Raw genomic sequence first — 56,052 nt, forward strand, 5'->3', positions numbered from 1 at the left:
CTGGCCGACCAACTGGTCTGCGACCACGCGCTGTTCCATCTGGAGGCGGACCTGCGCTGGCTGGAGCTCACCGCCGCGCGGCTGGACCAGCTCGCCGCGGAGGTGGCCCGGTGACCGCGACGCCGCTGCTGTCCGCCGCCGGACTGCACAAGTCCTACGGCCCCACCCCGGCGCTCGCCGGGGCCGACTTCGCCATCTCCGCCGGGGAGATCGTGGCCGTCATGGGCCCTTCCGGCTCCGGCAAGTCCACCCTGCTGCACTGCCTGGCCGGGATCGTGAAGCCCGACTCGGGCGCGGTCCAGTACGCCGGCCAGGTGCTCTCCGATCTCTCCGACGCCAGGCGCAGCGCGCTGCGCCGCAGCGACTTCGGCTTCGTCTTCCAGTTCGGCCAGCTGGTACCGGAGTTGACCTGCCTGGAGAACGTCGCCCTGCCGCTGCGGCTGGCCGGGGCCAAGCGCCGCGAGGCCGAGGCGCGGGCCGCTGAGTGGCTGGACCGGCTGGAGGTCCGCGAGCTGGCGGCGAAGCGCCCCGGCGAGGTCTCCGGCGGCCAGGGCCAGCGGGTCGCCATCGCCCGTTCGCTGGCGACCCGGCCGCGGGTGGTCTTCGCGGACGAGCCCACCGGCGCGCTGGACTCGCTCAACGGCGAGCGGGTGATGCAGCTGCTCACCGCCGCCGCCCGGGACACCTCGGCCGCGGTGGTCCTGGTCACCCACGAGGCCCGGGTCGCGGCCTGGTCGGACCGCGAGGTCGTGGTCCGCGACGGCCGGGCGACGACGTCGCCGGTGATCGCATGAGCGCCGCCCGCACCCAGGTCTGGCTGCGCGACCTCGGCCTCGGCGCGCGCTTCGCGCTCAGCGGCCGCGAGGGCTGGGCACGCACCGTGCTCACCGCCGTGGGCGTCGGGCTCGGCGTCGCCCTGCTGCTGCTCGCCACCTCCGTGCCGCACCTGCTGCACCAGCGCAACGTCCGCAGCGCCGAGCGGGACCTCACGTACTACGGCGCCGCCCTGGACCGGCCGGGCGACGACACGCTGCTGGTCGGCGAGGTGCGCTCGGGCTGGTACGGGCAGGACGTCACCGGCGAGCTGGTCAGGCCCGAGGGCGCCCACGTCCGCGTCGCCCCCGGACTGCCCGCCTGGCCCCGGGACGGCGAGATGTACGCCTCGCCCGCCCTGCTCAAGCTCCTGGCCGACCCGCGCAACACGCTGCTGCGCGAGCGCATCCCCTACCGGGTCGCCGGCGCCATCGGCCACGCCGGACTGCTCGGCCCCGGCGAGCTCTACTACTACGCCGGCGACGGGAAACTGACGGCGGGTCAGGGCGGGGTCTACCGGACGAACAGCATCGGCGGCCACGTCGGCCCGACCGACCTGAGCATCCTGCTCACCATGCTGCTGACCGTCGGCGTCGTGGTGGTGCTGCTGCCCATCGGCATCCTGATCGGCACCGCCGCCCGGGTCGGCGGCGAGCGCCGGGACCGGCGGTTGGCCGCACTGCGCCTGGTCGGGGTCGACCGGCCCGGCGTGCACCGGATCACCGCCGGGGAGAGCATGGTCGGCGCGGCGGGGGGCGTGCTGCTGGGCTTCGCCTTCTTCCTGGCGGGCCGTCAGATCGCTTCCGGCATCGCGGTGCTGCGCACCGACGTCTACGGCTCCGACCTGGTGCCCAACGCCGGTTTGGCGGCGCTGATCGTGCTGGCCGTTCCGGCGCTGGCGCTGCTCGGCACGCAGTTCGCGCTGCGCGGTGTCGCCATCGAACCGCTCGGCGTGGTCCGCAACGCCGCGCCGCCCCGGCGGCGGCTGTGGTGGCGGGTGCTGCTGCCCTGCGCGGGGCTGGCCCTGCTGCTGCCCGCGCTGCACGGGCTCACCGAGCGGACGAACCTGACGATGGTGGCGAGCGGAGTGGCCCTGGTGCTGGTCGGGGTGACGGCGGTGCTGCCCTGGCTGGTCGAACGCGTGGTCCGGCTGCTCGGCCAGGGCCCCCTGCCGGTGCAGCTGGGCAGCCGCCGGCTGCAGCTCTCCACCGGCAGCGCGGCCCGCGCGGTCAGCGGCATCACCGTGGCGGTGGCCGGGACGATCGCGCTGCAGACGCTGTTCGGCACGGTGCTGGGCGACTTCCGCAAGGGGACCGGCGCGGACCTGAACCAGAGCCAGGTCAGCGTCGTCGCCGCCCAAGGGCAGACCGCTGCCGGGCTGGCGCTGGGTCAGCGGCTCGCCCACGCCCCCGGCGTCCGCAACGCGCTGACCTTCGCGGACCACTGGGGCACGCTCCAGGGGCGCGGCGAGAACGACAGCGGCCTGCCGGTGACCGTCGCCGACTGCACCACGCTGGCCCACCTCGCCCGGATCGCGGACTGCTCCCCCGGCGCGGTCTACTACGTGCCGGGCGGCACGCAGGACCCGGTGCCCGCGGTGCACCCGGGCGACCGGGTGGACCTGGGCTCCGATGGCAAGGGCGGCCTGCTGTGGACCGTCCCGGCGGGAATGAAGCAGGCCGCGGCGCTGACCGCCCCGGACGGCGCCACCCGCTCCGGACTGCTGGCCACCCCGCAGGCCCTGCCCTTCGACCGGGTCGACTCGGGGGTGGACACGCTGCTCGATCTGGACCCGGCCACGGCCGCAACCACCCTCGAGCAGCTCCGCACCATGGCCGCGGCGGCGGACCCGCTGATCCAGGTCATGACGCTGCGCGACTACACCGTGGACCGGAAGTACACCATGATCCGTCGCGGGGTCACCATCGGCGCGGTGCTGACCATGGTGCTGGTGGGGCTGAGCCTGCTGCTCACCACACTGGAGCAACTCCGGGAGCGCAGGCGGCTGTTGTCGGTGCTGGTGGCCTTCGGGACGCGGCGATCGACGCTGGGTCTGTCGGTGCTCTGGCAGAGCACGGTCCCGATCGTGCTGGGCCTGGCCCTGGCCGTCGCCTTCGGCCACCTGGTCGGCGGCGTCCTCGGCGCGATCACCGGGGCGCAACTGGTCTACGACTGGACCGGGACGCTGTGGCTCCTCGCCGTCGGCGCGGGCGTGGTGCTGGCGACGACGCTGCTCAGCCTCCCGCTGCTGTGGCGGCTGATGCGCCCCAACGGCCTGCCCACCGAGTGACCCGCGGCGGTCTCACCGACCTCACAGCCGCGGCACCCATCTGACGCCCTGCAGGGCGTCCTCCACCAGCCGCACCTGACGCGCGAGGGCGACCAATCGGGCGCCCTCGCGCGCGTCCGCCTCCAGCAGCTGCTGGAGCGTGGGCGGCTCGATGTGGTCCGCGGTCTCCACCCGCGCCCGCGAGTAGCCCAGCCGATGCCCGTTGATCGCCCCCTCCACGTGGTAGCGGACGTTCCGGGCCAGCAGCAGCGGATGCCGCTGCAGTACCTCGTACCGCCGCCACTCGCCCGGCACCTGGTCGTAGAGCCAGTTCCGGGCGCTCTCCTCCCACTGCGGAGCCCCTGGCGGCCGCACCTGCGGAGGCCAGCCGGGCGGAACGGAAGCGCTGCTGTTCACCCCTCCAGTATAGGAACAAGTTTTCGAATAACCAGACGAACAGCAGCTCACGTATCCCAGTGGCCCCATGTGCCCGAGCGCGACAGCTGCCACCAGCCGCCTCGGCGGACCCTGACGCCCTGGGCTGTCCGCTGCCGGAAACGGTGGCCAGGGACCACACAGGACGGCGGCCGCGAGGTGGTGCTCGGCACGCGCTCTGCAGTAGGTCGCGTCCAGGTGCACGGACGGCGCACGGACGGCAACCGGACGTGCCGATCCGTAGCGTCGCCGCGGCCGACGCCTTCTCGGCGCCCGTGCGCTCGCACACGCGCACACCATCGAACCAGCCCGCGCATGCCGCTCGAAGCTGGCTCAGGTCCCGACGGGTGACGACCGCGCCCCGGCCGCTACCCTGCCGCTCATGCCTCGACTCGCCCTCGCCCCGGCCGTGTTCACCCCCGACGAGATCTCCGCCGTGGTCGACCTGTACCGGACCAACCCCGGCTACTGCCGTGCCTCGGGCGAGTACGACCCCGACGAGGTCCGGGCCGACCAGGTCGAGGCCGACCTGCGGGAGGAAGCCGAGCAGTCCGAGGTCCTGCTGGCCCGGGACCCGGACGGCCGGATCGTGGGTCTGCTCTGCCTGCTCCCCGAGCACCCCCGCGACGGCCACCCCTGGATCGGCCTGCTTCTCGTCCACGGCGACCTGCACGGCCAGGGCCTCGGCCGTGGGCTCGCAGTTCTCGCCGAGGAGCGCTTCCGCACCCATCCCTCCGGTGGCCTGCGCCTCGCCGTCCTGGAGAACAACCCTTCCGCCCTGGCCTTCTGGACCGCTCTGGGCTGGCGGGAGATCGCCCGCCGCAGGGACGTGCAGCACGGACGCCCGTGCATCGTCATGCACAGGCAACTGGCCTGAGGTGCCGTCACTTCGCTGCCTCGGGCTCAGCCAGTGCCGTGGCCCGACTAGGTCCATCGTGTTGCGGCGCCCGGCACGGCACTCCCCCAGCCTTCGGCCGAGGGTGCCCCCACCACCGGACACCGCAACCGGTGGACCTGCCCGGACACGGCACTGGCCGCCCGGCGGGCCAGGGCGACCATCCGGCCGACGAAGTCCCGGCTCCAGGTCGGCGACTACGGTTCGCTCGCCCTCGCTCGGGTGAAGTCCGCCCAGAGCACACCGGGTTGAGGGAACGCGACGGGGTGGCCGCTATCCGCCCCCGCATCGATGTGCGGCAGCGCGCGCCCGACGCGATCTCCTGGTCGTAGAGCAGGTCGTGCCTGGGCAGGTGGACATCCAGAGAGGCGGAGAGGATCCGAGCGTCCGTCTCCTCGGCGAACAGGGCCAACGTTCGGCCAGGTAACGGAACCGGGGGCGGCGCAGGCGTCCACGCCCGCCGTCCTTCGTCAGTCAGCGCGCGGTCAGCAGCCGGTCAGCGGTCGCGCCGACGCTGACGGCATGACGAACACGGATTCTTCTTCCTCGCAGAACAACAAGCAGCTCCGGGTCCTCATCTCCGGGGCCAGTATCGCCGGGCCGGCGCTCGCCCTGTGGCTCGGGCGGTACGGGTACGACGTCACCGTCGTCGAGCGGGCGGCGGAGCTGCGGACCGGTGGGTCCGCCGTGGACTACCGAGGGCGGGTGCACCGCACCGTGCTGGAGCGGATGGGGGTGCTCGACCAACTGCGGGCCCACGCCACGGACATGGGGGAGCAGGTGCTGGTCGACGCCGAGGGCTGGGAGCTGCTGCGGCTGCCCGCCTCGTTCATGAGCGGGGAGTTGGAGGTCAACCGGGGCGACCTGGCCCGGGTGCTGTACGAGGCCAGCCTGCCCCACGCGCGCTACGTCTTCGGGGACTCGGTGCGGAGCCTGGCCGAGCACGCCGACGGAGTGACGGCGACGTTCGAGAGCGGCGAGAGCCAGGAGTTCGACCTCGTTGTCGGCGCCGACGGCATGCACTCCATGACACGCCGTCTGGTCTTCGGCGAGGAGCGGGAGTTCCGGCGGGACTCCGGGTACTTCGTCTCCACCTTCTCCGCGCCCAACGACCTCGGACTGCGCGACAGCGGTGTGCTGTGGAACGTGCCGGGGCGGATGGTCGGGCTGTCGAACACCTTGGGCAAGGACGGGGCCATGCTGGTGTTCCACTCCCCCGGCCTGGCCTACGACTACCGCGACCAGGAGCAGCAGCAGCGGCTCGTCCGCGAGCACTTCCAGGGCCTCGGCTGGCAGGTGCCCGCCGTGCTCGACGCCATGGACCGGGCCGAGGACTTCTACTTCGACTCCATCAGCCAGATCGTCATGGACCGCTGGTCCTCCGGCCGGGTCGTGCTGCTCGGCGACGCCGCCTGGGCCCCGGCTCCCGGCGGGATGGGGAACGGGCTGGCCGTCGTCGGGGCGTACATCCTGGCCGGCGAGCTGGCCCGCCACTCCGGCGACCACCGGGCCGCCTTCGCCCGCTACGAGGAGCTGATGCGCCCATACGTGAAGACCTGTCAGAAGCAGGGCTCCAACGCCGGGCCGTTCCTGGCCCCGCCCACCGCGAAGAAGCTCAAGCAGCGCAACCGGATCTACAAGCTGCTCTGCGGCCGCCTGCTCAGCGGCTTCTTCGACCGGCTCACCACCAAGGGCGCGGAGGCGGTCGAACTCCCGGACTACGGACGGGAGTTGCCGGAGATGCAGGACGGGCCGCACCCGCTCACCGTGGGGTGAGCAGGTGCGGCCCGCCGCGAAGGGCTGCGCGCTTACTTGATCAGCGAGCGCAGCACGTACTGCAGGATGCCGCCGTTGCGGTAGTAGTCCGCCTCACCGGGGGTGTCGATGCGGACGACCGCGTCGAACTCCTTGCCCGAGTCGGTGGTCACCTTGACGGTGGCCGGGGTGCGGCCCTCGTTCAGCTCGGTCACGCCGGTGATGGAGAAGGTCTCCTCACCGGTGAGGCCGAGGCTGTCGGCGTTCTGGCCCTCGGGGAACTGCAGCGGCAGCACGCCCATGCCGATCAGGTTCGAGCGGTGGATGCGCTCGTAGGACTCGGCGATGACGGCCTTGACGCCGAGCAGCGCGGTGCCCTTGGCCGCCCAGTCGCGGGACGAGCCCGAGCCGTACTCCTTGCCGGCCAGGACGACCAGCGGGGTGCCCGCGGCCTGGTAGTTCTGCGAGGCGTCGTAGATGAAGGAGACCGGGCCGCCCTCCTGCGTGAAGTCGCGGGTGTAGCCGCCCTCGGTGCCGGGCGCGATCTGGTTGCGCAGGCGGATGTTGGCGAAGGTGCCGCGGATCATGACCTCGTGGTTGCCGCGGCGCGAGCCGTAGCTGTTGAAGTCGCGCTTCTCGACGCCGTGGGCCTTGAGGTACTCGGCGGCCGGCGTGCCGTCCTTGATGTTGCCGGCGGGCGAGATGTGATCGGTGGTGACCGAGTCGCCCAGCTTGGCCAGCACCCGGGCGCCGGTGATGTCGGAGACCGGGCTCGGCTCCTTGGCCATGCCCTCGAAGTACGGGGGCTTGCGGACGTAGGTGGACTCCGGGTCCCACTCGAAGGTGTTGCCGGTCGGCACCTGCAGCGACTGCCAGCGGTGGTCGCCGGCGAAGACGTCCGCGTAGTCCTTGGCGAACATGTCCTGGTCGATCGAGGCGGCGATGGTGTCGGCCACCTCCTGCTCCGACGGCCAGATGTCGTGCAGGAAGACCGGGTTGCCCTCGGAGTCGACGCCCAGCGGGTCGCGCGTGATGTCGACGTTCATGTTGCCCGCGATCGCGTAAGCGACGACCAGCGGCGGGGACGCCAGGTAGTTCATCTTGACGTCGGGGTTGATCCGGCCCTCGAAGTTGCGGTTGCCGGACAGCACCGAGACCACGGCGAGGTCGTGGTCGTTGACGGCCTTGGAGACCTCCTCCGGCAGCGGGCCGGAGTTGCCGATGCAGGTGACGCAGCCGTAGCCGACCAGGTTGAAGCCCAGCTTCTCCATGTAGGGGAGCAGGCCGGCCTTCTCGTAGTAGTCCATGACGACCTTGGACCCGGGGGCCAGGGTGGTCTTGACCCAGGGCTTGGCGTGCAGGCCCTTCTCCACGGCCTTCTTCGCCAGCAGGGCGGCGCCCAGCATGACGGAGGGATTGGAGGTGTTGGTGCAGGAGGTGATCGAGGCGATCACGACCGCGCCGTTGTCCAGGTCGTAGACGGTGCCGTCGGCGCCGGTGACCTTGACGGGGTGGTGGATGCCGTTGCTGTTGGCCGGCGCGTCGGAGGCCGGGAAGGACTCCTCGCCCGCCTCGTCCACGGTCGGCAGGTAGTCGCGCACCGACTCGCGGAAGCGGTCGGCGGCCTCGGACAGGATCACGCGGTCCTGCGGGCGCTTCGGGCCGGCGATGGACGGGACGACCGAGGCCAGGTCCAGCTCGATGTACTCGGAGTAGACCGGCTCGTGCGACGGGTCGTGCCAGAGGCCCTGCTCCTTGGCGTAGGCCTCGACCAGCGCCAGCTGCTGCTCCGAACGGCCGGTCAGGCGCAGGTAGTTGACGGTCTCTCCGTCGATCGGGAAGATCGCGCAGGTCGAGCCGAACTCCGGCGACATGTTGCCCAGGGTGGCGCGGTTGGCCAGCGGCACCGAGCCGACGCCCTCGCCGTAGAACTCGACGAACTTGCCGACCACACCGTGCTTGCGCAGCATCTCGGTGATGGTGAGCACCAGGTCGGTGGCGGTGGCGCCCTCCGGCAGCTGGCCGGTGAGCTTGAAACCGACCACGCGCGGGATCAGCATGGAGACCGGCTGGCCCAGCATCGCTGCCTCGGCCTCGATGCCGCCGACGCCCCAGCCCAGCACGCCGAGGCCGTTGACCATGGTGGTGTGCGAGTCGGTGCCGACGCAGGTGTCGGGGTAGGCCTGGCCGTTGCGGACCATGATGGTGCGGGCCAGGTACTCGATGTTGACCTGGTGGACGATGCCGGTGCCCGGCGGGACGACCTTGAACTCGTCGAACGCGGTCTGGCCCCAGCGCAGGAACTGGTAGCGCTCCTTGTTGCGGCCGTACTCGATCTCGACGTTCTGGGTGAACGCGTCCTTGGTGCCGAACTTGTCGGCGATGACGGAGTGGTCGATGACCATCTCGGCCGGGGCCAGCGGGTTGATCCGGGACGGGTCGCCGCCGAGCTCCTTCACGGCCTCACGCATGGTGGCGAGGTCCACGACGCAGGGGACGCCGGTGAAGTCCTGCATGATCACGCGGGCGGGCGTGAACTGGATCTCCTGGCTCGGCTGGGCGGTCGGGTCCCAGCCGCCCAGCGCGCGGATGTGGTCGGCGGTGATGTTGGCGCCGTCCTCGGTGCGGAGCAGGTTCTCCAGCAGGATCTTCAGGCTGTAGGGAAGGCGGGCGGAGCCCTCGACCTTGTCGAGCTTGAAGATCTCGTACGATTCGTCGCCCACCTGCAGCGAGCTGCGGGCGTCGAAGCTGTTCGCGGACACGACTGTCTCCCTGTTTCGTGTTCTGGTACGCGTAGCCCACGCGATCACGGCCGAGTGTACCGGCAGATATCTTGATGTCGAGATAACACCCTAGTGCATCTGCGCCCGCACGGCGACGCAGGGCACCCCATCCGTTGGGGCGGGCGGCTCAGCCGTCCGTCTTGATCTTCTCCATGGTCAGGTGCGAGGTCATCCGGAGCACCCCGGGCAGGCCGCTCAACTTGGTCGTCGCGAACGCCTCATACGCGGCGTGGTCGGCCACCTCGACGCGGAGGAAGTAGTCGGGACGGCCGAAGAGCCGGCGGAACTCGACGACCTCCTCGAAGGAGGCCACGATCTCCTCGAACTCCTGGCCAGCTGGCCCCGCTGGAGCCTGTCCGGAGGATCTTCCCGGGCCCGCGCCGCCTGACACGGCCTCCCCCAGCCTCCGGCCGGGAGGTGCCCCCACCCTGCGTTGGCGAAACGCCCAAGCACGTCCAGCACGAGGACGCCCCGCCGCCATGGATCCGGCCGCGCCTGGGGCACCTCCCGCCCGAAGGGGTGGAACGACGCGGGCTGATCCGGAAAGATCCGTCGGCCAGGCCGTGGTGCCGTGTCCGGACAGGTTCGCCGGGTTGCGGTGGTGGACCTGTCCGGACACGGCACTAGGGAGCTGTCCGGCCCGGCCGGTACCCGGCCGGTCGGAGCTGTCGCCGCGCCGAGCGGGGCGCGGGGGCGGCCGGGCGCCCCACCCGGAAGACGGCGAGCGGCGTGGCGCCCAGCCGGTCCCGGAGCGCGGCGGCCGTCCGCGGGCAGTCGATCAGCTGGCTGCAGGGGTGTACGGCGAGGCCCTCCTGGGTGAGCCCGTACCAGATCCGGACGAGTTCCCGCCCGGCCCCGATCAACGCCTCGGGCCCGGCCGCCTCCCCCGTGAACACCAGGACCGGATGCTCCGGCTCCAGCACCGCCCCACCGGACGCCGCGAGCAGCGGCGCCAGCGGGCGGTTCAGGCGCAGGGCGAGCACCGCCCGCAGGCCGACCGCTTCGAGGCGGGACAGCCCGAGGCAACGATCCGTCAGCCCGTCCTGGTCATAGCGCGGGTGGCGCGGGGTCAGCCGGAGCCACGCGCGGAGTTCCCGGACCACCGGCCCGGACGAGAACAGCCACCGGTCCGCCGTGGCCGCCTGGCCCCGGAGCTGCGTCGAGGAGAGTTCCACCAGCCTGCCCTCCGCGCCGGGGACGCCCGGCACCGCCCCGGGATGCCGCAGGGCCCCGCGCACGCAGCCCCGGGCCCGGACCGTCGCCCGCGTGTACGGGGTCGGATAGACCTCGGCCGCAGCGAGCAGGCGCGCGAACTGCCGCTCCCGGAGCTCTACTTCGGGACGCACGCGCAGTCCCGCGTCCGCCGCGACGATCAGGCAGGTCTCCAGGAAGGCCCCCAGCGACAGGAAGAGGTCGCGCCGGTCCGGGTCCCCCGCCGGCAGCTCCCGCGCCCGGTCCCAGCCGAGGACCACCTCGTCGGCGGCGTAGTCCACCGTCCACGGCTGGGTGTTGTGGGCGCTCGGGGCCCGGGTCCAGTCCGGCTCCAGCTCCCGGAAACGCTCGGTCCAGGCGGTCACCGGGTCCCGCCGAAGTAGTGCTTCACCGGGCGGGGTTCCGTCTCCGCCGCCAGCGGTGCCCAGGTCCCGACGTGCCCGAGCGCGCCGTCCTCCGCCCGCCACCGGCCGTTGGTGTAGCCCTCTTCCTCCGCGGTGTAGATGCGGATCCAGCCCGCCGTCGCCTTCTTCCGGCCCGTGTCCGTCAGCCAGCAGACCAGCTCGGCGTGCTCGCGGCTGCGGGCGAACTTGAGCAGCTCCTCGCGGTCGGTGAAGAAGGCGATCGTGCCCAGCGTCAACGGGGCCCGGTAGTAGACCCTGTGCCAGACGTAGCCGCGCATCCGGCGCATCTGACGGACCATCCGGAACCAGCGCGGGCCCAGGGTCAGCACCGCGAGCGGGCTCGCGTAGCGCGTCGCCCCGACGAACATCGCGCCCGCCGGGCCCGGCGGCGGGGTGAGGCTGAAATCCCTGCTGCGCATGGGCGTCAGTCCTTCTGCAGATAGGTGTTCTTGATCCGGGCGCCACCGTGCGCGAAGGGCCCGGCGCCGTGGTCGTGCACCTCGACCCGGAGCTCGCCGGCGCCCGGGTCCTCGGCCAGCGACTGCGCGAAGTCCCGGCTGCTCTGCGCCAGATGGCGCAGCACGCCGTCGCGACAGACCGCGGCCAGCCGGTCGCGCTCCTCGTCGGACAGGGACGCTCCCTCGCGCAGTTGGAGATGGACGACGGGACGCACCTCGAGGTCCGCCGACTCGGCGAGGGCCAGCCGGAAGCCCTCCAGCGAGTCCGCGAACGGGTTGTCCTGGTAGAGCCCGTACTCGACGTCCTGCGGGTAGAGGTTGGCGCCCATGTAGGAGACGGTCGAGTCGGCCCGTCCGAACAGGAACAGCAGGGGCAGCTGCATCCGCTCGCGGTTCTGCACCTGCCGCGCCCGGTCCAGCAGCCCGGGCCGCGCGGCGGCCAGTCGCTCCAGCCGCGCCCAGGCGTCGGGGAAGTCCATCAGCGCGGCCTCGTCCCCGATGTTGTAGCGCAGCTTGGGAGCGAGCACAGCGGTCGAGTTGATGGTGCAGAGCAGCTCCCGGGTGTCCGGCAGCGTCTCCAGGTACGTCTCCAGCGGGTTGAACTGGAAGACCATCGGCAGCCGCTGCTCGCCCTCCCCCAGAAAGACCGCACGGACCTCCGGGTCCGCGCGCATCAGGCGGCGCAGCCAGACGGTGAACGTGGTCTCCCCGCCCATCCCGATCGTGAGGTCCGAAGCCCCGTAGCCCGAGCGGACCTTGGAGAACACGTCCCCGACGTAGTCGCGCAGCGCCTCGGTCATGCCCTCACCGCCGACCATGGCCGCCATCCGGTACCCCCGGAACCACGGTTCGTGGACCAGCCGGTCGCGCAGGTGCTTGAGGAACGGCGGGTAGGCGGTGACCAGGTAGTCGTAGCGCGGACCGAAGTGCCGCAGCGTGTCGACGATCTTCTCCAGGTCGGGACCGGTGTTCTTGACGGTGGCGATCCGGGCCATGGCGATCCCGGTGTTGGTGCCGGTCGCCCAGGCGCCCATCGAGTAGGCGTTGACCACGAACAGCCGCCGGGAGGGGAAGACCAGCGACGTGTACCCGGCGACATTGCGGTGGACGGTGTCCAGCTCCCGCTTGCCGCGCACCCAGTTGTACGGAGTCCCGCTGCTGCCGGAGGACTCGTCCACCACGCTGCCCGCGATCGCGGTCCGCCCCTTCCAGCAGCGGTCCTCCTCCGGGTACTCCTTGACATAGCCGAGCTTGTCGGTGGGCGGATAGGAAGCGAGCCGGAACCACTGGAAGCGCCAGCCGTTCCGGAACAGGTGGACGCGGTAGGCCGGCACGTCCAACGCGGCGAACTGGCACGTCATCCACGCGTGCAGGGCGGCGAAGCCGCCCATCCACGGGCGGTAGTTCCGCGCCATCCACCGCCAGACCGCCGGGTGGCAGCGGTAGACCCGGTACGTCGCGGTCAGCGCGGGCGCCGCGACCCGCAGCGCGCGCTGCCGCGCCCGAGCCGCGAACCCGGGCTTCCCCGGAACGGGATGCACAGTCATGCCCCCAGGGTGGGACGGCAGCTGACAGCCCGTCATGAGTCCGGATACTCAACTTGCACCACCGCTCTGGCGGCGCAGCCGCCCGTCAGGGGCGCTGGGAAACTGCGCGAGCGACCCACCAGCCGGGGAGGTCCGTCCCGCACATGGGGTCGGACCTCCCCGGGTGGTGGGTTGCTCGCGCAGTCCTCCCCCAGCCTCCGGCCGGGGGTATCCCCAGCGCCCCTGAAGGGAGTTGCGACGGAAGGTCAGACGAGAACCGCTTCCTCCGTCTCGGCAGCGACGCCCGCCGCCGCTCCGGTCTCCGCGTGCTGCACGGCGCGCCGGGGCAGCAGGGCCATGACCGGCACCAGCGGCACCAGCGCTCCCGTCAGCCACCACAGGGTGTGGGCGAAGGCGCCCACCAGCGTGGAGCCGGTGAAGACCACCGACACCAGTGCCAGTCCGAACGCGTTCCCCAACTGCATCGTGGTGTTGATCAGCCCCGACGCCGAGCCCGCGTGCCGTGTCGGGACGCCGCTCAGCACCGCGTCGGTCAGCGGGGCGAAGACCAGGCCCATGCCCGCGCCGAGGACCGCCAGCGGGGCGATCATCTGCCAGCTGTGGATGCCCGTGCCGTAGCGCAGCGCCTCCGCCAGGTAGAGCACCGCGCCCAGGGCCATCACCACCGCGCCCGCCTGCAGCGTGCGCCGGCCGAACCTCGGGACGAGGAACTGCACCGACATGCCCGCCGCCGCGCTGCACGCCACCGAGAACGGAAGGCCCGTCAGGCCGGCGTGCAGCGGGGTCCAGCCGAGTCCGAACTGCAGGTAGAGCGTCCAGGTCAGGAAGAAGATCCCGGTGATCACACCGAAGGTGAGCTGCACCGCGATGCCCGCCGCGAAGCTGCGGACCCGGAACAGGCTCAGCTCCACCAGCGGTGAGCCGTCACGGGCGGTCTTCACCCGCTCCCAGCGCAGGAAGCCGGCCAGCACCGCCGTCCCCGCGGCCACCATGCCCCAGCCCCACAGCGGCCAGCCGTTCTCCTTGCCCTGAACCAGCGGGAACAGCACCAGGAACAGGCCGATCGAGGCCAGCGCCACGCCCAGCAGGTCCAGCCGCAGCGCCTGCGGCGCCTTGGACTCGGTGATCCAGGCCCGGCCCAGCACCACTGCCGCCAGGCCGACAGGCAGGTTGATCAGGAAGATCGGCCGCCACTCCAGGCCGAAGAGGTTCCACTGCGTCAGCAGCGCGCCCAGCAGCGGGCCGGTCACCGCGCCCAGGCCGATCATCGCCCCGAAGAGGCCGAAGACCTTGCCGCGCTCCTCCGCGTCGAAGGTCGCGTGGATGATGGCCAGCACCTGAGGCACCATCAGCGCCGCCGCGCCGCCCTGCAGCAGCCGGGTGGCGACGAGCATCTCCGGGTTCACCGCGAAGCCGCACAGCGCCGAGGCGAGCGTGAAGCCGGCGGCGCCGAGCAGGAAGACCCGCTTGCGGCCGTGGATGTCGCCCAGCCGTCCGCCGGTGATCAGACCGATGGCGAACGCCAGGGCATAACCCGCTGTGATCCATTGGATCGAGCTGAATCCCGCGTGCAGGTCCCGCTGCAGGCTCGGGATCGCGATGTTGACGATGGTGGCGTCCACCAGGTCCATGAAGCTGGCGGTCATCACGACCGCCAGGGCCAGCCAGCGCTTCTGCATGTGCCTCTCCCGTCCTCTTCCGTCTCGGTCTCCGACGTTAGGAGGGCAGTAGGACAGATCATGTCCTAGTTCTCCGGCATTCTGTCTTCCATGACGACGGACACCCCGGCACGGCTGCTCCAGCTGCTCTCCCTGCTGCAGACCCCGCGCGAGTGGCCCGGCAGCGAACTCGCCGAACGGCTCGGCGTCTCCGGGCGCACGGTCCGCCGCGACATCGAGCGGCTGCGGGAGCTGGGCTACCCGGTCGAGGCCACGATGGGTGCGGTCGGCGGCTACCGGCTGGTCGCCGGGAAGGCGCTGCCGCCGCTGCTGTTGGACGACGAGGAGGCGGTCGCCATCGCGGTGGGCCTGCGCGCGGCGGCCGGCAGTGCGGTCGGCGGCATCGAGGAGGCCTCGTTGCGGGCGCTGACCAAGCTGGAGCAGGTGCTGCCGTCCCGACTCCGGTACCGGGTCGGGGCGTTGGGCTCGGCGGTGGAGACGCTGACGGGCGGCGGACCGCAGGTCGATCCGGGGACGCTCACGGTCATCGCCGGGGCCGTCGCCAACCACGAGCGGCTCCGCTTCGGCTACCAGGCCTGGGACGCCGCGGAGTCGCGCCGCCATGTCGAGCCGCAGCGGCTGGTGGCCACCGGACGCCGCTGGTACCTGGTGGCCTGGGACCTGGACCGGGACGACTGGCGGCTGTTCCGGGTGGACCGGGTGACGGACCCTCAGGCGACCGGCGGACGCGCCACGGCCCGGGTGCTCCCCGCCGAGGACTCCGCGGCCTTCGTCCGCGACAAGCTGCGCGGCCTGTCCCCGACCGTCGCCACGGACGTGACCCTGCATGCCCCAGCGGACGAGCTGCGCCGGAGACTGGGCGCTGCGGCAGCGCACCTCGAGCCGGTGGACGAGGGGTCCTGCCGCCTGCGGATCGAGTCCGACAACCTGGACTGGGCGGCGGTCCGACTGCTCACGCTGGGCTGCGACTTCGAGGTCCACGGCCCGCCGGCCCTGGTCGACCGGGTGCGCGCCCTCGGCGAAAGGGCGCGCCGCGCCACGGCCTGAGCCCCTATGCTGCACGTCGCTCGACCGCACGTACGTACCACGTCTCACGGGGGACCGACCGACCATGCCTGTCACGCGCCGCGCCCTGCTGTCCGCCGTCCTCACCGGCGCCGGGCTCCTCGCCCTGGCCGGCTGCGCCGCGGACACCACGGATCCGTCCTTCACGGACGCCGGCTACGGCGATGACGGCGGCGCCCCCGCCACCCCTCCGACCCCGACGTGTCGCCCCGTCGACTCCCCGACGCCGAGCGCCACTTCGGGCCCCAGCCCGAGCCCCGGCGCCTCCGCGAGCACGACCGCCTCACCCCTGCCGGTCTGCCGACCCACCCCGACACCGACCCGGACCCGACGGAGAACCGTGTTCCCGGCCCCGGCCCCGGTGCGGCCCCCCCGCCGAAGCGGCACCGGCGGCACCACAGGAGGCAGCAGCACGGGCGGCGGCTCGACGACGCGAAGGCGCAGGCGCTGACCCGGCCCTGTCGGGGCGTCAGCTGCCCAGCGTCGCGACCATCACGGCCTTGATGGTGTGCAGGCGGTTCTCGGCCTGGTCGAAGACGATGGAGTGCCTGGACTCGAAAACCTCGTCGGTGACTTCCAGTTCCGTCATGCCCGTGGTGGCGTGGAGCTGGCGGGCGACCTCGGTGCCGAGGTCGTGGAAGGCCGGGAGGCAGTGGAGGAACTTGACGTCCGGGTTGCCGGTGGCGCGGATCGTGTCCATGGAGATCTGGTACGGCGTCAGCAGCTTGATGCGCTCGGCCCAGACCTCCTTGGGCTCGCCCATGGAGACCCAGACGTCGGTGTAGAGGAAGTCCGCGCCGGCCACGCCGCCGTCCGCGTCCTCGGTGAGGGTGATCCGGGCGCCGCTCTCGGCGGCCAGGGCCTGGGCGGCGGCACGGACCTCCTCCGTCGGCCACAGCTCCCGGGGGGCGACGATGCGGATGTCGATGCCCAGCAGGGCGCCGGTGACCAGCAGGGAGTTGCCCATGTTGTTGCGGGCGTCGCCGAGGTAGGCGAGGGCGATCTCGCGCAGCGGCTTGCCGCTGTGCTCCTGGACCGTGAGGAAGTCGGCCAGCATCTGGGTCGGGTGCCACTCGTCGGTCAGCCCGTTCCAGACCGGGACGCCGGCGTGGGCGGCCAGCTCCTCGACGATCTCCTGGCCGTGGCCCCGGTACTCGATGCCGTCGAACATCCGGCCCAGCACCCGGGCGCTGTCCTTGACGGACTCCTTGCTGCCGAGGTGCGAGCCCGCCGGGTCCAGGTAGACGGTGCGCGCGCCCTGGTCGGCCGCGGCGACCTCGAAGGCGCAGCGGGTGCGGGTGGAGTTCTTCTCGAAGAGGAGCGCGATGTTCTTGCCCGCCAGCCGCGGCTGCTCGGTTCCCGCGTACTTCGCCGCCTTCAGCTGGGCGGAGAGCTCCAGCAGGAAGCGGAACTCCTCGGCCGTGAAGTCCAGCTCCTTCAGGAAGCTGCGGTTGCGCAGGTTGTAGGGCATGACTCCGCTCCTCTCCTCTTCATAGTGACTATGCAGAAGCTAGCATGACTATGCAGAGAGCGGGAGTCGCATCTCGATTTCGTCGGTCCCGGGCAGCAGGGCGTACGGCGACCGCCGGCCGGTGGGCACGAAGCCGCGGCGGGCGTACGCCGCGATGGCCCGTGCGTTGGACTCGTGCACCTCCAGCAGCATGGCCCGCATGCCCGGCTGCTCCGTGGCCCAGGCCACGCACGCGTCCAGCAGCAGGTCGGTGACCCCGGCCGCGCGGCCGCGGTGCTCCGGCTGCACCCACACGCCCATCAGCCAGGCGAGCGTGGGGTCGTCCACGTCGAGGTCGGCCCGCATGTGACCGACCCACTGGCCGGTGGGGACGTGGACCGCCGCATAGCCGGTGTTGCCCGGCGCGGTGTTGCGCGCGGCGCGCCGCTCCCATTCCTGGACGGTGCGGTTGAGCGCGTCGTCGTAGCGCTCGCCGAAGGCGACCGGGGTGTCCTTGAGCATCCGCAGCCGGATGTCGCGGAGCAGTTCCCAGTCGCCGGGCTGGATGCGGTGGATCCGATAGTGCATCAGTGCCTTCTTGGTTCAGGGCGGTTGCGGGTGGGAGTCCCGAGGGGTCAGAGCCGCGGGTCGACAGGCTCGGACTCCAGCGCGAGGACGGCGAAGACCGCTTCGTGGACACGCCACAGCGGCTCCCCCTCCGCCAGCCGGTCCAGCGCCTCGACGCCCAGCGCGTACTCGCGCAGCGCGAGCGAGCGCTTGTGGCCGAGGGAACGGTCGCGCAGCCGGGCGAGGTGCTCCGGGCGGGTGTAGTCCGGACCGTAGATGATGCGCAGGTACTCGCGCCCGCGGACCTTGACGCCGGGCTGCACCAGCCGCCCGGACTCGGTGCGCGCCAGCGAGGCCAGCGGCTTGACCACCATGCCCTCGCCACCGCGCGCCGTCAGCTCCTCCCACCAACGGGCGGCCGCCGCACAGGACTCCGGATCCTCGGTGTCCACCAGGAGCCGGCGGGTGCTCTGCAGCAGCCCCGACCCGTCGGCCTCCACCAACCGGTCGATCCAGGCCAGGTGCCGGTCGTGCGGGCGCACGGCCAGGTTGGCGCCCTCGGCGGCGAGCACCTGGAAGGGTGCCAGCCGGATGCCGTCCAACCCGTCCACCGGCCAGCAGTAGCGGCGGTAGGCCTCGGTGAAGGCCGCGGCGTCCGCGGCCCGGCCGGCCTGTCGCTCCGTCAGCTCGCTGACGTCCACGCCCCGTTCGGCCGCCGCCGCGAGCGCGGCGAGGGCCGGCGGGAGGACCGCCCCCGAGGCCGCGCCGACCGCGGCGTACTGGCGGCGCAGCAGCCCCGCGGACTTGAGCGACCAGGGCAGCAGCTCGCAGTCGAGCAGCAGCCAGTCGCTGTCCAGCTCCTCGAAGAGCCCGGCCCGCTCGGCGGCGGTCCGCAGCGCGGCCAGGACGCCCTCGCGCACGGCCGCGTCGTCGAGGAAGGCGCGACCGGTACGGGTCCAGATCTCTCCGCCCGTGGGCACGCCGAAGCGCTTCTCGACCGCGGCCTCGTCCCGGGCGACCAGGACCACGGCCCGCGAGCCCATGTGCTTCTCCTCGCAGACCACCTCGCGCACCCCGTCCGCGCGGTAGGCGGCGAAGGCCTCGTCCGGGTACTCGAGGTAGCCCTCGCGCTGTGAGGTGGCGACCGGGGACATGGTCGGCGGCAGGTACGGCAACAGCCGCGGGTCGACGGCGAAGCGGCTCATCACCTCCAGCGCCGCCGCGGCGTTCTCCTCGCGCACGGCGATGCGTCCGGCGTTGCGGGTCTCCACGATCCGCTTGCCGGCCACGTCGGTCAGCGCGAGCGGCCGGCCCTCGCGCCCGCCGGGCGCGTCGGTGGCCAGCGGGCGCACCGGCTCGTACCACTGCTGCTCGGCCTCGACCCGGACCAGCTCGCGCTCCGGGTAGCGCAGCGCGGTCATCGCCCCGCCGAAGACGCATCCGGTGTCCAGGCAGATGGTGTTGTTCAGGAAGGACGCGACGGGGGTCGGCGTGTGGCCGTAGACGACCAGCGCCCGACCCCGGTACTCCTCCGCCCAGGGGTAGCGGACCGGCAGCCCGTACTCGTCGGTCTCCCCGGTCGTGTCGCCGTAGAGCGCGAACGAGCGGACCCGGCCGGAGGTGCGGCCGTGGTACTTCTCCGGCAGGCCGGCGTGGCAGACCACCAGCTTGCCGTCGTCGAGCAGGTAGTGGCTGACCAGGCCCTCGATGAAGTCGCGGACCTGCCGCACGAACTCCGGCGGCTCCGCCGCCAGCTGCTCCAGCGACTCGGCGAGGCCGTGACTGACCGTCACCTTCCGCCCCGCCAGGGCGCGTCCGAGCTTGTTCTCGTGGTTGCCGGGGACGCAGAGGGCGTGCCCGGCGGCGACCATGCCCATCACCAGGCGCAGCACGCCCGGCGTGTCCGGGCCGCGGTCGACCAGGTCGCCGACGAAGACGGCGGTGCGGCCGTCCGGGTGCGCGGCGTCCACGGCCCGGCCGTCGGCGTCCCGGGTGACGGTGTAGCCCAGGGTCTCCAGCAGCGTGACCAGCTCGGCACGGCAGCCGTGGACGTCGCCGACGATGTCGAAGGGCCCGGTGAGGTGCCGCAGGTCGTTGTAGCGCTTCTCGGTGACGATCTCGGCGGCGTCCACCTCGGCCTCGGTCCGCAGCACGTGCACCTTGCGGAAGCCCTCGCGCTCCAGGTTCCGGATGCTGCGGCGCAGTTCGCGCTGCTGGCGCTGGAGGACGTGCGGCGGGAAGTCCCGGCGGTCGGGCTTGAGCGCGTTGCGCGCGGCGCAGACGGCGGGCGGCAGGTCGAGCACGACGGCGACCGGCAGCACGTCGTGCTCCCGTGCCAGCTGCACCAGTTGGCGGCGGGCCTCCTGCTGGACGTTGGTGGCGTCCACCACGGTGAGCCTGCCGGCTGCCAGGCGCTTGCCGGCGATGTAGTGGAGCAGGTCGAAGGCGTCGGGGGTGGCGGACTGGTCGTTGGGGTCGTCGCTGACCAGGCCGCGGCAGGCGTCGGAGGAGACGACCTGGGTGGGCAGGAAGTGCTTGGCCGCGAAGGTGGACTTGCCCGAACCGGTGGTGCCGACGAGCACGACCAGGGACAGGTCGGGCACGGCCAGGGTCCGGGCGGGGGTGCGGTCGTCGCCGCTCATCGGGCGTCAGCCTCCTGCTCCTGCTTGGTCTCCTGCTTGGTGAACACTGCCATCTGGGTGGGCGCCCCCACCTCGGGGTCCTCCGGGCCGACGGGCGCGAAGGCGACGGTGTAGCCGTAGTTCTCGGCCGCCTGCGCCGCCCAGTCGCGGAACTCGGCCCGGGTCCACTCGAACCGGTGGTCCGCGTGCCGGACCTGACCGGCGGGCAGCCACTCCCAGCGCACGTTGTACTCGACGTTGGGCGTCGTCACGACGACGGTGCGGGGCTGGGCCGCCCCAAGGACGGCGTACTCGAGCGCCGGCAGCCGGGGCGGGTCCACGTGCTCGACCACCTCGGAGAGGACGGCCGCGTCGTAGCCCTTGAGTCGGTCGTCGGTGTAGGTGAGCGCGCCCTGCAGCAGCTTCACCCGGGCGGCCTGACGCTCCGTCATCCGGTCCAGGCGCAGCCGCCGCTTGGCGACCATCAGCGCCCGGGCCGACACCTCGACTCCGGTGACCTGGGTGAAGGCCGGGTCCTTCAGCAACTCGGCGATCAGGCTGCCCTCGCCGCAGCCCAGGTCCAGCACGCGGGCGGCACCGGCCGCGCGCAGCGCGGCCGCGATCGCCTCCCGCCGCTGCACGGCGAGCGGCACGGCCTTGGCCTCGGTCTCCTTGGCCACCGCCTCCTCGACCTCCGCCTCCTTGACCTCCGCTCCGGCCCCAGCCGCGGCCTCGAAGTCGGGCTCCTGCTGCTCAGGGGCGGTGTCCTGCGGGACGGCGTTGTCGAGTTCCTCGACCTCGACGTCGTCCGTCTCGGCCAGCCGGGCGAGCTCCAACTGACGCATGGCCTCGCGCGCCAGGGACCAGCGGCGGGACAGGTAGCGGCGGGTGATCAGGGCGTGCTCGGGGTGGGTGGCGAGCCAGCCCGCGCCGCGCTGGAGCAGCTTGTCCACCTCGTCCGGCGCTACCCAGTAGTGCTTGGCGTCGTCGAGCACCGGCAGCAGGACGTACAGCTGGCTCAGCGCATCGCCCAGTCGCTGACGGCCCGTCAGGCGCAGCCGGACGTAGTGCGAGTCGCCCCACTGCGGAAAGGCCGCGTCGAGCGGGATCGGCTCCGCCTCGACATCCCAGCCGAGCGGCTCGAACAGCCGTCGGACCAGCCCCGGCCCGTCGCCGTCCGCGCCGGACTTGGCGGGCAGCGTGGGAATCTCGATCGCCAGCGGGATCGGCGTGGCAGCCAGCTCCGGGCGCGCGTCGCAGCGCCCCTTCAACGCGCTCTTGAAGACGCCCGCGAGCGCCACGGCGAGCAGTGAGGACGCGGCGTACGGACGGTCGTTGACGTACTGCGCCAGCGCGTAGTCCGGGGCGCCGCCCCGGCCCTTGCCCCGGCCCCGGCGGACCAGTCCGACCGGGTCCACCTCCAACAGCAGCGCCGCAGTGCACCGTTCGGGATCCGCCTCGGGATAGAAGACGTGCGCGGTGCCGTGCGCGGTGCTGAAGGCCTGCGCCTTGTCGGGGTGCTTGTGCAGCAGGAAGCCGAGGTCGGTCGCGGGCCACTGGTCGGTGCCGGTGGTGGTGACAGTCAGGAACACCCGGCGAGTATCACCTGGGCTGCGGCTTCCCCGCCCCCGATTTTGCCTCGGCCGGTACCTGTTCCCGCCGGTCGGCGGGGCCCGGTCAGCGGGGGCCGGTCGGCAGGGTCCGTGGAGGCGGGATCGGTCGGGGGGCCGGTCAGCGGGGGTCCGTGGAGGCGGGATCGGTCGGCGGCCAGCCGGGACAGCGGCAACGCCTCGGCGAAGCGGCTGTCGATCAGGTCCTGGGCACGATGGACGGTGTCGTCCAGGTGCGAGCGGTACCGCAGCATCGCGCTGGCCTGCGGCTCGTCCCCGTTGCGGCGGGCGTAGACCACCATCTGCCGAGCCACCTGGGCGGCGAGCGCCGGACCGTGACGCACCGCCAGCAGGTGCAGGGCCAGGTCGATGCCGCTGGCGATGCCAGCGGAGGTGACCACCCGGTTGTCCGTGGTCCACAGCACGTCCCGGACGACGACCGCGCGGGGGTGACGCAGCGCCAGCTCCTCCTGGAGGTCGTGGTGGGTGGTGCAGCGACGCCCGTCCAGCAGCCCGGCCGCGCCGAGGGCCTCCGCCCCGGCGCAGACGCTGGCCACGGTGCCGCCCGCGGCATGGTGGGCGCGGAGCCGGTCGGCGAGCTCCTGGGACAGTCCAGGCCCGCCGCGCAGGGTGAGCGCCCGCCAGCCGGGCACCACGACCAGGTCCTGCGCGGACAGCTCGGGCCACGCGGTCTCCGCCGTCACCGGCAGCCCCTGTGCGGTGGTCACCTGGGGCTGCTCGGCGACGTAGCGCAGGCGGTAGTGCTGTCCGAAGTCCGTGGCGGCGAAGAAGACCTGGGCGGGGCCGCCGAGGTCGAGCAGGTGGACTCCGGGCAGCAGGACGAAGACGACGGTGGTCACGCCGCCGATGCTGCCACGTCGGCCTCGTGCTCCGCCTCGAGCTCGGCCACGGTCGCGATGCGGGCGAAGCGGTCGCGCAGGACAGCCTCGGTGCGCTCGGTGATCGCCTCGGCGGACAGCTCGCCGATCGGGTCGGTGGCGGTCGCCTCCGTGACGAAGATCGCGGAGTAGCCCAGGTCGCTGCCGACACGGGTGGTGGTCTCGACGCACTGCTCGGTCCGGATGCCGCAGAGGACGAGCTCGCGGACGCCGCGCTCGGTGAGGAGTTGCTGGAGGTTGGTGGTCGTGAACGCGTTGTGGCTGGTCTTGTAGAGGATGGGCTCGCCGTCCAGCGGCTGGTCGAGTTCGGCGAAGAGGGCGACGTGGCCGTTGGCCGGGTCGAAGACCGTACCGGTGCCGGGCTCGGTGTGCAGCACCCAGACCACGAGGTCTCCCCGGGAGCGGGCAAGGGCGACCAGCCGGGTTCACCGGCTCCGCGATCTTCGGGTTGTTGGTCGTCGCCCACTGGGCGGGACGCTGACGGAAGGACTCCTGGACATCGACGACGATCAGTGCTCGATTCATGACACCTAGTTTGACCTGGCGAGTTGACCCTTCATCAGGCTTGATCACGTCCCGCGCCGGACCGATCCGGTCACTCCGGTGCGTCCCGGCCCGAGACCCTGGTCGAGCCCGGGCCCGGGGCAGGGCCGGGACCCGAGAGGGGCCCGGACCGCGGCCCGGCGCGCGGCCCGAGCCGTCCGAACGGCGGGCGGTTCGGCAGCGGGGCGGGCGATTGGTTAGGTTTCTGGCGTGACTACTGCGAACTCCGCCACCGAGACCACCCCTGCGGGCGGCGCCGTCGGCGTCGGCCTGGCCACCATCGCCGATGACGGGACCGTGCTGGACACGTGGTTCCCCGCGCCCGAGCTCGTCGCCGAGCCGGGACCGGCCGGGACCTCCCGGCTGACCGCGGAGGAGGCCGCCGCCGCCCTCGGCGACGCCGTGGCCGGCGCACTGCGCAGCGACGCCCGCCGGGGCGTCGAGGTGGGCGCCGTCCGCACCGTGATCGCCTCCCTGGAGGAGAAGCCGGCCGACACCCACGACGTGTACCTGCGTCTGCACCTGCTCAGCCATCGGCTGGTCAAGCCGCACGGCCAGAACCTCGACGGCATCTTCGGCCTGCTGGCCAACGTCGCCTGGACCAGCATCGGCCCGACCCCGGTGGACCGCGTCGAGGCCGCCCGCCTCGCCGTGCGCGCGGAGGGCGGCCAGCTGGCCGTCTTCGGCATCGACAAGTTCCCGCGGATGACGGACTACGTGGCTCCCAAGGGCGTGCGTATCGCCCACGCCGACCGGGTACGCCTGGGCGCGCACCTGGCCGAGGGCACCACCGTCATGCACGAGGGCTTCGTCAACTTCAACGCGGGCACGCTGGGCACCTCCATGGTCGAGGGTCGTATCTCGGCGGGTGTCCTGGTCGGGGACCACAGCGACATCGGCGGCGGCGCGTCGATCATGGGCACCCTCTCCGGCGGCGGCAAGCAGGTCGTCTCGGTGGGACAGCGCTGCCTGCTCGGCGCCAACGCGGGCATCGGCATCTCGCTCGGCGACGACTGCGTGGTCGAGTCCGGCCTGTACGTCACGGCCGGCACCCGGGTCACCACTCCGGACGGCGCCGTCGCCAAGGCCGTCGAGCTGTCCGGTCAGAGCAACCTGCTGTTCCGGCGCAACTCGCAGACCGGAGCGGTCGAGGTCATCGCTCGCTCCGGCTCCTGGGGCGGCCTCAACGCCGACCTGCACGCGCACAACTGACGGCCGGTCACGTCGTCGGCAGCGGCGGTCGCCCCTGGTCAACAGCGGCGANGCCGCTCCCCCGGCGGCGTGAACGACTCGCCCCGATGGGGTGATCACCGGTGACCGCCGAACCGGAGGGCGCGTTGGGCGCTGGGGACCGGTCAAGCCCGACCGGGCCTGTCCGCCCCGCCCCGAAGGGTCACGCAGCATGTCCGAGGCACCGCTCGCGCCCGAGAGCCCGCAGCACCTGTTGGCGCAGATGGAGCAGCTGCTCGCCGCCCTCAACGCCGACCTGACCCAGCTGGACGCCGACCTCCAGGCCCCCCTGACCGGCCATGCGACAGGTATCGAGGACGCCCCGGTCAGCCCCCTCAACCCGGAGGCGGATCGAGGGTGACGGAAGCGGTCGCGACCACGGCGGCCCGGTAGTCCTCCTCGGTCTCCCGTGCCCGCTCCGGATCGGCCTCCTCGCCGGTCGCCCGCAGCAACTCGGTGAGCAGGTCCCGGCATTCGGCCGCGGCGTCGACGGAATCGATGCAGCGCCAGTACAGACTCTGCTCGTCCGCCCCACAGGCCAGCACGATCAGCGCCTCGGCGCTCTCGTTCACCAGCGTCCGCAACTCCCGGAGCACGGGCCCCGGTTCACCGAGCTCGGTGAGTCTGGAGGACCGGCCGAAGGGTTCCTCCTCGGGTTCGTCGGGCGGACGCTGGACCAGCTCCGCCATGTGCAGCCCCGCGTCCACGAGCGCCCGCGCGATCTCCGCGGGCCCACAGCCGGCCCCGACCAGCGCCTGCGCGCTGAACCGCTGGGCCGCGGCCTGCGCGACGGCAGCGGTGAGCACCCCCGCTTGCCAGGCTTCGCCCAGGACGTGGGGCACGCTCCGCGCCTCAGCAAGGCCGTGACGAGTGGCCCTGACCAGTCGGATCGCTTCCATATCGGTGGCTCCTTCCGTTCGCCGTGGTCCCAGGTTCGCCGGAAGGAAGGACGAATACGGCAACGCCCCTGAAGCTGTGGATAACTGACGCCCTGTGGACCCGTCAGGGGCGCGAGGAACTGCGCGACCAGCCACCACTCACGAAGGTCCGACCGTGAGCGCGGGACGGACCTCCCCGAGTGGTGGGCTGGTCGCGCAGTTCCCCGCGCCCCTGACGGTCCCGACGCCCCTGGCGATCCCGGCGCCCCTGACGGGGCGGCCCCACTGCCGAGGAGCGGGGGCGGCTACGGGCGCGGAAAGCGGAGCTCGTTGCGGTCGATCTTGCTCGACAGCGCCCGCAGGGGGTCCACCCCTACCGCCAGGCAGAACTGGAGCAGGTAGGCCAGCACGTCCGCGACCTCGTCCTCGACGCGGTGGGCGCGGTCCGGGTCGTCCATGACCGCCGCGGCCTGCTCGGGGGTGAGCCACTGGAAGATCTCCAGCAGTTCGGCCGCCTCCACGCTCAGCGCCGCGGCCAGGTTCTTCGGGTTGTGGAACGGCCGCCAGTCCCGCGCGGCGGCGAACTCCTCCAGTCGGGCCTGCAGTTGGGCCACGGTCAGCTCACTCACACGTCCCGCCTCTCGAAGGCGCTCAGGCGCACCGAGCCCGTCACCCGCATGCGCTCCGGCAGGGCCTCGATCCGCCGCGCCAGCGCGTCCGGGTCCGTGTGCCAGGCGCTCGGCCCCATGCCGACCACCGTGCGGACCTCCGCGTGGGTCAGCTCCATGCTGAACTCCAGCTCCTCCGAACCGGCCGCCGTCAGATGCGGTTCCAGCGTCGCGGCCAGCCGCTCCTCCTTGCGGGAGTCCACCCCCAGCAGGCCCAACTCCACTACCAGCTCCGCCAGATGGCGCGGCGTCGGCGAGACCACCAGCAGCCTTCCGCCCGGTCGAAGCACCCGGCGCATCTCCGGGCCGTTGCGGGGCGCGAAGACGTTGAGCAGCACGTCCGCAGCCCCGTCCCGCACCGGCAGCGGCCGCCACGCGTCGCACACCACCGCGCCCAGCCCGGGATGCGCCCGGGCTGCCCTGCGCAGTGCGAACTTGGAGATGTCCAGCGCCAGTCCCACCAGTTGCGGGCGTTCGTCCAGCACCCACGCGGCGTACCAGCCGGTGCCGGCACCCACGTCCACCAGCGTCCGAGCATCCAGGGGCACCGACGAGCTGATCAGCTCCGCGATCGGGACGTAGTGGCCCGCCCTGAGGAAGTCCGCCCGGGCCGCCACCATCTCGGCCGTGTCCGCGGTGCCGGTGTGCGCGCCGGGAGCGAGCAGCGAGACGTAGCCCTGTCGGGCGAGGTCGAAGGAGTGCCCGGCCGGGCAGCGCAGCGCGGAACTCCCGTGCCGGGTCGGCTCCTCGGTCAGCTCCTGGCCGCAGAGGGGGCAGCGCAGCAGGACGACGCAGTCGTGCAGCATGGGGCGGTTCAGTCCTCGTCCTCGTCGGGGTCCTCGTCCTCCCCCTCCTCGGCCTCGGCCTCGGTCGGGGCCTGGTCCACGACCCACGCGGACAGGCGCTCGGAGACCGCGTCCACCCCCAGTCGGCCCTCCCGCACACCGCGCGCCAGGCTGCGCATCTCGCGGGTGGTGACGGCCACCGTCGCCCCGCCCGCGATCAGGTACGCGAAGGCGACCGCGGTGGCGAACAGTTCGTTGTTGCGCTCCAGCGCGGGCACCCGGATCAGCTGGTGCAGCAGCGCCGCCGCGCGGTCCTCGGGCTCCGGGTAGACCAGCACGTCGAAGATCTCGGCCTGATGCCGGGTCACCGCGGCGACCAGCGAGCCGTAGTCGATGACCCGGGGGTCGCCAGGTGTGTACTGCTCGGCGACCATCAACAGCCAGGAAAGGTCGATCTCGACGTTCAACGCCGGCTACCCGTACCCTCCCGCTCGCCGAACTCGGACAGGAATACCGACTCGTACTCCTTCATGAACTGGGCGGCCGCGTCCACGAAGGCCCGGCCTGTCTCGCCCATGTCCTGCTGGACCAGCTTCTCGATGTACTGGTTCATGCTGATCCCCTCCTGTTCCGCCCGCGCCCGCGCGATCTCCGCCGTCGTGGCGTCGACGCGCACATTGAGTTGCTTCTTTGCCATGCCATCGACGCTAGCGCGATTCTGCTAGCGGGGAAAGTGGTGCTATTCGGCCACCGTGCCGTCGGCGGGTTCGAGGATGGCCACGCACTCGAAGTGGTGGGTCATCGGGAACAGGTCGAAGGCCCGCAGGCTGACCGGGCGGTACCCGTTCTCGCGGAAGAAGGCCAGGTCACGGGCGAGGGCGGCGGGGTCGCAGGCGACGTAGGCGATGCGGCGGGCGTGCAGCCCGGCCAGGTGGCGCACGGTGGCCCGGCCCGCGCCGGCCCGCGGCGGGTCGAGCACGATGAGGTCGGTCTCGGTGATCCCGGTGCGCGGCAGCAGCGTCTCCACCTTGTCGCACTCGATGACCACGCGCTTCTCACCGATCAGGTCGGCCAGATTGTGCCGGGCGTCGGCGACGGCCTGCTTGCCGGATTCGATGCCCAGCACCGCGCCGTCCTCGCCGACCGCCTCCGCCAACGCGCCTGCGAACAGGCCGACGCCGCAGTACAGGTCCAGGGCGTTCTCGCCCCAACGGGGCTGAAGGCCCGTCAGCACGGCGTCCACCAGCGTGTCGGCCGCGGCGGGGTGGATCTGCCAGAAGCCGCCGTTGGACACCCGCCAGGTGCGGTTCGCCGCCCGCTCGCGGACGAAGGCGCGGCCGTGCACGCGGTGGTGGCCGCCGTGGTCGTCGATGCGCTGCACCGAGACCGGCCGGTCCAGCTCGACGATCGGCAGCCGGCCGCCCGGCACCGGCGTGAGGATCACCTGGCGGTCCGACGAACCCTGCGCGGCGATCACGTCCACCGAGGCGATCTGCGGCCACTCCCGCGCCTCGACGCCCAGCTCCTCGACGCCCTCGGCGGCGATCAGGCAGCGGTCCACCGGGACCACCTCGTGCGAGCGGTGCTTGCGCAGGCCCGCCCGGCCGGTCGCCCGGTCGACGGTGAACTGCACCCGGGTCCGCCATGCCGGCACCTGCCCGGCCGGGAGCTTGTCGCCGGGGGCCGGCTCGACGCTGCCGTCCCAGCCGGCCTGATCCGGCGTCAGACCGGCCAGCTTGCGCAGCTGTTCGGTCAGCACGGCCGCCTTGAGCTTGCGCTGGCCGCCCGGGGTGACGTGCTGCCAGTCGCAGCCGCCGCAGCGGCCCGGGCCGGAGAACGGACAGGGCGCCTCGATCCGCTCCTTGGCGGGACGCAGCACCTCGACCGCGTCCGCGCGCAGGAACCGCGAGTCGGTGCGGCCCTCGGTCACCTCCGCGACCACCAGCTCGCCCGGCAGGGCGTGCCGGACGAAGAGCACCCGGCCCTCGTGGCGGGCCACGCAGTGGCCGCCGTGGGCGACCGGGCCCACCTCGACCTCGTAGCGCTCGCCCACCAGGGAGGGAGCATCGGTGGCGGGAGCGCGGTGACGGGTGGGCACGGAGGTGTTCCTCACTGACGGTTACTGGCTGGCGGACCCCGAGCGCTCCTCGCGCCGCCCCAGATCGCCGCGGCGCACCTGGCCCGGTGCGTTCCAGCGGCGCTGCGGGGTACGCCGGCGCGTGGAGGACTCGAGCTGCCAGGGTACCGAGGTCACCATGACACCGGGTTTGAACAGCAGCCGGCCCTTGAGCCGCAGCGCGCTCTGGTTGTGCAGCACCTGCTCGTACCAGTGGCCCACGACGTACTCGGGGATGTAGACGGTCACCACGTCGCGCGGATTGCTGGAGCGAAGCCGCTTGACGTAGTCGACGACCGGGCCGGTGATCTCGCGGTAGGGCGAGTGCAGCACCTTGAGCGGGACGTCGATGCCGCGCCGCTCCCACTCCGCCTGCAGCGCCTCGGTGTCGGCCGGGTCGACGTCCACGGTGACGGCCTCGAGGGCGAAGGTGCGGGCCGACTTGGCGTAGGCGAGGGCGCGCAGGGTGGGCTTGTGCAGCTTGGAGACCAGCACCACGCCGTGGATGCGGGCGGGCAGCGCCTCCTCCTCCTGGACCGACTCCTCGTCCAGCGCCAGCTCGTCGCTGACCCGGCTGTAGTGCCGGTGGATGCCCTTCATCAGCACGAAGAAGACGACCATCAGCAGGCAGGACATCCAGGCGCCGGACATGAACTTGGTGCCCAGTACGACGATCAGCACGCAGGCGGTGCAGACCAGGCCGACGGAGTTGATGATCCGGCTGCGGATCATGTGGCGGCGCCTGGCCGGGTCGGTCTCGGTCTTCAGCAGCCGGGTCCAGTGCCGGATCATGCCGGTCTGGCTCATGTTGAAGGAGACGAAGACGCCGATGATGTAGAGCTGGATCAGCCGGTTCGGGTCGGCGTTGTAGCCGATGATGAACACGATCGCGACGGTGGCCAGCAGGATGATGCCGTTGGAGAAGGCCAGCCGGTCGCCGCGGGTGTGCAGCTGACGCGGGAGGTAGCGGTCCTGGGCGAGGATCGAGCCGAGCACCGGGAAGCCGTTGAAGGCGGTGTTGGCGGCCAGCACCAGGATCAGACCGGTGACGGCGGCGATGAAGTAGAAGCCCGGCGTGAAGTTCGAGAACACGGCCTCGGAGATCTGCGCGAGAGCGGTCTTCTGGTGGTAGTTCGCCGGCGCGCCGATCAACTGGCTCGTGTCCTCGGACATCCGAAGACCCGTCATGTTGCCCATCCAGATGATGCCGATCAGCATCGTGACCGCGATCAGCGCCATCATCAGCAGCGTGGTCGCCGCGTTCTTGCTCTTGGGCTTGCGGAAGGCGGGGACGCCGTTGCTGATGGCCTCGACGCCGGTCAGTGCGGCACAACCGGAGGAGAAGGTCTTCAGCAGCAGGAAGACCATGGCCAGCCCGGCCACGTTCTCGTGCCCGTGCTGCGGCACCAGGTGGAAGGCCTCGCTCTCGGCGTGCATGGTGTCGCCGAGCGCGTACTTGCGGATGGCCGCCCAGATCATCAGGCCGATGACGCCCACCATGAACGCGTAGGTGGGGATGGCGAAGGCGGTGCCCGACTCGCGCACGCCGCGCAGGTTCATCGCCATCAGCACGAGGACGAGGAGCACGGAGAGCAGGACCTCGTGCCCGTGCAGGGACGGCAGCGCCGAGACGATGTTGGCCACACCGGACGTCGTCGACACCGCCACGGTGAGCACGTAGTCCACCAGCAGCGCCGAGGCCACGGTCAGACCGGCGTTGGCGCCGAGGTTGACGGTGGCCACCTCGTAGTCGCCGCCGCCGCTCGGGTAGGCGTGCACGTTCTGCCGGTAGGACGCCACTACGACCAGCATGACCAGGGCGACGACCGCGCCGATCCACCAGGAGAAGTGGAGCGTGGCCATTCCGGCGACCGACAGCGCCAGGAAGATCTGCTCAGGGGCGTAGGCGACGGACGAGAGCGCGTCGGAGGCGAAGACCGGCAGCGCGATCCGCTTCGGCAGCAGGGTCTCCCCCAGCTTGTCGCTCTGGAGTGCGCGGCCGATCAGGATTCGTTTCGGCAGGTCTGTGAGTCTGGACACGAGAGAGGATCGTAGAGCTTTCCCGCCGATCAAAGGTGGACGGGGTGGCAAGACACGGAGTTCGCAGGTGGACGACCTGGAAGAAGACGGTGTAGCAGGGTCGCCATCGGGTAACGCAGTTGTGTCATTCGGATCGACGGATGCAACCCTGGTGCCAAGCCCCCGACAAGGGGTGTCAGTATCGAGCCCGGAGAGAACACCGGAAGGACGGTCGTGCACATCGTCATCATGGGCTGCGGCCGCGTGGGATCGACCCTCGCGCGCACCCTGGAGAAGCAGGGGCACTCGGTCGCCGTGGTCGACCAGGACCCGACGGCATTCCGCCGGCTCGGTTCGGACTTCGCGGGCAAGCGGGTCACCGGGGTCGGCTTCGACCAGGACACCCTGCGCGAGGCCGGTATCGAGGACGCCGGGGCCTTCGCCGCGGTGAGCAGCGGCGACAACTCGAACATCATCGCCGCCCGGGTCGCCCGCGAGAACTTCGGCGTCGAGAACGTCGCCGCGCGCATCTACGACCCCCGCCGGGCGGAGGTCTACCAGCGCCTGGGCATCCCCACGGTGGCCACCGTCCGCTGGACCGCGGACCAGATGCTGCGCCGGCTGCTGCCGAGCGGCGCCGAGCCCGAGTGGCAGGACCCGAGCGGCGCGGTGGTGCTCGCCGAGGTCCCGGTCGCCCCGGCGTGGATCGGCCACCGCCTGAGCAAGCTGGAGGAGGCCGCGGAGGTCCGCGTCGCCTTCGTCACCCGCCTGGGCCAGGGCACCCTGCCCACCGCCGACATGGTGCTGCAGGAGGGAGACCTCGTGCACATGATGCTGCGCACGTCGGACGTGGAGGCAGTCGAGGCCGTGTTCTCGAAGGGCCCGGAGGAGAACTGATGCGAGTCGCAATCGCCGGAGCCGGCGCGGTCGGCCGCTCGATCGCCGGGGAGCTCCTGGAGAACGGCCACGAGGTCCTGCTGGTCGACAAGAACCCGAAGGCCATCTCGGTCGAGCGGGTCCCCCAGGCGGAGTGGCTGCTGGCGGACGCCTGCGAGATCACCGCGCTGGACGAGGCGGCGCTGCAGCGCTGCAACGTGGTGATCGCGGCCACCGGTGACGACAAGGTGAACCTGGTCGTCTCGCTGCTGGCCAAGACGGAGTACGGGGTGCCCCGGGTCGTGGCCCGGGTGAACAACCCGAAGAACGAGTGGCTGTTCAACGAGGCATGGGGCGTGGACGTCGCCGTCTCGACGCCGCGCCTGATGTCCGCGCTGGTCGAGGAGGCCGTCAGCGTCGGCGACCTGGTGCGCCTGATGCGGTTCAGCCAGGGTGACGCCAACCTCGTGGAGTTGACGCTGGGTCAGGACGCCACGGCGGTCGGCACGATGGTCAAGGAGATCGCCTGGCCCGTGGACACCGCGCTGGTCACCATCATCCGCGAGGGCCGTGTCCTCGTGCCGAGCGGCAGCGACACGCTGGAGGCGGGCGACGAACTCCTGTTCGTCGCGGCGCCGGAGCGCGAATCCGAACTCGAAGAACTGCTGTCCCCCGAGAGCTAGTTGCACCCGGCAGGGGCGCGAGGAACGGCGCGACCAGCCCACCGCTCACGGAGGTCCGGCCCCATGTGCCGGTCGAACCTCCGTAAGTGGTGGGCTGGTCGCTGTGGGGGCACCTCCCGCCCGAAGGGTGGGGGCACCTCCCGCCCCTGGCGGGGGCGAGGACCGTGGGTCAGGTGCGGGCGTGGTCGCCCTGGGGCTGCGCCGGGGCGTCGTCCGGCTCCGCCGGGGGGTCCTCGACCTTGATGGGGGCGGGGGCCTTCGAGAGGATCAGCCAGGTCAGGTAGATCGCGACGAGCCACGGGGGCACGCCCAGGCCGATCTTGGCGACGCCCAGCCACGTCACCTGGTGCGCCCAGTACAGCGGGAACAGCACGGCCGCCCGCAGGGCGAACAGGGCCACCCACACCCACGTGGCCTTGGTGTACGCGGCCATCCGGCCCGGATTCCGCGTGCGCCAGGTGAAGTTCTCGCCCAGCACCGGGCCCAGCGCGACCCCGATCAGCGGCCAGCGCACGATCGCCGAGACCGCGTAGGCGACGCCCAGGCACAGGCCCCAGATCATCGAGGGCAGGTAGAAGTCCTGGGCCTTGCCCGACTTCATCGCGATGAACGCGCCGATGGCCACGCCCAGCACGCCGCCGAAGGCGTGCTTGAGCGTCTCGCGCCGCGTCAGCCGGATGACGGCCAGCAGCACGGTGACGCCCACCGCGGACCACGCGGACAGCGCGTTGCTCTTGGTGATCGTGTAGAGGACCACGAAGACCAGCCCGGGCACGGTCATGTCGACCATGCCGCGGATGCCGCCGAACGCGTCGATCAGGGAGGTGTCGACCGCGGCGGCCGCGGGCTTCTTGTGGGTGGCTGACACGCGGGACTACTCCGATCCGACGGGACGCAGCTCGTAGCGGGGGTTGAACAGGACCCGGCGGCCCCGGGCGTGGCTGATCCGGCCGTGGGCGATCAGCTTGCGGCCCGGTTCTATCCCGACGATCGAGCGGCGGCCCAGCCAGACCACGTCCAGCGAGTCGGTGCCGTCGAAGAGTTCCGCCTCCAGGGCGGGCACGCCCGCCCGCGGGCGCAGCGTGACCGCGCGCAGCGTGCCGGCGACGGTGACCTGGGAGCGGTCGGCGCAGGCGGCGATGGGCGTGGAGCCGATGCTCTCGGCGTCCTGGCGGAGCTCCTCGGCGTGCAGTTCCTCGCTGCTCGTGGACAGCCGACTGAACATGCGGCGCAGCCGCCCCTGCTGCCGGTCGCCCCGGTCGTCTCCACTCATGTCGGCAGGGTACCGCGAGAGCACCCGCGCACACCTCAGGGTTCGAAGCGGTAGCCCATGCCGGGCTCGGTGACGAAGTGGACCGGGTGGGCCGGGTCGGCCTCCAGCTTCCGCCGCAGCTGCGCCATGTAGACCCGCAGGTAGTTGGACTCCGTTCCGTAGGCCGGACCCCACACCTCCTGGAGCAGCTGCTTCTGGCTGACGAGTCGTCCGCTGTTGCGGACCAGGACCTCGAGCAGGTGCCACTCGGTCGGCGTCAGCCGCACGTCCGTGTCGCCCTTGCGGACCCGCTTGGCGGCCAGGTCCACCGAGAAGGAGGCCGTGGCGACCACGGCCGCGTCGCCGTCGGGTCCGGCCGGCGCGGCGCGGCGGACCGCCGCCCGCAGCCGGGCCAGCAGCTCGTCCATGCCGAACGGCTTGGTGACGTAGTCGTCCGCGCCGACGTCCAGGGCCTCGACCTTCTCGTCGGAGGTGTGCCGGGCGGACAGGACGATGATCGGCACCTTGGTCCAGCCGCGCAGGCCCCGGATCACCTCGGTGCCGTCCATGTCCGGCAGGCCGAGGTCGAGCAGGACCACGTCGGGGTGCCGGGCGGCAGCCAACTCCAGTGCGGTGCGGCCGTCCTGGGCCGCGTCCACCTCGTACTTGCGGGCGCGCAGGTTGATCACCAGGGCGCGGACGATCTGCGGTTCGTCGTCCACCACCAGGACGCGGGTCATGGAAGCTCGGGCCCTTCTGCGGTCGGGAGGGTGAAGACCATGGTGAGGCCGCCGCCGGGGGTGTCCTCGGCGGTGAGGGTGCCGCCCATCGCCTCGGCGAACCCGCGCGCCACGGCCAGTCCCAGGCCGACGCCCGCGCCGCGCGGCGCGTCGCCGTGGCGCTGGAAGGGCTCGAAGACCTTCTCCTTGGCGGCGTCCGGGATGCCCGGGCCGCAGTCGGCGACCCGGATCTCCAGCGAGCGGCCGAGGACGCTGGCGCTGACGGTCACCGGCCGGCTGCCCTCGTTGTACTTGACGGCGTTCTCGACGACGTTGCCGAGCGCGCGCTCGAGCAGCCCGGCGTCGGCGCGGACCATCGGCAGCGACTCCGGGATGTCCGCGCGGACCGCCCCCGGCGGGACGCCGAGCAGGGCCAGCGGGACGACCTCGTCCAGGTCCGTCTCGCGCAGCAGCGGGACGACGGCGCCGGTCTGCAGCCGGCTCATGTCGAGCAGGTTGCCGATCAGATGGTCCAGCCGGTCCGCGCCCGCCTCGATCCCGGCGAGCAGTTCCGCCTCGTCCTCGGGCTCCCACTCGACGTCCGCCGAGCGCAGCGAGCTGACCGAGGCCTTGATCGACGCGAGCGGCGTGCGCAGGTCGTGCGAGACGGCGGCAAGCAGGGCGGTGCGGATCCGGTTGCCCTCCGCGAGCCGCCGCGCCTCGGCGGCCTCCTCGGCCAGCCGGGCTCGCTCCAGCAGCACCGCGGCCTGCGCGGCGAAGGCCCCGAGCACCCGGCGGTCCCCGGCGGGCAGCACCCGGCCGCTCAGCGCGAGCGCGAGCCGGTCGCCCACCGGCACGTCCACGTCGGCGTCCTCGGGACGGAGCACCGGGTGCGGGCCGACGGCTCCGGCCACCCGCCACGGCCCGAAGTCCTCGTCGCGTTCGAGCAGCGCGACCGACTCGGTCTGGAAGGTCTCCTGGACCCGTTCCAGCAGGGCGGGCAGCCCTTCCTCGCCGCGGAGCACGGTCCCGGCCAGGAAGCTGAGCGTCTCGGCCTCGGCCCTGGCGCGTGCCGCCTCCGCGGTCTGACGGGCCGCCAGATCCACGACGTAGGCGACGGCCAGGGCGACCGCGATGAAGACGCCCATCGCGATGATGTTCTCCCCGGCGGCGATGGTCAGCGTGTGCAGCGGCGGGGTGAAGAACCAGTTGATCAGCAGCGAGCCGACGGCGGCCGAGGCCAGCGCCGGGAAGAGGCCGCCGAGCAGCGCCGCGCCGACGGTCAGGCCGAGGTAGAGCAGCATCTCGGTGTGGGTGCCGCCGCGCGAGATCTGAATGGCCGTCAGCACCCAGGTCAGCAGCAGCGGTCCGCCGACGCCGACCACCCAGCCGGCGATGGTGCGGCCCCGGCCCAGCCGGGCGATCCGCCGGATCGGCCGCACCCGGCCGCGGGCGACGTGCTCGTGGGTGACGATGTGCACGTCGATGTCGCCGGAGTCGCGGGCGACGGTGGCGCCGACGCCCGGCCCGAGGATCCACTGCCAGGGCTTGCGGCGGCTGCTGCCCAGCACGATCTGGGTGGCGTTGACCCCCCGGGCGAAGTCGAGCAGCGCCTGCGCCGCGTCGTCGCCGAGGACGTGGTGGAAGGAGCCGCCGAGGTCCTCCACCAGGGCGCGCTGCACGGTGAGTTCCTTGGGCGAGGCGCCGGTCAGCCCGTCGCTGCGGGCCACGTAGACGGCGAGCAGCTCGCTTCCGGACCCCTTCGCGGCGATCCGGGCGGCGCGGCGGATCAGGGTGCGCCCCTCGGGCCCGCCGGTGAGGCCGACGACGATGCGCTCGCGCGCCTGCCAGGTGGAGTCGATGGCGTGGTCGGCGCGGTAGCGCTGCAGGTACTCGTCCACGCGGTCGGCGACCCAGAGCAGGGCCAGTTCGCGCAGCGCGGTGAGGTTGCCGGGCCGGAAGTAGTTGGCGAGGGCCGCGTCCACCTTCTCGGGGGCGTACACGTTGCCGTGGGCCAGGCGGCGGCGCAGCGCCTCGGGGGCCATGTCGACCAGCTCGATCTGGTCGGCGCGGCGGACCACCTCGTCGGGGACGGTCTCGTGCTGCCGCACGCCGGTGATCGCCTCGACGACGTCCCCGAGCGACTCCAGGTGCTGGATGTTGACGGTGGAGATCACGTCGATGCCGGCCTCCAGCAGCTCCTCGACGTCCTGCCAGCGCTTGGCGTTGCGGGAGCCCGGGACGTTGCTGTGCGCGAGTTCGTCGACCAGGGCGACCCGGGGCTTGCGGGCGAGGACCGCGTCCACGTCCATCTCGGTGAAGGCGGCGCCGCGGTGGACCAGCGTGCGGCGGGGGACGACCTCCAGACCCTGCGTCAGTTCCGAGGTGTGGACCCGGCCGTGGTCCTCGACGTAGGCGATGGCGACGTCGGTTCCGCGCTCGGCGCGGCGGTGGGCCTCGCCCAGCATGGCGTAGGTCTTGCCCACCCCGGGGGCGGCCCCCAGGTAGATCCGCAGCCTGCCGCGTCCCATCGTCCCTGTCCGCGCTGTCGTGTCGCCGGGCCCCCGGCGCCGTGTTCAGATCGAGCGTAGGCGGTCCGCGCAGGTGTTCACCCTCCCGTGGTCCTCCGGAGCCTTGCCTTGACGAGATCTTGACGTGCTAAATTGGTCTATACCACATTGGACAGTGTCGGGCACTTATCGAGATCGGTGGAGACAGCGTGGAAGTTGTGATCGTCCCTGACGCCGCGGCAGGCGGCGAGCTCATCGCCTCCGCCATCGCGGACCTGGTGGTCCGCAAGCCCGACGCCCTGCTCGGCGTCGCCACCGGCTCCACCCCGCTGCCGATCTACACCGCGCTCACCGCCCGGGTCCGCGGCGGCCTGGACGTCTCCCGGCTGCGCGTGTGCCAGCTGGACGAGTACGTGGGCCTGCCCAAGGGGCACCCCGAGTCCTACCGGGCCACCGTGCTGCGCGAGGTGGTCGAGCCGCTGGGCCTGCCCGAGGAGCACTTCTTCGGCCCCGACGGCTCGGCGGCGGACATCCAGGGCGCCTGCGAGGACTACGACCGCGCCCTGGCCGCCGCCGGCGGCGTGGACCTGCAGATCCTCGGCATCGGCACCGACGGCCACATCGGCTTCAACGAGCCCTGCTCCTCGCTGGCCTCGCGCACCCGGATCAAGACGCTCACCGAGCAGACCCGCGTGGACAACGCCCGCTTCTTCGACAACGACATCGACCAGGTCCCGCACCACGTGATCACCCAGGGCATCGGCACCATCCTCGACGCCCGGCACCTCGTGCTGCTGGCCACCGGCGCCAACAAGGCCGACGCCGTCGCGGCCACCGTCGAGGGCCCGGTCGCGTCCCTGGTCCCGGCCTCCGCGCTGCAGCTGCACCCGCACGCCACCGTGGTCGTGGACGAGGCCGCGGCCACCGGCCTCAAGCTGGCCGACTACTTCCGCGCCACCTACGCCGCCAAGCCGGACTGGCAGGGCATCTGACCCACCCTCAGCCTCTTCCCTGACGTCCCGGCCGGTGCGAGGATCGGCCGGGACGTTACTTACGGGTAGAGACGTAGAGGGGCAGGGCAATGGCGCAACTGCACGATCTGACGGCGCTGGAGCAGGGCGAGCTCGTGGCGGCGGGCAAGCTCTCGCCGGTGGAGCTGGCCGAGCACTACCTCGACCGGATCGACGCGCTGAACGAGACCGTCGGCGCCTACGTCACCGTCACCCGCGAGCGCGCCCTGGACGAGGCGCGCCGGGCCGAGCAGGAGTCCGCGGACGCCCGCGCCGCGGGCCGCCCGCTCTCCCCGCTGCACGGCGTCCCGGTGCCGGTCAAGGACCTCAACCTGGTGGCGGGGGTGCGGGCCACCTTCGGCTCCGCCGCCTTCGCCGACCACGTCCCGGCGGTGGACGACCACATCGTCACGCGGCTCCGCGACGCCGGGACCGTGCTGCTCGGAAAGACCAACACGCCCGAGTTCGGACTCCCGTGCTACACCGAGAACCGCGTCGCGCCGCCCGCGCGCACGCCCTGGGACCTGGAGCGCTCCGCCGGCGGCTCCAGCGGCGGCGCGGCGGCCGCGGTCTCCTCCGGACTGGCCCCGGTCGCGCACGCCAGCGACGGCGGCGGATCCATCCGCATCCCCGCCTCGGTCTGCGGCCTCTTCGGCATCAAGCCGAGCCGCGGCCGCGTCCCCTCCGGGCCGACGCTCTACGACGTCACCGGACTGAGCACCAGCGGCCCGCTCGCCCGTACGGTCGCGGACGCGGCCGCGCTGCTCGACGTGCTGGCCGGCTACGCCCCCGGCGAGCCCTACACCGCGCCCGAACTCCCGCCCGGGGAGCGGTTCCTGGACCACGCCCGCCGAGAGCCCGGCCGGCTGCGGGTCGCCGTGCTGACCCAGGCCCCCGTCACCGGCATCGAGGTGCACGCCGACTGCGTGAAGGCCACCCAGTCCACCGCGGAACTGCTGGAATCCCTCGGCCACACGGTCGAGCCCCTGGACCTGCCCGCCGACGACACCCTGCTCAAGGTCTTCTCGCAGGCCTGGGCGGTGCTGGCGACCATGCACCCGGTCCCGCCGCAGGACGAGGAGAAGCTGATGCCGCTCACCCGCCACCTGCGGGCGGCGGGGTACCAGGTCTCCGGCCCGGACTTCGCCCAGGCCGTCTACGCCTTCCGCTTCATCGGCAACCTGGTCGCCCAGCTCATGCAGGCATATGACATCGTGCTCACCCCGACGCTGGCCCAACCACCGGCGCTGGTCGGCCAGTTGCGCAACGAGGCGGACCCGGAGGCGGAGTTCCGGGCGCTCACCGCGTTCACGCCGTTCACCCCGCTGTTCAACGCCACCGGCCAGCCGGCCGTCAGCGTCCCGCTGCACTGGACCGAGACCGGACTGCCCATCGGCAGCATGCTGGCCGGCCGCTACGGCGAGGACGCGCTGCTGCTCTCGCTCTCCGCGCAGCTGGAGGCCGCCCGCCCCTGGGCGCAGCGCAAGCCCGCGCTGTGGTGATCAGCCCTTCTGGGCGACCGTGACGATCACGCGGCTGGCGGCGGTGAGCGGTCCCCGCCGCCAGTCGCCGTACTGCTCGACGACGGTGAAGCCGGCCCGGGCCAGGAAGGCGTTCAGCGGACCGGGCGCGAGGAAGCGCAACTGCGCCTGCTGGAGCAGCGGTTCGGGCCACCACGGGCCGGTGAAGGTCTCGGTGAGCGTCACCACGTCCCCGTCGACGGCGGTCACCTCCTGGGTGGCGACCGCCGTGCCGCCGTCGGGGTTGACCACCTTCTCCGTGCCGTTCCAGTCCTCCCAGGCCCGCGCCTGCGGATGCCGCGTCTCGAAGGCGAAGGTTCCCCCGGGCGCGAGCGCCCGGTGGATCGCAGCGAGGGAGGCGTGCAGGACGGCGTCGGTGGCCAGGCACTGGAAGGCGTTGCTCGCCATGTAGGCATGGTCGAACTCGACCGTCCAGGGGGCCTCTTCGGCGGTACCGCGGACCCACTCGATGCCGCCGGGCGACAGCGCCCGGGCGCGGGCGAGCATCGTCTCGTCGGGCTCGAGCCCGACCAGGCGGCCGCGGTGGCCCTCGCGCCGGGCCCGGTGCAGCAGCATGCCGGTGCCGCAGCCGACGTCGAGGACCCGCTCGGCGTCCCGCAGCCGGGCGAGATGGAAGTCGTCGCTGGGCCCCCAGGGGTTGAGCAGGTCGTACCACGCGGCCGGGTCGGACCAGTCGGTCGTCGTCGAAGTCACCGGCGCAGGATCACCCAGCGGGCGGGCGAGCGCAACGGCTTTCTTCGCGTGACCGCCATCCGGCTGTAACAGGCGTCCATTGACCCGGCGTCACCGTGTTGCCAGCATCGGGGACATGACCTCACGCGCAGCACGGAGCTGTCCCGGCAGCCGGTAGCCCCCCGCACCGGGGGCCACCGGCGTCACGACGCACGCCGTCCCGGACCCCGTCGCAGAGGACCGTCCCGATGCTCACCCTGGTCGCCCCTCCCCCACCGCTCTCCGCCCCCGGCCAGCCCGACGGCGCGGCCGCCGTGCTGCGGGCCGCGCTCACCCGCGGCCCGCTGGCGCGCAGCGCCATCAGCAAGGTCACCGGCCTGAGCCCGGCCGCGGTCTCCCGCCACGCGGCGGACCTGCTGGCGATGGGCCTGGTCTACGAGCCCGACACTCCCGACGGCCCGCCCCGCCCGGGTCGCCCGCGGATCCCGCTGGACGTGGACACGTCCCGCCACGTGGCGGCGGGCGTGCACATCGCGATCCCGCAACTCACCTACTCCCTCACCGACCTGAGGGGCCGGGTGGTGGCGATGGAGCAGGCGCCGCGCCGGGAGCGCCCCGAGCAGGTGCTCGCGGACATCGCCGAGCAGCTGCCCCGATTCCTGGCCCGCCGCGGACGGGGCCGCTCGGTCCTCGGCTTCGGTGCGGTGACCGGCGGCTGGGTGGACCCGGAAGCGGGCGTCCTCGTCGAGAACGCGGCGCTGGGCTGGAGCGACGTGCCCCTGCGGGACCGCCTGCAGCGGGCCACCCGCCTCCCGATCCACGTGGAGTCCCACGCACGGGCGCTGGCCCGGGCGGAACTGCTGTTCGGCGTGGCCGCCGAGCACGGGGAACTGGTGCACCTGTTCGTCGGCAACGTGGTCGACGCCGCGATCGCGGCGGGGGGCACGCTGCTGAGGGGCCGTCAGGGCGGGGCAGGCGGCATCGCCCATCTTCCCGTGCCCGGCTCCACGGTCCGGTGCCCGTGCGGACGGACGGGCTGCCTGCAGGTGACCGTCTCCGACCGCGCCCTCGGCGACGCAGCTCGCGCGGCCGGTGTGGCCGCCGACCTCGCCGGCCTGGTACGCGCCGCGGCCGCGGGCGACGCCCGCGCCCTGGAGCTGTGCCGCGGACGGCTGCGGGCGGTGGCCCACGCGGTGGGCCTGCTGGTCGACATGATCAGCCCGGAGACCCTGGTGCTGACGGAGGCCGTGACGATGTATCTGCCGGAGCTGCTCGGGGAGTTGCGGGCCGAGCTGGCGGCAGGGGCGGCCGCCCGCGTGCACGCAAGTTCCTTCGGCCCCCACGCCCTCGCCGTCGCCGCCGGCGCGCCCGTCCTGGCGGCCGTCCACCACGACCCCCTCGCCCTCCGCACGGCCCGCACCGCGGGCTAGGCCCCGAAGGGGCCTCCAAGGGCGCGAGGAACTGCGCGAGCAACACACCACTCGGGGAGGTTCGACCCGCAGACGGGGCCGGACCCCCGCGAGTGGTGGGCTGGTCGCGCAGTTCCTCGCGCCCCTGAAGGGCCCTTCAGGCCAAAAGACCGCAATTACTTCCGCACCGTCAGAAACCATTCCCTTTCGGTCACTTGGGCTCAGAAAATCGACGCATGTCGCACCGGCAGCTCCACCTCAACCTCTTCCTCATGGGCGTCGGCCACCACGAAGCCGCCTGGCGGCATCCCCGGACCGACCCCGCCGACCTGGGCTCCATACGCCACTTCCAGCGGCTGGCCCGCACCGCCGAGGCCGCCGCCTTCGACTCCGTCTTCCTCGCGGACGGAGTGGAGGGCCCGGACCCCAGCGCCCGCAGCAACGCCTGGGTCGGTCACTTCGAACCCTTCACCCTCCTCTCCGCCCTTGCCGTCAGCACCGAACGCATCGGGCTGATCGGCACCGTCTCCACGGGCTTCACCGAGCCCTACAACCTCGCCCGGCAGTTCGCCTCCCTCGACCACATCAGCGGGGGCCGGGCGGGCTGGAACATCGTCACCTCCGCCGGCGACCGCGCCGCCCGCAACTTCAACCGGACCGCCAACCAGGACCACGCCGTCCGCTACCAGCGCGCCGACGAGTACCTCCGGGTCGCCACCGACCTCTGGGACAGCTGGGAGGACGACGCCCTCGTCTTCGACCGGCAGAGCGGGCAGGCGCTGCGCCCCGGCAGCCTGCACGAACTCGCCCACGAGGGTGAGCACTTCCAGGTGCTCGGCCCGCTGAACATCCCGCGCCCGCCGCAGGGGTATCCGCTGCTGGTCCAGGCCGGCTCCTCCGAGGACGGCAAGGACTTCGCCGCCCGCTGGGCCGAGGCCGTGTTCACCGCCCAGCAGACGCTCGCCGAGGGCCGGGCCTTCTACGCCGACCTCAAGGCCCGCGCCCGGTCCCACGGTCGCAGCGACGACAGCATCGTCGTGCTGCCGGGCGTCGTCCCCGTCCTCGGCTCGACGGAGGCCGAGGCCAAGGCGCTGGACGCCGAGCTGGACGATCTGATCACCCCCGAGCGGGCGGTGCGCACGCTGTCCTCCCTGCTCGGCGTCGACCTCACCGACCACCCGCTGGACCAGCCCCTGCCGCCGCTGCCGCCCGTCAGCGCGATCAACGGCGCCAAGAGCCGCTTCGAGCTGGTCCGCGACCTCGCCGAGCGCGAGCGGCTGACGCTGCGCCAACTGATCGGCCGGCTCGGCGGCGGACGCGGGCACCAGGTCGTGGCCGGCACGCCCGAGCAGCTCGCCGACCACATCGAGCTGTGGTTCACCCAGGGCGCGGCGGACGGCTTCAACATCATGCCGCCGCTGCTGCCGGACCAGTTGGACCACTTCGCCGAGCACGTCGTCCCGATCCTGCGCGAGCGTGGGCTGTTCCGCCGCGAGTACACCGGCCGGACCCTGCGCGAGCACTACGGACTTCCCCGCCCTGCCAACCGCCTCGCGGCCCTGGCCGCCAACCACCAGTAGCAGCAGACCCGTTCGGAGAGGACCTCCCCATGTCCCAGCTCACCGTCCGCCCGGTCGCCGGCCACATCGGCGCCGACATCGACGGCGTGGACCTCTCGGTCCCGCTCGCCCCGGAGACCGTCGACGCCATCCGCGACGCCCTGCACACCTACAAGGTCGTCTTCTTCCGGGGGCAGACCCTGGACCACGCCGCCCAGATCGCCTTCGCCCGTCAGTTCGGCGACCTGACCTACGCGCACCCCCACGACAACGCGCCGCCGGAGGGCCACCCGGAGATCTTCACCATCGACCCGGAACGCTTCGAGCAGCGCTACGGCAAGGAGTTCCTGGAGGAGTACCGCAGCAAGCGCCAGTACTCCTACTTCGACGGCTGGCACACCGACGTCACCGCGGCGGTCAACCCGCCGGCGGCGTCGATCCTGCGGGCGGAGACCGTGCCGGCCATCGGCGGCGACACCCAGTGGACCAACCTGGTCGCCGCCTACCAGGGCCTTTCGGAGCCGCTGCGGCGCTTCGTGGACACCCTGCGCGCCCAGCACCGCTACGGCGGCAGCACGAAGGTCGAGGGCGACAGCGCCTACGCCAAGCGAATCAACGACAACCTGCTGGTGGCGGAGCACCCGGTGGTCCGGGTCCACCCGGCGACCGGGGAGCGGGCGCTCTTCGTCAACCCGGGCTTCACCAGCCACATCGTGGGGCTGCGGCCGCACGAGAGCAAGGCGCTGCTGGACCTGCTCTACGGCGAGATCACCCGCCCCGAGTACACGGTGCGGTTCCGCTGGGAGCCGGGCCACGTCGCCTTCTGGGACAACCAGGCCACCGCCCACCTGGCGCCGCGCGACCTGGAGCACCTGGACGTCCAGCGCACCCTGCACCGGGTCACCCTCATCGGCGAGGTGCCGGTGGGACCGGACGGCCGCGAGTCCGAACTGCTGGCGGGCCGCCCCTTCACCGCCGACCACCGGGTGGCCGTCGCCTCCTGACGCCCCGCCAGGCCCGGTGCCCGCCTACGCGACGATCTGACCGTCCCTCAGGTCCAGTACCCGGTCCGCGAGTTCCATCAGGTTCGGGTCGTGGGTGGCCACGAGGGCGGTCACGCCCTCACTGCGGACCACGGCCCGCAGCAACTGCATGATGGCGCGGCCGGTGTCCGAGTCCAGCTGCCCCGTGGGCTCGTCGGCGATGATCAGCGAGGGCTGGTTGGCCAGCGCCCGCGCGATCGCGACGCGCTGCTGCTGGCCGCCGGAGAGCTCTCCCGGGCGCTGGTCGGCGTGGTCCGCCAGGCCGACCAGCGCCAGCAGCTCGTGGACCCGCTCCTCCCGCTCCCTGGCCGGGGTCCGCCGCAGCCGCATCGGGACGCCGACGTTCTCCGCCGCCGACAGGATCGGGATGAGGCCGAAGGACTGGAACACGAAGCCGATCCGGTCCCGGCGCAGCGCCAGCAGGCCCTCCTCGCCCAGCTCGGACAGGTCGTGGCCGTCCACCCGGATCGTCCCGGAGCTGGGGCGGTCCAGGCCGCCGACCAGGTTCAGCAGCGTGGTCTTACCCGAGCCCGAGCGGCCGCGGAGGGCCGTCAGCTCACCCCGCCGCGCCGTGAAGGACACCCCGCGCAGCGCGTGCACCTGGCCGGCCCCGGAGCCGAAGGACCTGTGCAGGTCCGCCACCTCGACCATCGGCGCCGCGCTCCCCACCACGGCCACCCCGGCGTCCCGCTCCTCGGCGTGCTCGTCCATCCCCGTCCCCCTCCTGCCCGCGCGTCCGCGCCGGGCCACTCAACATAGCGCCCCCTGCCCGGAATCCGGGCAGGGGGCGGGACGTTCTGCGGTGCGGCTCAGCGCACCTCGGTGATCTCCGGGCCGCGCTCGAAGGGGTTCAGGTCCCCGCTGTAGCGGTTCTGGCCGTCCTGCTGCTGCGGCATGCCGTCGGCCACCATCTCGCCGCCGTCCGGCAGCTTGAGCACGATCGGGTCGCGGGGGGCCATCGGCTGCTCGCCGCGGACCACGACCGTCTCCCGGAAGACCTGCTCCAGCACGCCCGCGGACTCCGGCTGCACCGCGGCCTGACCGGAGATCACGCCGCGCAGGAACCAGCGCGGGCCGTCACAGCCGACGAAGCGGACCAGCTGCACACCGTGCGTACCGTCCGGCAGCTGCACCGGGACCTGGGCGCGCAGGCCCCAGCCCAGCGGGCCCTCCTCCTCGTCCACGACTCCACCCTGCTGGGTGATGCCCGCGGCGATCTCGCGGCGGACCTCCCCCCAGATGCCCTCGGACTTGGGCGCGGCGAAGGCCTGCAGCTGGATGGCGCTGTTGCCGAGCACGAGCGTGGCGGCGACGATCGCGTCACCCGCGACCTCGACGCGCAGCTCCATGCCCTGGACGCCCGGAACGATCAGACCGCCCAGGTCGACCCGGCCCTCGGTGGGGTTCTCCACCTCGGAGACGTCCCACGGACCGTCGGGACGCGGCGCCGGCGGCAGGGCCACCTGCTCCTCGTCCGCTGCGACGTCCTCGCTGTCCTCGGCGTCGGTCTTCTCGGCGTCGATCTGCTCGTCGACGACAGCGTCCTCGCTCTTGGCGCGACGACGGAACACGGTCACTGTCCTTCCCGGTCGGGTACCTGGATTTCCTGCCCGGCCGCCGGAATGCTAACCGCGGCATGGCCCCCAGTCGACCCGAAGCCTCCTGCGGCGCGCGCCGATCCCGGCAGCTCCTCCACCTCGTGGAAGCGGACCCGCTCCACCCGCTGCACCACGAGCTGAGCGATCCGGTCCCCGCGGCGGAAGACCACCCGCTCACGCGGGTCGAGATTGACGACGATCACCTTGATCTCACCACGGTACCCGGCATCCACCGTTCCCGGGGCATTGACGAGTGCCACGCCGCAGCGGGCGGCCAGCCCCGAGCGCGGGTGCACGAAAGCGGCGTAGCCCTCGGGCAGCGCGATGGCCACCCCGGTGGGGAGCACCGCCCGCTCGCCCGGCTCCAGTACGACGTCCTCGGTGGTGCGCAGATCCGCCCCGGCGTCACCCGGGAGCGCATACGCAGGTGGGGGCAGCTCGGCGTCCAGTCGCCGCAGCAGCACCTCGACAGTTTCCTTCACGCGGCGACCCTACACGGGGAGGCGGACCGGACGGGCCGCACAATGGAGCCATGTCCTCCTCGTACGACGAGCGCCTCTCGGCGCCTCCGCTGCTCTGGCTGGTCCCGCTCGGCACCGGCGTCTCCGCCGGCCTGATCCTCTTCGTCTTCGGACCGGTCCTCGGCCTGCTCGGCCTGGTCGGCGGCACGGCCCTCGCCGCGGTGGTGCTGAGCAGCTACGGCTCGCCCCGGATCCGGGTCGTCAACGGCCACCTGGTGGCGGGCGAGGCGAAGCTGCCGCTGGAGGCTCTCGGGGAAGCCCATGTGATGGACAAGGAGGAGGCCTTCCTCTGGCGCACCCGCAAGGCGGACGCCCGCGCCTTCATGCTCCTGCGCGGCTACATCCCCACGGCCCTCCGGGTGGACGTGACCGACCCTCAGGACCCCACTCCCTACCTCTATCTGTCGACCCGTCATCCCGAGTCGCTGGCTGACGCCATCCGGGAGGGGCGAGCCCTTCAGGGGGGCGGGCAGGGGCGCGAGCAACCCGCCACCCACGGGGGTTAGGCCGCGGCGTTCGCGGCTCACCTGCCCCGAGGGGCTGACGGGGCGGCGCTCTCCCAGTAACCCGGATCGATCGGCGGCCTCGACCGCAGGTCCGCCCGCACCGTCCGGGCCAGCCGCTCCGTGTCCCTGCGATTGATCCGGGCACCGACGAACGCCCCGATCAGCAGGGGCGTCAACGTGGGCAGCTTCTTCAGGCCCGCACGGGTCATGCTCCTTCGCAGCTGCTTGCGCAGCGCCGCGCCCTTCGAGAGCGCGAGGAAGGTCGCGGGGTTGGTCAGATCCATCCCGCGGCGCTCGGACCACGCCATCAGATAGGCGTAGGAGCGCTGTCGGGCGTTGCCCGGCGCGGGTTGTCCGTAGATCTCGTACAGCTCCGCCACGAGCTTGAGCTCGACCGCCGAGACGGCCAGCAGCTCGGACGCCATCTCCACCGGCATCGCCGGCGGCACCGGCAGCATCGCCGCCGCACCCGCCCCCGCGCCGACCGCGGCGGACGCCTTGACCGCACCCGCGGCGACCCGGTCGGCCAGGTCCTCCGCCCGGAGCGCGTCGGGGTGCTGGGCCCGCAACGTCGCCAGGTCCCGGACGGGGATCCGGGGGGCGGCCTCCATGAGCCGGTCGGCCACGTACTGCGCGCCTCCGCGCGCGCCCGTGCCGACGGCTCGGCCGCCCTTCGACAGGCTCGCGCTGAGCCTGCCCGCGAGCGAGGCCATACGCCGGCCTCGCTCGCTGCGGGGGACGGTGTCCACTGCCCCTGTGGTGGGCCGGGACTCGTCCCAGAACTCCACTTCGGCGGCGATGCGCGCGAGCTCGTCCGTGGTGTCGCTCGCCTGCGCCGCGCCGCCGTCGTGGTCGGATCGTTTCGGCTTGCGGAACGGCCCCATGCGGTGCCTCCTTCCTCTCACCGTGCGATCTTGCGCCAGGACGGCTCTTCCCGCAGGCCTTTCCCCGGATCGGGGAACCGCCTGCGGCTGGACCGACGCCGGATCAGGCCGCGCAGTCGCGGCAGATCGGCTGGCCGTTCTTCTCGGACGCCAGCTGGCTGCGGTGGTGCACCAGGAAGCAGCTCATGCAGGTGAATTCGTCTGCCTGGCGGGGCAGCACGCGGACCGACAGCTCCTCGTTGCTGAGGTCTGCACCGGGGAGCTCCAGGCCTTCCGCCGCCTCGAACTCGTCGACGTCGACCGAGCTGGTCGACTTCTCGTTCCGGCGCGCCTTCAGTTCCTCGATGGAGTCCTCGTTGAGGTCGTCATCGGTCTTGCGTGGGGTGTCGTAGTCAGTTGCCATGTCACTCTCCCCCTGTGGGTTTGCGGGTATCTCCAGCGCACGTAACGCGCGGGGAGTCGGACTTGTGCCCGACCCGAGGGCGAGATTTTGCCTTACTTCAAGGCCCGTTACTCAATCGACACCCGACTTGCCCCCCGAAGAGGTGACCTGCAGGGCAATCGGTGGCATGCGGACCTTGAGCGTGCAGCGGGGGCCATTGAGCACATACCGTGATCAAGGCAGGTGCAAACCCCCGAATCCGACACATCAGCTGCGACGATCGACATCACGCTGCGTAGTCGAGCCAGCGAGAGGCTCCACCGCCCGAATACCGACACACGAGCCGGATTCGGCCATTTTGTGACCTTGGTCACACTTGGGACTTCTCCGCCCGGGCGGCCTCGCGGCGGGCCAGCAGCGCGGCCCGGCGCTCGTCGAACCGGGTCGCCTGGGAGTCGAGACCGCCGAGGAAGAGACCCAGCTCCTCCTGCGCCCGCTGCCCCTCGGGACCCAGGCCGGGCAGGTCGAGCACCTTGAGGTAGCGCAGCACCGGCTGGATCACGTCGTCGTGGTGTATCCGCAGGTTGTAGATGCCGCCGAGGGCGATCTGGGCCGCCGCCCGCTCGAAGCCGGGCATGCCGTGGCCCGGCATCCGGAACCCGGTGACCACGTCCGCCACCGCCCGCATGGCCTCGTCCGGGGCCAGCTCCAGGGCCGCCTGCAGCAGGTTCCGGTAGAAGACCATGTGCAGGTTCTCGTCGGTCGCGATCCGGGCGAGCATCCGGTCGCAGATCGGGTCGCCCGAGTGGTGGCCGGTGTTGCGGTGGGAGATCCGGGTGGCCAGCTCCTGGAAGGCCACATAGGCCACCGAGTGCAGCATCGAGTGGCTGTTGTCGGACTCGAAGCCGGCGGCCATGTGCGACATCCGCGCCCGCTCCAGCGCCACCGGGTCCACCGCGCGGGAGGTGAGCAGGTAGTCCCGCATCACGATGGAGTGCCGGCCCTCCTCCGCCGTCCACTGGTGCACCCAGGTCCCCCAGGCGCCGCCCCGGCCGAACATGGTGGCGATCTCGTGGTGGTAACTGGGGAGGTTGTCCTCGGTCAGCAGGTTGACGACGAGGGAGACGCGGGCCACGTCGGAGACGGGCGACTGCTCCAGCGCCCAGGCCTCGCCGCCCATCACCCCGTCGAAGTCACGGCCCTGGCTCCAGGGCACGTACTCGTGCGGCATCCATTCCTTGGCGACGCCGAGATGCCGGTCGAGCTCCCGCTCCACGACTTCTTCGAGCGCGTGCAGGAGACGGGCATCGGTCCACTGGACGGCGAGGGTCACGGGCAACTCTTCTCAACGGCGAACAACCTACGCTTCCGTAGGTTACGGCACCGTAGGTTGAACGAAAAGCCCAGGCCGCGGCTAGCCGAGGCTCGGCGGCCGTTCGGGCGCCCTGCTCGGCGGGATGCGCACGCGCATGGACAGGCCGCCGTCGGCCCGCGCCGTCGCCTCGATCGAACCGCCGTGCGCCCGGACCACGGACCGGACGATGGAGAGGCCGAGGCCCACGCCCTTGTCACTCTGCGTGCGCTCCTTGCCCTTCCCCCGCCGGAAGGGCTCGAAGATCTGCTCCAGCTCGTACGCCGGCACCACCGGGCCGGAGTTGGACACCGTCAGCTCGCCCCAGCCGTCCCGGCCGGGGCCCGCGGAGACCTCTACCCAGCCGTCGGCGGGCAGGTTGTACTTCACGCCGTTCTGGATGAGGTTCAGCGCGATCCGCTCCAACAGCACCCCGTTGCCGTAGACGACGGCCGGCTGCAGGGTGGCGCGCAGCCGCACGTCCCGCGACTCGGCCTCGGCCCGGGTCTGCTCGACCGCCTGGCGGGCGACCTCGCCGAGGTCCACGGGCTTGCGCTCGGTCAGCTCGTTCTCGCTGCGGGCGAGCAGCAGCAGGCCCTCCACCAGCTGCTCGCTGCGCTCGTTGGTGGCCAGCAGGCTCCGGCCCAGCTGCTGCAGGTCCGGCGAGGCGTTGGGATCGGACAGGTGCACCTCGAGCAGCGTCCGGTTGATCGCCAGCGGGGTGCGCAGCTCGTGCGAGGCGTTGGCGACGAACTTCCGCTGCGAGTCGAAGGCCCGGTCCAGGCGTTCCAGCATCTCGTCGAAGGTGTCCGCCAGCTCCTTCAACTCGTCGTCCGGGCCTTCGAGTTCGATCCGACGGTGCAGGTCGGAACCGGCCACGGCCTGTGCGGTGCGGGTGATCCGGCCGAGCGGGCTGAGCACCCGGCCGGCCATCGCGTAGCCGAAGAAGACCGCCAGGATCAGCAGCGCTATCAGGGCGCTGATGGCCTTGATCACCAGAGTGTGCAGGGCGGCGTACGACTGGTCGTGCACCGCGAGCTGCAGCCAGTCGTTGAGCTGGCTGCCCGTGAGCTGGGTGTGGTCCGCCGTCTCGATGCGGACGTTGTCGCCGACGCTGATCCGCGGGACCGTGATCTGGTTGAACGCCTGGTCCACGAAGAGGTACATGGCCAGGATCATGATCAGGCCCGCCAGCAGGAACATACCGCCGTAGTAGATCGTCAGGCGGATCCGCAGGGTGGGCCGGAACGGCAGCGAGGACTGGCGCACCTCGTGGCCCGGCCAGGGACGCCCGGCCGCCTTCCCCGCGGGCGCGGGCCTGGGCCGGGACGTGGGGCGTGACTTCGGTTCGGCAGGAAAGGGCACGGTCTCAGATCCGGTATCCGGAGCCCGGCACGGTGACGATCACCGGGGGCTCCCCGAGCTTGCGGCGCAGGGTCATCACGGTCACCCGGACGACGTTGGTGAACGGGTCGGTGTGCTCGTCCCAGGCCTTCTCCAGCAGCTGCTCGGCGGAGACCACGGCCCCGTTGGCGCGCATCAGCACCTCCAGCACCGCGAACTCCTTGGGCGCCAGCGAGACCGGCCTGCCGTCCCGCAGCACCTCGCGCCGTCCCGGGTCGAGGCTGATCCCGGCCCGCTCCAGCACCGGAGGCAGCGGCACCGTGGCCCGCCGCCCCAATGCCCTTACCCGGGCCACCAGTTCGCTGAACGCGAAGGGCTTGGGCAGGTAGTCGTCCGCGCCCAGCTCCAGGCCCTCGACCCGGTCGCTGATGTCCCCGGCCGCGGTCAGCATCAGCACCCGCGTGGGCAACTGCTCCTCGACCAGCTTGCGGCACACGTCGTCGCCGTGGACCAGCGGGAGGTCCCGGTCGAGCACGACCACGTCGTACTCGTTCAGCGCGATCCGGTCCAGAGCGGCCTGGCCGTCGTAGACCACGTCCACGGCCATCGCCTCGCGGCGCAGTCCGGTGGCGACGGCATCGGCGAGCAGCTGCTCGTCCTCGACCACGAGTACCCGCAACGGAGGTCCCTCTCTGTGGGCGTTCTGCTGGTTTTCGGACTCCATCCTGCCCCCTGGCCGTGTAAAGCACTGGTAAGCGGCCACGGGCCGCTCGTCACCGGACTGTCCGAAAAACTCACCCGGGTCGAGGTTTCCCTCCGGATGGCCGTGGGGAGGACGGTGGTTACACCCGCGATACACCTGCGCCACCAGGCGCTGCTGTCCCTCGCACCCGCCCGTTGTGCGGCCATCCGCGCCGGGCCCACCGGAAAGCACGTCCCGGTACGCCCGGGGTCCGCCCGACTCGTAGCAAGGGGGTCAACCCATGGACGCCTTCACCGCCGGCATCCTCCAGCGCATAAGGACCGCAGAGCAGGACCTCCACCGGGCCCTGGAGTCGGGTGACGACTTCCTGGCCGAGGTCGAGCAGTCCGAGCTCGACGACCTCATCCGTCTCGCCGCGGAGCACGGCATCAACGTCCGCCCCGCGCCCCTCGCCCCGCCGACAGCGGCGTAGCCGCCGGGGACGCGGGGAACTGCGCGACCAGCCCACCACTCGGGGAGGTCCGATCCCGTCTGCGGGACGAACCTCCCCGAGTGGTGTGTTGCTCGCGCAGTTCCCCCCCACCCTTCGGGCGGGGGTATCCCCAGCGCCCCTGGAGGTGCAGCTGGCTGGGAGTGCCGAGGGCCTGGAGCCTGTCCGGCGGATCTTCCCGGGCCCGCGCCGCCTGACACGGCCTCCCCCGAGCCTCCGGCCGGAAGCTGCCGCCACCCTGCGTTGCCGAAACGCCCACGTACGTCCAGTACGAGGGCGCTCCGCCGCCTTGGAGCCGGCCGCGCCTGGGGGCACCGCCCGCCCGAAGGGTGGGGGAACGACGCGGGCTGATCCGGAGAGATCCGCCGGACAGGCGGAACGCCCACGTACGTCCAGTACGAGGGCGCTCTGCCGCCTTGGACCTGGCCGCGCCTGGGGGCGCCTCTCGCCCGAAGGGTGGGGGAACAACGCGGGCTGATCCGGGAGAACGCCTACAGGCCCTAGTCGTGCCAGGCGCCCAGCTCGTCCAGCAGGATCTGGAGCTGCTCGAAGAGCCCCTCCGGGGCCACCACGGTCAGCTCGGGGCTCGGGGGCTGTCCGGTCCGGCCGGAGGCCCGCGCTCCGGCCTCCTCCGCGATCAGCACGCCCGCCGAGTAGTCCCAGGGGTTCAGGCCCCGCTCCCAGTACCCGTCCAGCCGCCCCGCGGCGACATCGCAGAGGTCCACGGCCGCCGAGCCGCCGCGGCGGATGTCGCGGAACCGGGGCAGCAGTTCGGCCACCACCCGCGCCTGCTGGGCGCGCCGCTCGCGCAGGTACCCGAAGCCGGTCGCGATCAGCGCCTGGTCCAGCGGGGGCGCCGGCCGGACCGCCAGCGGGCGGCCGTTCAACTGCGCCCCCCGTCCCCGCACGGCGTGCGCCGTCTCCCCGCGCGCCGGGATCTCGACGACGCCGACGACGCGCTCGCCGTCCAGCTCCGCCGCGATCGAGACGCACCACGCGGGCAGCCCGTACAGGTAGTTGACCGTCCCGTCCAGCGGGTCGACGATCCAGCGGACCCCGGACGTCCCGGTGACGTCGGCGCCCTCCTCGCCCAACATGCCATCGTCCGGGCGGCGTTCGGCGATCAGGCCGGTGATCAGCTTCTCCGCCGCGAGGTCCATCTCGGTGACGACGTCCACCGCGCTGCTCTTGGTCGCCGCCACCTCCAGGTGCTCGGGTCGGCCGTCGCGCAGCAGCGCGCCGGCCTGGCGCGCCGCCGTCAGCGCGACGTCGAGCAGTTCGTCCAGCAGTTCCTGACGATCCGTCATGGTGCCTTCGGTGCCTTTCAGTCGAGGCCCGCCGCAGCCGGGGCGTTGCCGCGCAGCGCTGGGCAGCAACCGGCCGGGCACAGGTCGTGGGAGGGGCCCAGGGACCCCAGCGCGCAGCGCACGGGCCGCTGCCCGCGCTCGGTCGCGGCGCGTTCCAGCACCAGGTCCCGCACCGCCGCGGCGAAGCGCGGGTCCGCGCCGACCGTGGCCGCGCGGGCGACGGGGAGACCGAGCCCCTCGGCCACCTCGCGCGCCTGGGTGTCGAGGTCGTACTTGACCTCCATGTGGTCGGAGACGAAGCCGATCGGCACCATCACCACGGCGGGCGCGCCGTCGGCGTGCTCGGCGGCGAGGTGGTCGCAGATGTCCGGTTCCAGCCATGGGATGTGCGGTGCGCCGCTGCGGCTCTGGTAGACGAGCTGCCACGGCCGCTCGGCGACGCCCGTCGCCTCGGCCACCCGCTCGGCGACCAGCCGGGCCACCTCCAGGTGCTGCGCGACGTACGCGCCGCCCGGGCGTCCGCGCGCCGGGTCGTCGGGGGCGCCGGAGGTGTCGGCGAGGGCGGTCGGGATCGAGTGGGTGGTGAACGCAAGCCGCGCGCCCGCGCGCAGTTCCGCCGGGAGTTCCTGAAGGGCCGTCAGGGTGTGGTCCACCATGGGCTCGACGAAGCCGGGGTGGTTGTAGAAGTGCCGCAGCTTGTCCACCTGCAGGCCGGTGACGCCCTCGTCGGCCAGCTGCGCCAGCGCGGCGGCCAGGTTCTCCCGGTACTGCCGGCAGCCGCTGTAGTTGGCGTATGCGCTGGTGCACAGCACGATCACCCGCCGGTGGCCGTCGGCCGCCAGCTCGCGCAGGGTGTCGACCAGGTACGGCGCCCAGTTGCGGTTGCCCCAGTAGACCGGCAGGTCCACCCCGGCGGCGGCGAGGTCCTTGCGCAGCGCCTCCAGCAGTTCCCGGTTCTGCTCGTTGATCGGGCTCACGCCGCCGAAGAGGAAGTAGTGCTGCCCCACCTCGGCCAGCCGCTCCCGCGGGATGCCGCGGCCGCGGGTGACGTTCTCCAGGAAGGGGACCACGTCCTCGGGACCCTCGGGACCGCCGAAGGAGAGCAGCAGCAGTGCGTCGTAGGGCTGTGCGGACACCTGGGATACCTGCGCGTCGGACATGGGGTCGATCCTGCCATCCCGCCCCGCAGGAAATTGTTTGACTCCACACGTAACCTGTCCTGGTTGGTTACATCCCTTACGGAGTAGTGCAGGGTGCTCTCGACCTACCGCAAGATCTTCGACGCGCCCGGAAGCCTGGGCTTCTCGCTCACCGGCTTCGTCTCCCGCATGCCGATCTCCATGATCGGCATCGGCACGGTGACCATGATCTCCGCCCTCCAGGGCGACTACGGCCTGGCCGGTGCCGTCTCGGCCACCGTCGCCCTGGCCGCCGCCGTCCTCGGCCCCCAGGTCTCCCGGCTGGTGGACCGCTACGGCCAGAGCCGGATCGCGCTGCCGTCGATGGCGGTGGCCGCCGCCGGGCTGGTGGCGGTCGTGCTCTGCTCCCGCTTCCACGCCCCGTCCTGGACGCTGTTCCTGGGCGCGATCGCCACCGGCACCATGCCGAGCATGGGCTCGCTGGTCCGCGCCCGCTGGGCCGGCATCTACGGCGGCTCGCCGCTGCTGCACACCGCCTACGCGCTGGAGTCGGTGGTCGACGAGGTGATCTTCATCGTCGGCCCGATCCTCGCCGTCGGCCTGTCCACCAGCTGGTTCCCGGAGGCCGGACCGCTCGCCGCGGTCGTGCTGGCCTGTGTCGGTGTGGCGCTGTTCAGCCTGCAGCGGGCCACCGAGCCGCCGGTGCGGGAGGAGTTGACGCGCCGTCAGCACGGGAGCTCCGCGCTGCGCACCCGCGGGCTGCTGGTGCTGGTGCTCACCTTCGTCGGGGTGGGCTCGGTCTTCGGCTCGGTCGAGGTGACCACCGTGGCCTTCGCCGACCACCTGCACCACAAGGCGCTCTCCAGCGTGGTGCTCGCGGTCTACGCGCTGGGCTCGTGCGTCGCCGGGCTGGTCTTCGGCACGCTGAAGCTCAAGGGGCCGCTGTCGCGGCGCTTCCTGGTGGGGATCGTCACACTCGCGCTGAGTATGCTGCCGCTCCTATTCGTGAAGAACCTCGTGGCCCTGGCGGTGGCGCTGTTCATCGCCGGCCTGTCCATCTCCCCGACCATGGTCACCACCATGGGGCTGGTGGAACGGATCGTCCCCGCGTCCAAGCTCACCGAGGGGATGACCTGGACCACCACGGGCCTCGCCGTCGGCGTGGCCGCCGGCTCCTCGGCCGCGGGATGGGTGGTGGACGGCGCGGGCGCGGCGGCCGGTTACTGGGTGACCGTCACCTCCGGGCTGCTCGCCGTGGCCACGGCGTTCCTCGGGGCCCGCCGACTCCGGTCGGCGCCGGAGCAGCAGGAGCGAGCACGTGAGCAGCAACCCCACCAGCACAGCCACGTGGACCAACTGGGCGGGTAACCAGAGCGCCCGGCCCCAGCGCGTCGTCACACCGGGCTCGACGGAGGAGCTGTCCGAGGCGATACGCCGGGCTGCTGCCGACGGCCTGACGGTCAAGGCCGTCGGCAGCGCCCACTCCTTCACCAGCATCGCCGCCACGGACGGCGTGCTGGTGCGGCCCGACCGGATGACCGGCGTCCGCGCCATCGACATCGAGAACGGCACCGTCACCGTCGAGGCGGGCCTGCCGCTGGAGCGGCTGAACCAGCTGCTGGAGCACGCCGGACTGGCCCTGACCAACATGGGCGACATCATGGTGCAGACCGTCGCGGGCGCCACCAGCACCGGCACGCACGGCACCGGTCGGGCCTCCGGCTCGCTGGCCGCGCAGCTCAGGGCGGTGGAACTGGTGCTGGCCGACGGCACGGTGACGACCTGTTCGGCCGAGGAGAACCCCGAGCTGTTCGCCGGCGCGCGGCTGGGCCTCGGCGCGCTGGGCGTGGTG

53 protein-coding genes and 2 pseudogenes (1 of these 55 only partly in view) are annotated in these 56,052 nt (G+C 72.3%); 19 read left to right on the top strand and 36 right to left on the bottom strand.

What is annotated here, in order from left to right; genetic code table 11:
* The 3 genes and pseudogenes from ACFP3V_RS22930 to ACFP3V_RS22940 all read left to right on the top strand — a co-directional run.
* A pseudogene (locus tag ACFP3V_RS22930) lies at nt 1-114 on the top strand (PadR family transcriptional regulator); the annotation flags it as partial.
* Complete coding sequence (locus tag ACFP3V_RS22935; RefSeq protein ID WP_380586557.1) at nt 111-794, top strand: ABC transporter ATP-binding protein; 684 nt, start codon at nt 111-113, stop codon at nt 792-794. The pseudogene ACFP3V_RS22930 and the gene ACFP3V_RS22935, both read left to right, overlap by 4 nt.
* Nucleotides 791-3,103, top strand: a complete 2,313-nt coding sequence (locus ACFP3V_RS22940; RefSeq protein ID WP_380586559.1) for an FtsX-like permease family protein — start codon at nt 791-793, stop codon at nt 3,101-3,103. Before ACFP3V_RS22935 ends, ACFP3V_RS22940 begins: the two co-directional genes overlap by 4 nt.
* A 21-nt stretch (nt 3,104-3,124) precedes the next feature.
* Here the strand turns inward: ACFP3V_RS22940 and ACFP3V_RS22945 are convergent, their stop codons facing one another.
* Nucleotides 3,125-3,499 carry a hypothetical protein gene (locus tag ACFP3V_RS22945; RefSeq protein WP_380586562.1) on the bottom strand — a complete coding sequence of 125 codons (375 nt, stop codon included), beginning with the start codon at nt 3,497-3,499 and terminating at the stop codon, nt 3,125-3,127.
* 400 nt (nt 3,500-3,899) lie between these two features.
* Between ACFP3V_RS22945 and ACFP3V_RS22950 the strand changes: the two genes are divergently transcribed.
* Nucleotides 3,900-4,394, top strand: a complete 495-nt coding sequence (locus ACFP3V_RS22950) for a GNAT family N-acetyltransferase (protein WP_380586565.1) — start codon at nt 3,900-3,902, stop codon at nt 4,392-4,394.
* 7 nt (nt 4,395-4,401) lie between these two features.
* On the opposite strand, the gene ACFP3V_RS22955 is transcribed toward ACFP3V_RS22950, so the two are convergent.
* Nucleotides 4,402-4,824, bottom strand: a complete 423-nt coding sequence (locus ACFP3V_RS22955; RefSeq protein WP_380586568.1) for a hypothetical protein — start codon at nt 4,822-4,824, stop codon at nt 4,402-4,404.
* A gap of 110 nt (nt 4,825-4,934) precedes the next feature.
* On the opposite strand from ACFP3V_RS22955, the gene ACFP3V_RS22960 reads away from it, so the two are divergent.
* Complete coding sequence (locus ACFP3V_RS22960; protein ID WP_380586571.1) at nt 4,935-6,188, top strand: FAD-dependent monooxygenase; 1,254 nt, start codon at nt 4,935-4,937, stop codon at nt 6,186-6,188.
* A 32-nt stretch (nt 6,189-6,220) separates the two neighbouring features.
* Here ACFP3V_RS22960 and acnA read toward each other — a convergent pair whose 3' ends face one another.
* The 6 genes from acnA to ACFP3V_RS22990 form a co-directional block, all read right to left on the bottom strand.
* Nucleotides 6,221-8,929, bottom strand: coding sequence for an aconitate hydratase AcnA (gene acnA / locus ACFP3V_RS22965; RefSeq protein WP_380586574.1), 2,709 nt, complete (start codon nt 8,927-8,929; stop codon nt 6,221-6,223).
* A gap of 148 nt (nt 8,930-9,077) precedes the next feature.
* Nucleotides 9,078-9,431 carry an Lrp/AsnC ligand binding domain-containing protein gene (locus tag ACFP3V_RS22970; protein ID WP_380586576.1) on the bottom strand — a complete coding sequence of 118 codons (354 nt, stop codon included), beginning with the start codon at nt 9,429-9,431 and terminating at the stop codon, nt 9,078-9,080.
* Between the two features lie 142 nt (nt 9,432-9,573).
* A complete protein-coding gene (locus tag ACFP3V_RS22975; RefSeq protein WP_380586579.1) occupies nt 9,574-10,527 on the bottom strand; it encodes a nitroreductase family protein in 954 nt (317 codons plus the stop codon).
* Entirely contained in the window at nt 10,524-10,985 is a 462-nt protein-coding gene (locus ACFP3V_RS22980; RefSeq protein ID WP_380586582.1) for a monooxygenase family protein, read from the bottom strand. Before ACFP3V_RS22980 ends, ACFP3V_RS22975 begins: the two co-directional genes overlap by 4 nt.
* Nucleotides 10,986-10,990: 5 nt before the next feature.
* Nucleotides 10,991-12,571: a phenylacetate--CoA ligase family protein gene (locus ACFP3V_RS22985; RefSeq protein WP_380586585.1), complete on the bottom strand. Its 1,581-nt coding sequence runs from the start codon at nt 12,569-12,571 to the stop codon at nt 10,991-10,993.
* Nucleotides 12,572-12,816: 245 nt separating this feature from the next.
* A complete protein-coding gene (locus ACFP3V_RS22990) occupies nt 12,817-14,250 on the bottom strand; it encodes an MFS transporter (protein ID WP_380586587.1) in 1,434 nt (477 codons plus the stop codon).
* Nucleotides 14,251-14,340: 90 nt separating this feature from the next.
* On the opposite strand from ACFP3V_RS22990, the gene ACFP3V_RS22995 reads away from it, so the two are divergent.
* Nucleotides 14,341-15,297, top strand: coding sequence for a helix-turn-helix transcriptional regulator (locus ACFP3V_RS22995; RefSeq protein WP_380586590.1), 957 nt, complete (start codon nt 14,341-14,343; stop codon nt 15,295-15,297).
* 487 nt (nt 15,298-15,784) lie between these two features.
* Here ACFP3V_RS22995 and argF read toward each other — a convergent pair whose 3' ends face one another.
* The 6 genes and pseudogenes from argF to ACFP3V_RS23025 all read right to left on the bottom strand — a co-directional run bounded on the left by argF (nt 15,785) and on the right by ACFP3V_RS23025 (nt 22,987).
* Nucleotides 15,785-16,786, bottom strand: a complete 1,002-nt coding sequence (argF, locus tag ACFP3V_RS23000) for an ornithine carbamoyltransferase (protein WP_380586593.1) — start codon at nt 16,784-16,786, stop codon at nt 15,785-15,787.
* A 48-nt stretch (nt 16,787-16,834) separates the two neighbouring features.
* Nucleotides 16,835-17,353: a GNAT family N-acetyltransferase gene (locus ACFP3V_RS23005; protein ID WP_380586596.1), complete on the bottom strand. Its 519-nt coding sequence runs from the start codon at nt 17,351-17,353 to the stop codon at nt 16,835-16,837.
* 47 nt (nt 17,354-17,400) lie between these two features.
* Nucleotides 17,401-19,974, bottom strand: a complete 2,574-nt coding sequence (locus tag ACFP3V_RS23010) for a polynucleotide kinase-phosphatase (RefSeq protein WP_380586599.1) — start codon at nt 19,972-19,974, stop codon at nt 17,401-17,403.
* Entirely contained in the window at nt 19,971-21,545 is a 1,575-nt protein-coding gene (locus ACFP3V_RS23015; protein ID WP_380586602.1) for a 3' terminal RNA ribose 2'-O-methyltransferase Hen1, read from the bottom strand. Before ACFP3V_RS23015 ends, ACFP3V_RS23010 begins: the two co-directional genes overlap by 4 nt.
* Nucleotides 21,536-22,423 (bottom strand): GlxA family transcriptional regulator, encoded by an 888-nt coding sequence (locus tag ACFP3V_RS23020; protein WP_380586605.1) that lies wholly within the window; start codon nt 22,421-22,423, stop codon nt 21,536-21,538. Before ACFP3V_RS23020 ends, ACFP3V_RS23015 begins: the two co-directional genes overlap by 10 nt.
* Nucleotides 22,420-22,987: pseudogene (locus ACFP3V_RS23025) on the bottom strand (cysteine hydrolase family protein). Before ACFP3V_RS23025 ends, ACFP3V_RS23020 begins: the two are co-directional and overlap by 4 nt.
* A gap of 228 nt (nt 22,988-23,215) precedes the next feature.
* Between ACFP3V_RS23025 and dapD the strand changes: the two are divergent.
* Both dapD and ACFP3V_RS23035 read left to right on the top strand, forming a co-directional pair.
* Nucleotides 23,216-24,217 carry a 2,3,4,5-tetrahydropyridine-2,6-dicarboxylate N-succinyltransferase gene (gene dapD, locus ACFP3V_RS23030; protein WP_380586608.1) on the top strand — a complete coding sequence of 334 codons (1,002 nt, stop codon included), beginning with the start codon at nt 23,216-23,218 and terminating at the stop codon, nt 24,215-24,217.
* A 190-nt stretch (nt 24,218-24,407) separates the two neighbouring features.
* Entirely contained in the window at nt 24,408-24,596 is a 189-nt protein-coding gene (locus ACFP3V_RS23035) for a hypothetical protein (RefSeq protein WP_380586611.1), read from the top strand.
* Here the strand turns inward: ACFP3V_RS23035 and ACFP3V_RS23040 are convergent.
* The 7 genes from ACFP3V_RS23040 to ACFP3V_RS23070 form a co-directional block, all read right to left on the bottom strand.
* On the bottom strand, nt 24,571-25,134 hold the full coding sequence (locus ACFP3V_RS23040; RefSeq protein WP_380586614.1) for a DUF6099 family protein: 564 nt from the start codon (nt 25,132-25,134) through the stop codon (nt 24,571-24,573). The genes ACFP3V_RS23035 and ACFP3V_RS23040 overlap by 26 nt on opposite strands.
* Before the next feature lie 284 nt (nt 25,135-25,418).
* On the bottom strand, nt 25,419-25,742 hold the full coding sequence (locus ACFP3V_RS23045) for a nucleotide pyrophosphohydrolase (protein ID WP_380586617.1): 324 nt from the start codon (nt 25,740-25,742) through the stop codon (nt 25,419-25,421).
* Entirely contained in the window at nt 25,739-26,587 is an 849-nt protein-coding gene (locus tag ACFP3V_RS23050) for a putative RNA methyltransferase (RefSeq protein WP_380586620.1), read from the bottom strand. The genes ACFP3V_RS23045 and ACFP3V_RS23050 overlap by 4 nt, the downstream gene beginning before the upstream one ends.
* Nucleotides 26,588-26,595: 8 nt before the next feature.
* Nucleotides 26,596-27,033, bottom strand: coding sequence for a fic family toxin-antitoxin system, toxin component (locus ACFP3V_RS23055; RefSeq protein ID WP_380586623.1), 438 nt, complete (start codon nt 27,031-27,033; stop codon nt 26,596-26,598).
* On the bottom strand, nt 27,030-27,263 hold the full coding sequence (locus ACFP3V_RS23060) for a toxin-antitoxin system HicB family antitoxin (protein ID WP_380586626.1): 234 nt from the start codon (nt 27,261-27,263) through the stop codon (nt 27,030-27,032). The genes ACFP3V_RS23055 and ACFP3V_RS23060 overlap by 4 nt, the downstream gene beginning before the upstream one ends.
* A 42-nt stretch (nt 27,264-27,305) precedes the next feature.
* A complete protein-coding gene (locus ACFP3V_RS23065; RefSeq protein WP_380586629.1) occupies nt 27,306-28,664 on the bottom strand; it encodes a class I SAM-dependent RNA methyltransferase in 1,359 nt (452 codons plus the stop codon).
* A gap of 21 nt (nt 28,665-28,685) precedes the next feature.
* Nucleotides 28,686-30,722, bottom strand: coding sequence for an APC family permease (locus ACFP3V_RS23070; protein ID WP_380586632.1), 2,037 nt, complete (start codon nt 30,720-30,722; stop codon nt 28,686-28,688).
* A gap of 213 nt (nt 30,723-30,935) precedes the next feature.
* Here ACFP3V_RS23070 and ACFP3V_RS23075 point away from each other — a divergent pair, with 213 nt between their 5' ends.
* The gene (locus tag ACFP3V_RS23075; protein WP_380586635.1) at nt 30,936-31,598 is read left to right on the top strand and encodes a potassium channel family protein; all 663 of its coding nucleotides are present in this window, start codon (nt 30,936-30,938) and stop codon (nt 31,596-31,598) included.
* Nucleotides 31,598-32,260, top strand: a complete 663-nt coding sequence (locus tag ACFP3V_RS23080; RefSeq protein ID WP_380586638.1) for a potassium channel family protein — start codon at nt 31,598-31,600, stop codon at nt 32,258-32,260. The genes ACFP3V_RS23075 and ACFP3V_RS23080 overlap by 1 nt, the downstream gene beginning before the upstream one ends.
* Nucleotides 32,261-32,429: 169 nt before the next feature.
* On the opposite strand, the gene ACFP3V_RS23085 is transcribed toward ACFP3V_RS23080, so the two are convergent.
* The 4 genes from ACFP3V_RS23085 to ACFP3V_RS23100 are packed head-to-tail and all read right to left on the bottom strand — an operon-like array spanning nt 32,430 to nt 36,762.
* A complete protein-coding gene (locus ACFP3V_RS23085) occupies nt 32,430-33,128 on the bottom strand; it encodes a DUF3159 domain-containing protein (RefSeq protein ID WP_380586641.1) in 699 nt (232 codons plus the stop codon).
* A gap of 6 nt (nt 33,129-33,134) precedes the next feature.
* Nucleotides 33,135-33,533, bottom strand: coding sequence for an OB-fold nucleic acid binding domain-containing protein (locus ACFP3V_RS23090; protein WP_380586644.1), 399 nt, complete (start codon nt 33,531-33,533; stop codon nt 33,135-33,137).
* A gap of 35 nt (nt 33,534-33,568) precedes the next feature.
* The gene (locus ACFP3V_RS23095) at nt 33,569-34,252 is read right to left on the bottom strand and encodes a response regulator (protein ID WP_380586646.1); all 684 of its coding nucleotides are present in this window, start codon (nt 34,250-34,252) and stop codon (nt 33,569-33,571) included.
* Entirely contained in the window at nt 34,249-36,762 is a 2,514-nt protein-coding gene (locus ACFP3V_RS23100; RefSeq protein ID WP_380586649.1) for an ATP-binding protein, read from the bottom strand. The genes ACFP3V_RS23095 and ACFP3V_RS23100 overlap by 4 nt, the downstream gene beginning before the upstream one ends.
* 188 nt (nt 36,763-36,950) lie before the next feature.
* On the opposite strand from ACFP3V_RS23100, the gene nagB reads away from it, so the two are divergent.
* The gene (nagB, locus tag ACFP3V_RS23105) at nt 36,951-37,733 is read left to right on the top strand and encodes a glucosamine-6-phosphate deaminase (protein ID WP_380586651.1); all 783 of its coding nucleotides are present in this window, start codon (nt 36,951-36,953) and stop codon (nt 37,731-37,733) included.
* An 89-nt stretch (nt 37,734-37,822) separates the two neighbouring features.
* The gene (locus ACFP3V_RS23110; protein ID WP_380586654.1) at nt 37,823-39,253 is read left to right on the top strand and encodes an amidase; all 1,431 of its coding nucleotides are present in this window, start codon (nt 37,823-37,825) and stop codon (nt 39,251-39,253) included.
* Here ACFP3V_RS23110 and ACFP3V_RS23115 read toward each other — a convergent pair whose 3' ends face one another.
* Entirely contained in the window at nt 39,254-39,985 is a 732-nt protein-coding gene (locus ACFP3V_RS23115) for a class I SAM-dependent methyltransferase (protein ID WP_380586657.1), read from the bottom strand.
* Between the two features lie 227 nt (nt 39,986-40,212).
* On the opposite strand from ACFP3V_RS23115, the gene ACFP3V_RS23120 reads away from it, so the two are divergent.
* From ACFP3V_RS23120 to ACFP3V_RS23130, 3 genes are all read left to right on the top strand, one after another.
* Nucleotides 40,213-41,394 carry an ROK family transcriptional regulator gene (locus ACFP3V_RS23120; protein WP_380586660.1) on the top strand — a complete coding sequence of 394 codons (1,182 nt, stop codon included), beginning with the start codon at nt 40,213-40,215 and terminating at the stop codon, nt 41,392-41,394.
* A 215-nt stretch (nt 41,395-41,609) separates the two neighbouring features.
* A complete protein-coding gene (locus ACFP3V_RS23125; protein ID WP_380586663.1) occupies nt 41,610-42,953 on the top strand; it encodes an LLM class flavin-dependent oxidoreductase in 1,344 nt (447 codons plus the stop codon).
* Nucleotides 42,954-42,982: 29 nt separating this feature from the next.
* Nucleotides 42,983-43,936 carry a TauD/TfdA dioxygenase family protein gene (locus ACFP3V_RS23130; protein ID WP_380586666.1) on the top strand — a complete coding sequence of 318 codons (954 nt, stop codon included), beginning with the start codon at nt 42,983-42,985 and terminating at the stop codon, nt 43,934-43,936.
* Nucleotides 43,937-43,960: 24 nt separating this feature from the next.
* Here the strand turns inward: ACFP3V_RS23130 and ACFP3V_RS23135 are convergent, their stop codons facing one another.
* The 3 genes from ACFP3V_RS23135 to dut all read right to left on the bottom strand — a co-directional run bounded on the left by ACFP3V_RS23135 (nt 43,961) and on the right by dut (nt 46,055).
* Complete coding sequence (locus tag ACFP3V_RS23135; RefSeq protein ID WP_380586669.1) at nt 43,961-44,686, bottom strand: ABC transporter ATP-binding protein; 726 nt, start codon at nt 44,684-44,686, stop codon at nt 43,961-43,963.
* Between the two features lie 98 nt (nt 44,687-44,784).
* Nucleotides 44,785-45,546: a DUF3710 domain-containing protein gene (locus ACFP3V_RS23140; protein ID WP_380586672.1), complete on the bottom strand. Its 762-nt coding sequence runs from the start codon at nt 45,544-45,546 to the stop codon at nt 44,785-44,787.
* A 2-nt stretch (nt 45,547-45,548) separates the two neighbouring features.
* Complete coding sequence (dut, locus tag ACFP3V_RS23145) at nt 45,549-46,055, bottom strand: dUTP diphosphatase (protein WP_380586675.1); 507 nt, start codon at nt 46,053-46,055, stop codon at nt 45,549-45,551.
* A gap of 50 nt (nt 46,056-46,105) precedes the next feature.
* Between dut and ACFP3V_RS23150 the strand changes: the two genes are divergently transcribed.
* A complete protein-coding gene (locus ACFP3V_RS23150) occupies nt 46,106-46,600 on the top strand; it encodes a DUF3093 domain-containing protein (protein WP_380586678.1) in 495 nt (164 codons plus the stop codon).
* A 17-nt stretch (nt 46,601-46,617) separates the two neighbouring features.
* On the opposite strand, the gene ACFP3V_RS23155 is transcribed toward ACFP3V_RS23150, so the two are convergent.
* From ACFP3V_RS23155 to ACFP3V_RS23175, 5 genes are all read right to left on the bottom strand, one after another.
* Nucleotides 46,618-47,484, bottom strand: coding sequence for a hypothetical protein (locus ACFP3V_RS23155; protein WP_380586681.1), 867 nt, complete (start codon nt 47,482-47,484; stop codon nt 46,618-46,620).
* Between the two features lie 103 nt (nt 47,485-47,587).
* On the bottom strand, nt 47,588-47,887 hold the full coding sequence (locus ACFP3V_RS23160) for a DUF4193 domain-containing protein (protein ID WP_037607432.1): 300 nt from the start codon (nt 47,885-47,887) through the stop codon (nt 47,588-47,590).
* A 349-nt stretch (nt 47,888-48,236) separates the two neighbouring features.
* Nucleotides 48,237-49,199 (bottom strand): acyl-ACP desaturase, encoded by a 963-nt coding sequence (locus tag ACFP3V_RS23165; RefSeq protein ID WP_380586684.1) that lies wholly within the window; start codon nt 49,197-49,199, stop codon nt 48,237-48,239.
* Nucleotides 49,200-49,280: 81 nt separating this feature from the next.
* Nucleotides 49,281-50,582: a sensor histidine kinase gene (locus ACFP3V_RS23170; protein WP_380586687.1), complete on the bottom strand. Its 1,302-nt coding sequence runs from the start codon at nt 50,580-50,582 to the stop codon at nt 49,281-49,283.
* A gap of 4 nt (nt 50,583-50,586) precedes the next feature.
* Nucleotides 50,587-51,240 (bottom strand): response regulator transcription factor, encoded by a 654-nt coding sequence (locus ACFP3V_RS23175; protein ID WP_380586690.1) that lies wholly within the window; start codon nt 51,238-51,240, stop codon nt 50,587-50,589.
* Nucleotides 51,241-51,544: 304 nt separating this feature from the next.
* On the opposite strand from ACFP3V_RS23175, the gene ACFP3V_RS23180 reads away from it, so the two are divergent.
* Complete coding sequence (locus ACFP3V_RS23180) at nt 51,545-51,736, top strand: hypothetical protein (protein ID WP_380586693.1); 192 nt, start codon at nt 51,545-51,547, stop codon at nt 51,734-51,736.
* Nucleotides 51,737-52,254: 518 nt separating this feature from the next.
* Here the strand turns inward: ACFP3V_RS23180 and ACFP3V_RS23185 are convergent.
* Nucleotides 52,255-53,061, bottom strand: a complete 807-nt coding sequence (locus ACFP3V_RS23185; protein WP_380586695.1) for an inositol monophosphatase family protein — start codon at nt 53,059-53,061, stop codon at nt 52,255-52,257.
* Nucleotides 53,062-53,078: 17 nt separating this feature from the next.
* Nucleotides 53,079-54,221 (bottom strand): ferrochelatase, encoded by a 1,143-nt coding sequence (locus ACFP3V_RS23190; protein WP_380586698.1) that lies wholly within the window; start codon nt 54,219-54,221, stop codon nt 53,079-53,081.
* A 93-nt stretch (nt 54,222-54,314) separates the two neighbouring features.
* On the opposite strand from ACFP3V_RS23190, the gene ACFP3V_RS23195 reads away from it, so the two are divergent.
* Together ACFP3V_RS23195 and ACFP3V_RS23200 are read left to right on the top strand one after the other, a co-directional pair.
* On the top strand, nt 54,315-55,568 hold the full coding sequence (locus ACFP3V_RS23195) for an MFS transporter (protein WP_380586701.1): 1,254 nt from the start codon (nt 54,315-54,317) through the stop codon (nt 55,566-55,568).
* On the top strand, nt 55,519-56,052 hold the beginning of the coding sequence (locus tag ACFP3V_RS23200) for a D-arabinono-1,4-lactone oxidase (RefSeq protein WP_380586703.1). 783 nt of this gene lie beyond the right edge of the window; 534 of the gene's 1,317 nt are visible here — the first part of the coding sequence; the start codon lies at nt 55,519-55,521; its stop codon lies off the right edge, out of view. Before ACFP3V_RS23195 ends, ACFP3V_RS23200 begins: the two co-directional genes overlap by 50 nt.

It is taken from the genome of Streptacidiphilus monticola, assembly GCF_042658505.1.
In the GTDB taxonomy this organism is placed as follows: Bacteria; Actinomycetota; Actinomycetes; order Streptomycetales; family Streptomycetaceae; genus Streptacidiphilus; species Streptacidiphilus monticola.

What these genes read in the sequence shown, in the direction of transcription:
- ACFP3V_RS22940 (WP_380586559.1), top strand. Translation starts at nt 791, where the DNA reads ATGAGCGCCGCCCGCACCCAGGTCTGGCTGCGCGACCTCGGCCTCGGC.
- ACFP3V_RS22950 (WP_380586565.1), top strand. Translation starts at nt 3,900, where the DNA reads ATGCCTCGACTCGCCCTCGCCCCGGCCGTGTTCACCCCCGACGAGATC.
- ACFP3V_RS22960 (WP_380586571.1), top strand. Translation starts at nt 4,935, where the DNA reads ATGACGAACACGGATTCTTCTTCCTCGCAGAACAACAAGCAGCTCCGG.
- ACFP3V_RS22970 (WP_380586576.1), bottom strand. Translation starts at nt 9,431, where the DNA reads ATGGCGGCGGGGCGTCCTCGTGCTGGACGTGCTTGGGCGTTTCGCCAA.
- ACFP3V_RS22980 (WP_380586582.1), bottom strand. Translation starts at nt 10,985, where the DNA reads ATGCGCAGCAGGGATTTCAGCCTCACCCCGCCGCCGGGCCCGGCGGGC.
- ACFP3V_RS22985 (WP_380586585.1), bottom strand. Translation starts at nt 12,571, where the DNA reads ATGACTGTGCATCCCGTTCCGGGGAAGCCCGGGTTCGCGGCTCGGGCG.
- ACFP3V_RS22990 (WP_380586587.1), bottom strand. Translation starts at nt 14,250, where the DNA reads ATGCAGAAGCGCTGGCTGGCCCTGGCGGTCGTGATGACCGCCAGCTTC.
- ACFP3V_RS22995 (WP_380586590.1), top strand. Translation starts at nt 14,341, where the DNA reads ATGACGACGGACACCCCGGCACGGCTGCTCCAGCTGCTCTCCCTGCTG.
- argF (WP_380586593.1), bottom strand. Translation starts at nt 16,786, where the DNA reads ATGCCCTACAACCTGCGCAACCGCAGCTTCCTGAAGGAGCTGGACTTC.
- ACFP3V_RS23005 (WP_380586596.1), bottom strand. Translation starts at nt 17,353, where the DNA reads ATGCACTATCGGATCCACCGCATCCAGCCCGGCGACTGGGAACTGCTC.
- ACFP3V_RS23010 (WP_380586599.1), bottom strand. Translation starts at nt 19,974, where the DNA reads ATGAGCGGCGACGACCGCACCCCCGCCCGGACCCTGGCCGTGCCCGAC.
- ACFP3V_RS23035 (WP_380586611.1), top strand. Translation starts at nt 24,408, where the DNA reads ATGTCCGAGGCACCGCTCGCGCCCGAGAGCCCGCAGCACCTGTTGGCG.
- ACFP3V_RS23040 (WP_380586614.1), bottom strand. Translation starts at nt 25,134, where the DNA reads ATGGAAGCGATCCGACTGGTCAGGGCCACTCGTCACGGCCTTGCTGAG.
- ACFP3V_RS23050 (WP_380586620.1), bottom strand. Translation starts at nt 26,587, where the DNA reads ATGCTGCACGACTGCGTCGTCCTGCTGCGCTGCCCCCTCTGCGGCCAG.
- ACFP3V_RS23060 (WP_380586626.1), bottom strand. Translation starts at nt 27,263, where the DNA reads ATGGCAAAGAAGCAACTCAATGTGCGCGTCGACGCCACGACGGCGGAG.
- ACFP3V_RS23080 (WP_380586638.1), top strand. Translation starts at nt 31,598, where the DNA reads ATGCGAGTCGCAATCGCCGGAGCCGGCGCGGTCGGCCGCTCGATCGCC.
- ACFP3V_RS23090 (WP_380586644.1), bottom strand. Translation starts at nt 33,533, where the DNA reads ATGAGTGGAGACGACCGGGGCGACCGGCAGCAGGGGCGGCTGCGCCGC.
- ACFP3V_RS23095 (WP_380586646.1), bottom strand. Translation starts at nt 34,252, where the DNA reads ATGACCCGCGTCCTGGTGGTGGACGACGAACCGCAGATCGTCCGCGCC.
- ACFP3V_RS23100 (WP_380586649.1), bottom strand. Translation starts at nt 36,762, where the DNA reads ATGGGACGCGGCAGGCTGCGGATCTACCTGGGGGCCGCCCCCGGGGTG.
- ACFP3V_RS23110 (WP_380586654.1), top strand. Translation starts at nt 37,823, where the DNA reads ATGGCGCAACTGCACGATCTGACGGCGCTGGAGCAGGGCGAGCTCGTG.
- ACFP3V_RS23120 (WP_380586660.1), top strand. Translation starts at nt 40,213, where the DNA reads ATGCTCACCCTGGTCGCCCCTCCCCCACCGCTCTCCGCCCCCGGCCAG.
- ACFP3V_RS23125 (WP_380586663.1), top strand. Translation starts at nt 41,610, where the DNA reads ATGTCGCACCGGCAGCTCCACCTCAACCTCTTCCTCATGGGCGTCGGC.
- ACFP3V_RS23130 (WP_380586666.1), top strand. Translation starts at nt 42,983, where the DNA reads ATGTCCCAGCTCACCGTCCGCCCGGTCGCCGGCCACATCGGCGCCGAC.
- ACFP3V_RS23135 (WP_380586669.1), bottom strand. Translation starts at nt 44,686, where the DNA reads ATGGACGAGCACGCCGAGGAGCGGGACGCCGGGGTGGCCGTGGTGGGG.
- ACFP3V_RS23150 (WP_380586678.1), top strand. Translation starts at nt 46,106, where the DNA reads ATGTCCTCCTCGTACGACGAGCGCCTCTCGGCGCCTCCGCTGCTCTGG.
- ACFP3V_RS23155 (WP_380586681.1), bottom strand. Translation starts at nt 47,484, where the DNA reads ATGGGGCCGTTCCGCAAGCCGAAACGATCCGACCACGACGGCGGCGCG.
- ACFP3V_RS23160 (WP_037607432.1), bottom strand. Translation starts at nt 47,887, where the DNA reads ATGGCAACTGACTACGACACCCCACGCAAGACCGATGACGACCTCAAC.
- ACFP3V_RS23180 (WP_380586693.1), top strand. Translation starts at nt 51,545, where the DNA reads ATGGACGCCTTCACCGCCGGCATCCTCCAGCGCATAAGGACCGCAGAG.
- ACFP3V_RS23185 (WP_380586695.1), bottom strand. Translation starts at nt 53,061, where the DNA reads ATGACGGATCGTCAGGAACTGCTGGACGAACTGCTCGACGTCGCGCTG.
- ACFP3V_RS23190 (WP_380586698.1), bottom strand. Translation starts at nt 54,221, where the DNA reads ATGTCCGACGCGCAGGTATCCCAGGTGTCCGCACAGCCCTACGACGCA.